48 protein-coding genes, 4 pseudogenes and 1 riboswitch (1 of these 53 running past the window's edge) are annotated in these 57671 nt (G+C 70.7%); of the genes and pseudogenes, 29 read left to right on the top strand and 23 right to left on the bottom strand.

Annotation, left to right across the window (positions count from 1 at the left end):
* The 3 genes from RB628_RS22860 to RB628_RS22850 all read right to left on the bottom strand — a co-directional run.
* Positions 1-571 carry the 5' portion of an enoyl-CoA hydratase/isomerase family protein gene (locus RB628_RS22860; RefSeq protein ID WP_318322375.1) on the bottom strand. The gene continues 251 nt to the left of window position 1, outside the view, so the window shows 571 of its 822 coding nt (coding positions 1-571); its start codon is at positions 569-571; the stop codon falls past the left edge of the window.
* A 136-nt stretch (positions 572-707) separates the two neighbouring features.
* Positions 708-929, bottom strand: a complete 222-nt coding sequence (locus RB628_RS22855; protein WP_006123601.1) for a helix-turn-helix domain-containing protein — start codon at positions 927-929, stop codon at positions 708-710.
* Positions 930-1281: 352 nt separating this feature from the next.
* Positions 1282-2880 (bottom strand): ABC-F family ATP-binding cassette domain-containing protein, encoded by a 1599-nt coding sequence (locus tag RB628_RS22850; protein ID WP_318322374.1) that lies wholly within the window; start codon positions 2878-2880, stop codon positions 1282-1284.
* Between the two features lie 278 nt (positions 2881-3158).
* On the opposite strand from RB628_RS22850, the gene RB628_RS22845 reads away from it, so the two are divergent.
* Positions 3159-3572 carry a VOC family protein gene (locus tag RB628_RS22845; RefSeq protein ID WP_318322373.1) on the top strand — a complete coding sequence of 138 codons (414 nt, stop codon included), beginning with the start codon at positions 3159-3161 and terminating at the stop codon, positions 3570-3572.
* Between the two features lie 26 nt (positions 3573-3598).
* On the opposite strand, the gene RB628_RS22840 is transcribed toward RB628_RS22845, so the two are convergent.
* The 3 genes from RB628_RS22840 to RB628_RS22830 form a co-directional block, all read right to left on the bottom strand.
* Entirely contained in the window at positions 3599-5011 is a 1413-nt protein-coding gene (locus RB628_RS22840) for a hypothetical protein (protein WP_318322372.1), read from the bottom strand.
* Positions 5012-5246: 235 nt separating this feature from the next.
* Entirely contained in the window at positions 5247-6374 is a 1128-nt protein-coding gene (locus tag RB628_RS22835; protein WP_318322371.1) for an alpha/beta hydrolase, read from the bottom strand.
* Between the two features lie 102 nt (positions 6375-6476).
* A complete protein-coding gene (locus RB628_RS22830; protein ID WP_318322370.1) occupies positions 6477-7199 on the bottom strand; it encodes a class II aldolase/adducin family protein in 723 nt (240 codons plus the stop codon).
* A gap of 201 nt (positions 7200-7400) precedes the next feature.
* On the opposite strand from RB628_RS22830, the gene RB628_RS22825 reads away from it, so the two are divergent.
* The 10 genes and pseudogenes from RB628_RS22825 (at position 7401) to cobI (ending at position 21309) form a co-directional block, all read left to right on the top strand.
* On the top strand, positions 7401-8174 hold the full coding sequence (locus RB628_RS22825; RefSeq protein ID WP_412180708.1) for a GH25 family lysozyme: 774 nt from the start codon (positions 7401-7403) through the stop codon (positions 8172-8174).
* A gap of 142 nt (positions 8175-8316) precedes the next feature.
* Positions 8317-9558: an inorganic phosphate transporter gene (locus tag RB628_RS22820; protein WP_318322369.1), complete on the top strand. Its 1242-nt coding sequence runs from the start codon at positions 8317-8319 to the stop codon at positions 9556-9558.
* Between the two features lie 44 nt (positions 9559-9602).
* Positions 9603-9824, top strand: a complete 222-nt coding sequence (locus tag RB628_RS22815; RefSeq protein WP_318322368.1) for a hypothetical protein — start codon at positions 9603-9605, stop codon at positions 9822-9824.
* Between the two features lie 143 nt (positions 9825-9967).
* Positions 9968-10110: riboswitch (cobalamin riboswitch) on the top strand.
* Between the two features lie 99 nt (positions 10111-10209).
* The gene (locus RB628_RS22810) at positions 10210-11178 is read left to right on the top strand and encodes a cobalamin biosynthesis protein (RefSeq protein ID WP_318322367.1); all 969 of its coding nucleotides are present in this window, start codon (positions 10210-10212) and stop codon (positions 11176-11178) included.
* Positions 11175-12722 carry a cobyric acid synthase gene (locus RB628_RS22805; RefSeq protein ID WP_318322366.1) on the top strand — a complete coding sequence of 516 codons (1548 nt, stop codon included), beginning with the start codon at positions 11175-11177 and terminating at the stop codon, positions 12720-12722. Before RB628_RS22810 ends, RB628_RS22805 begins: the two co-directional genes overlap by 4 nt.
* Positions 12719-16375 (top strand): cobaltochelatase subunit CobN, encoded by a 3657-nt coding sequence (gene cobN, locus RB628_RS22800; RefSeq protein ID WP_318322365.1) that lies wholly within the window; start codon positions 12719-12721, stop codon positions 16373-16375. The genes RB628_RS22805 and cobN overlap by 4 nt, the downstream gene beginning before the upstream one ends.
* Positions 16372-18390, top strand: a complete 2019-nt coding sequence (locus RB628_RS22795) for a putative cobaltochelatase (RefSeq protein WP_318322364.1) — start codon at positions 16372-16374, stop codon at positions 18388-18390. Before cobN ends, RB628_RS22795 begins: the two co-directional genes overlap by 4 nt.
* Positions 18390-18989, top strand: a complete 600-nt coding sequence (gene cobO, locus RB628_RS22790; protein WP_318322363.1) for a cob(I)yrinic acid a,c-diamide adenosyltransferase — start codon at positions 18390-18392, stop codon at positions 18987-18989. Before RB628_RS22795 ends, cobO begins: the two co-directional genes overlap by 1 nt.
* A pseudogene (locus RB628_RS22785) lies at positions 18989-20575 on the top strand (cobyrinate a,c-diamide synthase); the annotation flags it as partial. The gene cobO and the pseudogene RB628_RS22785, both read left to right, overlap by 1 nt.
* Complete coding sequence (gene cobI / locus RB628_RS22780) at positions 20560-21309, top strand: precorrin-2 C(20)-methyltransferase (protein WP_318322361.1); 750 nt, start codon at positions 20560-20562, stop codon at positions 21307-21309. The pseudogene RB628_RS22785 and the gene cobI, both read left to right, overlap by 16 nt.
* Before the next feature lie 29 nt (positions 21310-21338).
* Here cobI and RB628_RS22775 read toward each other — a convergent pair whose 3' ends face one another.
* The gene (locus tag RB628_RS22775; RefSeq protein ID WP_318322360.1) at positions 21339-22079 is read right to left on the bottom strand and encodes a ZIP family metal transporter; all 741 of its coding nucleotides are present in this window, start codon (positions 22077-22079) and stop codon (positions 21339-21341) included.
* A gap of 98 nt (positions 22080-22177) precedes the next feature.
* On the opposite strand from RB628_RS22775, the gene cobM reads away from it, so the two are divergent.
* From cobM to cobC, 5 genes are all read left to right on the top strand, one after another.
* Positions 22178-23017: a precorrin-4 C(11)-methyltransferase gene (cobM, locus tag RB628_RS22770; protein ID WP_318322359.1), complete on the top strand. Its 840-nt coding sequence runs from the start codon at positions 22178-22180 to the stop codon at positions 23015-23017.
* The gene (gene cbiE / locus RB628_RS22765; RefSeq protein WP_318322358.1) at positions 23014-24282 is read left to right on the top strand and encodes a precorrin-6y C5,15-methyltransferase (decarboxylating) subunit CbiE; all 1269 of its coding nucleotides are present in this window, start codon (positions 23014-23016) and stop codon (positions 24280-24282) included. The genes cobM and cbiE overlap by 4 nt, the downstream gene beginning before the upstream one ends.
* A 200-nt stretch (positions 24283-24482) precedes the next feature.
* Positions 24483-26204: a precorrin-3B C(17)-methyltransferase gene (gene cobJ, locus RB628_RS22760; RefSeq protein WP_318322357.1), complete on the top strand. Its 1722-nt coding sequence runs from the start codon at positions 24483-24485 to the stop codon at positions 26202-26204.
* A gap of 76 nt (positions 26205-26280) precedes the next feature.
* Positions 26281-27219, top strand: a complete 939-nt coding sequence (locus RB628_RS22755) for a sirohydrochlorin chelatase (RefSeq protein WP_318322356.1) — start codon at positions 26281-26283, stop codon at positions 27217-27219.
* Entirely contained in the window at positions 27209-28282 is a 1074-nt protein-coding gene (gene cobC, locus RB628_RS22750; protein WP_318322355.1) for an Rv2231c family pyridoxal phosphate-dependent protein CobC, read from the top strand. Before RB628_RS22755 ends, cobC begins: the two co-directional genes overlap by 11 nt.
* Here the strand turns inward: cobC and RB628_RS22745 are convergent.
* The 9 genes from RB628_RS22745 to RB628_RS22705 all read right to left on the bottom strand — a co-directional run bounded on the left by RB628_RS22745 (position 28230) and on the right by RB628_RS22705 (position 38995).
* Complete coding sequence (locus tag RB628_RS22745; protein WP_318322354.1) at positions 28230-30185, bottom strand: DUF2264 domain-containing protein; 1956 nt, start codon at positions 30183-30185, stop codon at positions 28230-28232. The genes cobC and RB628_RS22745 overlap by 53 nt on opposite strands.
* Before the next feature lie 275 nt (positions 30186-30460).
* On the bottom strand, positions 30461-31513 hold the full coding sequence (locus tag RB628_RS22740) for a LacI family DNA-binding transcriptional regulator (protein WP_318322378.1): 1053 nt from the start codon (positions 31511-31513) through the stop codon (positions 30461-30463).
* Between the two features lie 54 nt (positions 31514-31567).
* A complete protein-coding gene (locus RB628_RS22735; protein ID WP_318322353.1) occupies positions 31568-33220 on the bottom strand; it encodes an extracellular solute-binding protein in 1653 nt (550 codons plus the stop codon).
* A gap of 57 nt (positions 33221-33277) precedes the next feature.
* On the bottom strand, positions 33278-34165 hold the full coding sequence (locus tag RB628_RS22730) for a carbohydrate ABC transporter permease (RefSeq protein ID WP_318322352.1): 888 nt from the start codon (positions 34163-34165) through the stop codon (positions 33278-33280).
* On the bottom strand, positions 34162-35043 hold the full coding sequence (locus RB628_RS22725) for an ABC transporter permease (protein WP_318322351.1): 882 nt from the start codon (positions 35041-35043) through the stop codon (positions 34162-34164). The genes RB628_RS22730 and RB628_RS22725 overlap by 4 nt, the downstream gene beginning before the upstream one ends.
* 353 nt (positions 35044-35396) lie before the next feature.
* Complete coding sequence (locus RB628_RS22720; protein ID WP_318322350.1) at positions 35397-36488, bottom strand: amidohydrolase family protein; 1092 nt, start codon at positions 36486-36488, stop codon at positions 35397-35399.
* 10 nt (positions 36489-36498) lie between these two features.
* Positions 36499-37320 (bottom strand): amino acid ABC transporter ATP-binding protein, encoded by an 822-nt coding sequence (locus tag RB628_RS22715; RefSeq protein WP_318322349.1) that lies wholly within the window; start codon positions 37318-37320, stop codon positions 36499-36501.
* On the bottom strand, positions 37317-38153 hold the full coding sequence (locus RB628_RS22710) for an amino acid ABC transporter permease (protein WP_318322348.1): 837 nt from the start codon (positions 38151-38153) through the stop codon (positions 37317-37319). Before RB628_RS22710 ends, RB628_RS22715 begins: the two co-directional genes overlap by 4 nt.
* On the bottom strand, positions 38150-38995 hold the full coding sequence (locus tag RB628_RS22705; protein ID WP_318322347.1) for a transporter substrate-binding domain-containing protein: 846 nt from the start codon (positions 38993-38995) through the stop codon (positions 38150-38152). Before RB628_RS22705 ends, RB628_RS22710 begins: the two co-directional genes overlap by 4 nt.
* A gap of 201 nt (positions 38996-39196) precedes the next feature.
* Between RB628_RS22705 and RB628_RS22700 the strand changes: the two genes are divergently transcribed.
* The 5 genes from RB628_RS22700 (at position 39197) to thpD (ending at position 43781) form a co-directional block, all read left to right on the top strand.
* Positions 39197-40297 carry a pyridoxal-phosphate-dependent aminotransferase family protein gene (locus RB628_RS22700; RefSeq protein ID WP_318322346.1) on the top strand — a complete coding sequence of 367 codons (1101 nt, stop codon included), beginning with the start codon at positions 39197-39199 and terminating at the stop codon, positions 40295-40297.
* A gap of 261 nt (positions 40298-40558) precedes the next feature.
* Complete coding sequence (gene ectA / locus RB628_RS22695) at positions 40559-41119, top strand: diaminobutyrate acetyltransferase (protein WP_318322345.1); 561 nt, start codon at positions 40559-40561, stop codon at positions 41117-41119.
* 29 nt (positions 41120-41148) lie between these two features.
* On the top strand, positions 41149-42420 hold the full coding sequence (gene ectB / locus RB628_RS22690) for a diaminobutyrate--2-oxoglutarate transaminase (protein WP_318322344.1): 1272 nt from the start codon (positions 41149-41151) through the stop codon (positions 42418-42420).
* 36 nt (positions 42421-42456) lie between these two features.
* A complete protein-coding gene (locus tag RB628_RS22685; protein ID WP_318322377.1) occupies positions 42457-42879 on the top strand; it encodes an ectoine synthase in 423 nt (140 codons plus the stop codon).
* Between the two features lie 5 nt (positions 42880-42884).
* Positions 42885-43781, top strand: coding sequence for an ectoine hydroxylase (thpD, locus tag RB628_RS22680; RefSeq protein ID WP_318322343.1), 897 nt, complete (start codon positions 42885-42887; stop codon positions 43779-43781).
* 87 nt (positions 43782-43868) lie between these two features.
* Here the strand turns inward: thpD and RB628_RS22675 are convergent.
* A pseudogene (locus tag RB628_RS22675) lies at positions 43869-44147 on the bottom strand (hypothetical protein); the annotation flags it as partial.
* A gap of 34 nt (positions 44148-44181) precedes the next feature.
* On the opposite strand from RB628_RS22675, the gene RB628_RS42680 reads away from it, so the two are divergent.
* Positions 44182-44430, top strand: coding sequence for a hypothetical protein (locus tag RB628_RS42680; protein ID WP_412180707.1), 249 nt, complete (start codon positions 44182-44184; stop codon positions 44428-44430).
* Positions 44431-44514: 84 nt separating this feature from the next.
* Here the strand turns inward: RB628_RS42680 and RB628_RS22665 are convergent, their stop codons facing one another.
* The 4 genes from RB628_RS22665 to RB628_RS22650 all read right to left on the bottom strand — a co-directional run bounded on the left by RB628_RS22665 (position 44515) and on the right by RB628_RS22650 (position 48971).
* Positions 44515-45609 (bottom strand): aminotransferase class V-fold PLP-dependent enzyme, encoded by a 1095-nt coding sequence (locus tag RB628_RS22665; RefSeq protein ID WP_318322342.1) that lies wholly within the window; start codon positions 45607-45609, stop codon positions 44515-44517.
* 71 nt (positions 45610-45680) lie between these two features.
* On the bottom strand, positions 45681-46406 hold the full coding sequence (locus tag RB628_RS22660; RefSeq protein ID WP_318322341.1) for a DsbA family oxidoreductase: 726 nt from the start codon (positions 46404-46406) through the stop codon (positions 45681-45683).
* 291 nt (positions 46407-46697) lie between these two features.
* Complete coding sequence (locus RB628_RS22655; RefSeq protein ID WP_318322340.1) at positions 46698-47306, bottom strand: DUF1349 domain-containing protein; 609 nt, start codon at positions 47304-47306, stop codon at positions 46698-46700.
* 135 nt (positions 47307-47441) lie between these two features.
* Positions 47442-48971 carry an aldehyde dehydrogenase (NADP(+)) gene (locus RB628_RS22650; protein ID WP_318322339.1) on the bottom strand — a complete coding sequence of 510 codons (1530 nt, stop codon included), beginning with the start codon at positions 48969-48971 and terminating at the stop codon, positions 47442-47444.
* A gap of 177 nt (positions 48972-49148) precedes the next feature.
* On the opposite strand from RB628_RS22650, the gene RB628_RS22645 reads away from it, so the two are divergent.
* The 3 genes from RB628_RS22645 (at position 49149) to RB628_RS22635 (ending at position 52014) form a co-directional block, all read left to right on the top strand.
* On the top strand, positions 49149-49922 hold the full coding sequence (locus tag RB628_RS22645) for an IclR family transcriptional regulator (RefSeq protein ID WP_105975017.1): 774 nt from the start codon (positions 49149-49151) through the stop codon (positions 49920-49922).
* Positions 49923-49943: 21 nt separating this feature from the next.
* A complete protein-coding gene (locus RB628_RS22640; protein WP_318322376.1) occupies positions 49944-50417 on the top strand; it encodes a GNAT family N-acetyltransferase in 474 nt (157 codons plus the stop codon).
* A 142-nt stretch (positions 50418-50559) separates the two neighbouring features.
* Entirely contained in the window at positions 50560-52014 is a 1455-nt protein-coding gene (locus RB628_RS22635; protein ID WP_318322338.1) for a peptidoglycan D,D-transpeptidase FtsI family protein, read from the top strand.
* 83 nt (positions 52015-52097) lie between these two features.
* Here the strand turns inward: RB628_RS22635 and RB628_RS22630 are convergent, their stop codons facing one another.
* Positions 52098-53549 (bottom strand): NCS2 family permease, encoded by a 1452-nt coding sequence (locus tag RB628_RS22630; protein WP_318322337.1) that lies wholly within the window; start codon positions 53547-53549, stop codon positions 52098-52100.
* Between the two features lie 286 nt (positions 53550-53835).
* Between RB628_RS22630 and RB628_RS22625 the strand changes: the two genes are divergently transcribed.
* The 3 genes and pseudogenes from RB628_RS22625 to RB628_RS22615 all read left to right on the top strand — a co-directional run.
* The gene (locus RB628_RS22625; protein WP_318322336.1) at positions 53836-54402 is read left to right on the top strand and encodes a SigE family RNA polymerase sigma factor; all 567 of its coding nucleotides are present in this window, start codon (positions 53836-53838) and stop codon (positions 54400-54402) included.
* Complete coding sequence (locus RB628_RS22620; protein ID WP_318322335.1) at positions 54399-55262, top strand: hypothetical protein; 864 nt, start codon at positions 54399-54401, stop codon at positions 55260-55262. Before RB628_RS22625 ends, RB628_RS22620 begins: the two co-directional genes overlap by 4 nt.
* Before the next feature lie 92 nt (positions 55263-55354).
* Positions 55355-55663, top strand: a pseudogene (locus RB628_RS22615) (polysaccharide lyase family protein); the annotation flags it as partial.
* 71 nt (positions 55664-55734) lie between these two features.
* Here RB628_RS22615 and RB628_RS22610 read toward each other — a convergent pair.
* Positions 55735-56889: a right-handed parallel beta-helix repeat-containing protein gene (locus RB628_RS22610; RefSeq protein WP_318322334.1), complete on the bottom strand. Its 1155-nt coding sequence runs from the start codon at positions 56887-56889 to the stop codon at positions 55735-55737.
* A gap of 265 nt (positions 56890-57154) precedes the next feature.
* On the opposite strand from RB628_RS22610, the pseudogene RB628_RS22605 reads away from it, so the two are divergent.
* Positions 57155-57671 (top strand): annotated as a pseudogene (locus RB628_RS22605) (1,4-beta-xylanase); the annotation flags it as partial.

The following is a 57671-nucleotide window of genomic DNA, read 5'->3' as shown; positions in this document are numbered from 1 at the left end:
CGCAGATCTCCAGCGCGCGGGCGTAGCCGACCAGGCCGACGAGCGGATGGGTGCCCGTCAGGTCGGGGACGAGGCCCAGGCTGGTCTCGCGCATGGCGAACTGCACGTCGTCGGCGACGACGCGCAGGTCACAGGCGAGCGCGAGCTGGAAGCCCGCGCCGACGGCGTGTCCCTGGACGGCGGCGATGGACACCAGGTCAGTGCGCCGCCACCAGGTGAAGCCCTCCTGGTACCCGGCGATGGTTCCGTCCAGCGTGGCGTCGTCGCTGCGTGCGAGATCGATGAACGACGGCTCGCCGTCGAACCCCTCGGGCGTGAACGCCTGCCGGTCCAGTCCGGCCGAGAAGGACTTGCCCTCGGCACGCAGCACGACGACACGCACGGTGCCCGGCAGCAGCCGACCGGCCTCGGCCAGGGCCCGCCACAGAGCGGGGCTCTGCGCATTGCGCTTGGCCGGGTTGGCCAGCGTCACCGTGGCGACCGCGTCGTCGACGGTAAGCCGTACGCCGTCCTTGTCGAGTACGGAAAATTCGGGACCTCGGCCAACAACGTCCTGGTCGAACGAAGCCATGGGGCGCCTCCGATGGGTGCGGTCGGATCAGGTGCGTGTCCCCTGCGGGACACACCTAAGTGACTGCACAGTAACCACCCGGCCGGTCAGCCGACCGACCGGGTGGTCACCATCGAAGCCGACGAGTCGCCGGGGATCAGGCCGAAGCGGCCTTCTTGCCCCGTGTCGCCCCGCCCCGTCCACGGAGCGTGACGCCCGACTCGCTGAGCATCCGGTGTACGAAGCCATACGAGCGACCGGTTTCTTCGGCCAGCGCTCGAATGCTCGCACCGGAGTCGTACTTCTTCTTCAGGTCTGCCGCGAGCTTGTCGCGCGCGGCGCCGGTTACCCGGCTGCCCTTCTTCAGAGTCTCGGCCACCCGTGCCTCCTCGTGGGAAGTGCGCTCTGGTCCTCTCATGATCACCCCTCAGGCGCCTCATGGCCACCCATTCGGCAAGGTCCGTGAGACAAGGTTTTGACGACAGGAGTGCATCCCCACAAGCGGAATTTGTAATTCCGCACATGGTTGTCCGTACGGCCGAACGAGTTGATTCGCGAATTGCCTGGTCAGGAACGTGCGACGGCCGGGCCCTTGTCGAAGAACGGCCCGGCCGCGAAATCGATGTAGGACACACCTCGGTATGAGGAGATCTCACACAGATGATGGATCACGGATCGGCCGAATGATCCATAGGAAGTGGATCAGCGATTCGATCACGTGACCGTGACCGTCAGGCGAGGGCCACCAGGTCCGCGTAGTCGGCTCCCCAGAGGTCCTCCACGCCGTCCGGCAGCAGGATGATCCGCTCCGGCTGGAGCGCCTCGACGGCGCCCTCGTCGTGGGTGACGAGGACGACGGCGCCCTTGTACGTGCGCAGCGCGCCGAGGATCTCCTCGCGGCTGGCCGGGTCGAGGTTGTTCGTCGGCTCGTCGAGGAGGAGCACGTTCGCGGAGGAGACCACCAGGGTCGCGAGGGCGAGGCGGGTCTTCTCGCCGCCGGAGAGGACGCCGGCGGGCTTGTCGACGTCGTCGCCGGAGAACAGGAACGAGCCGAGCGTCTTGCGGACCTCGACCAGGTCCAGGTCGGGGTTGGCGGAGCGCATGTTCTCCAGGACCGAGCGCTCGGGGTCGAGGGTCTCGTGCTCCTGCGCGTAGTAGCCGAGCTTGAGTCCGTGGCCCTCGATGACCTCTCCGGTGTCGGGCTTCTCGGCGCCGCCGAGGAGGCGCAGGAGGGTCGTCTTGCCGGCGCCGTTGAGGCCGAGGATGACGACGCGGGAGCCCTTGTCGATGGCCAGGTCGACGTCGGTGAAGATCTCCAGGGAGCCGTACGACTTCGACAGGCCCTCCGCCATGAGCGGGGTCTTGCCGCAGGGCGCGGGATCGGGAAAGCGCAGCTTGGCGACCTTGTCGGAGACCCGTACCGCGTCGAGCCCGGCGAGCAGCCGGTCGGCGCGCTTGGCCATGTTCTGCGCGGCGACCGTCTTGGTGGCCTTGGCGCGCATCTTGTCGGCCTGCGCGTTCAGCGCGGCGGCCTTCTTCTCGGCGTTCTGGCGCTCGCGTTTACGGCGCTTCTCGTCGGCCTCGCGCTGCTGCTGGTAGAGCTTCCAGCCCATGTTGTAGACGTCGATCTGGGCCCGGTTGGCGTCCAGGTAGAACACCTTGTTGACGACCGTCTCGACCAGGTCGACGTCGTGGGAGATCACGATGAAGCCGCCGCGGTAGGTCTTCAGGTAGTCGCGCAGCCAGACGATCGAGTCCGCGTCGAGGTGGTTGGTCGGCTCGTCGAGCAACAGGGTGTCCGCGTCCGAGAACAGGATGCGGGCCAGTTCGATACGGCGCCGCTGACCGCCGGAGAGCGTGTGCAGGGGCTGGCCGAGCACCCGGTCGGGCAGGTTGAGCGCGGCGGCGATCGTCGCGGCCTCGGCCTCCGCGGAGTACCCGCCCTTGGTGAGGAACTCCGTCTCCTGGCGCTCGTACTGCCGCATGGCCTTCTCGCGTGTGGCGCCCGAGCCGTTGGCGATGCGCTGCTCGTTCTCACGCATCTTGCGGATCAGGGTGTCCAGGCCGCGCGCGGAGAGGATGCGGTCGCCGGCCATCATGTCCAGGTCGCCGGTGCGGGGGTCCTGGGGGAGGTAGCCGACCTCGCCGGAGCGGGCGACCTGGCCCGCGGCGGGGATGCCCTCACCCGCGAGGACCTTGGTGAGGGTCGTCTTGCCGGCGCCGTTGCGGCCGACCAGGCCGATGCGGTCGCCCTTGGTGATGCGGAAGGTGGCGGACTCGATGAGGACACGGGCGCCGGCGCGCAGCTCGATACCGGAGGCGGAGATCACGGACAGACTCCAGGGCGGGGTTGTTGGCGGGGTGGGCGGCTGAGGACGTTCCCGCCGTCTAATGCGCGAGGAGAATGGCCATGCGGCAAGTCTAACGGGGTCGTGCAAGCCACTTTTTCTGCGTCCAGGTGTTCGGAACGGGTCCTCCGTTCGGACCGGTCCTGCGACGCCGCAGCTCGGCGGGCGTTGTCAGTGGCCGGTGCAAGACTGGGCGCAGGCGATTTTTCGGGTTTCTGGTTTCTGGTTGTCCGGCAACGGGACTTGAGGGAGTGATGGGCATGGCAGGCACGAGCGGCGGGCGTCCCAGCGTCTACCCGACACTGGTGTACGCGGACGCGAAGGCGGCGATCAGGCAGCTCACGGAGGCGTTCGGCTTCACCGAGGCGTCGGTGTACGAGGGGGAGGACGGCTCGGTGCTGCACGCCGAGCTGGTGCAGGGCAACGGCGCGGTGATGCTCGGCTCGAAGGGAACCGGCGGCGTCTTCGACAAGGCGATGAAGGACGCGGGCACGTGCGGGGTGTACGTCGTCGTGGACGACGTCGACGCACACCACCAGCAGGCCCTGGAGCACGGCGCGGAGATCCTGATGCCCCCGACGGACCAGGACTACGGCTCGCGCGACTACATGGCGCGCGACATCGAGGGCAACGTCTGGAGCTTCGGCACGTACGCGCCTGAGATACAGGCCTGACCGTCTCCGTCCGCCCCGGACAGGCCCTAGTTTCCTCCGGTGTGCACCTGGAAGGCGGCCCGGCGTACGGCCTTGGCCAGGGCCGGATCGGGGTGGGCGGCGGCGAGGGCGACCAGGACCTGGACGGTGCGGGGGTGGCCGACCGCGCGCACCTCGTCGAGGAGCGCAGGGATGGTGGGCTGCACCGCGGACTCCAGGTGGCGTACGAGCAGCGGTGCCTCGCCGTGGTCGGCGACAGCCGCGGCGGTGTCCACCCACATCCAGGTGGCCTCCTCGCGGGTGAGCACCTCGTAGGCGTCCTCCGGGTCGATCCCGTCGTGCTCGGCCAGCCACAGCAGGGCGTACGGCCGCAGCGGGGTCTGCTCCGCCACGGCGCGCACGTCGGGCTCGGCGGGACCGCCGACCACTCGGAGCGCCTCGAAGGCCAGACCGCGCAGCAGGGCGTCCTCGCCACGGGCGGCGTCGAGGAGTTCGGCGACGGCACTGCCGACGGGCCGGGCGGCGAGCCAGGCACGGTACTCGGCCCGGGCCGCGTTGGGACGCAGCTGGGAGCAGCCGCGCAGCATGTCCTCGGCGTTCTGCTCGATGTTGCCGGCCGGGCTCTGCGCGGCGACGCAGATCTGCTCCAGCTTGACCCAGACCGCCCAGCTGCCGAGCGGGGTGAGCGTGGCATGGCCGTCGCCGTAGGTGAGGGCGCCGACGGAGGCCAGGGCGTGCAGGGCCCAGTCGAGGAGGGGGGCGAGCGGGGTGTCCGCGACGGGGGCCGTCTCCGGCTGCTGCGGCAGCGGCTCGGGCTGGGGACCGTACGGGATCTCGCAGCGCTCGGTGCGCAGTTCCGTGACCCGCTGTTCCAGGAGGTCCAGGAGCTGCTCCATGGGGACGGGTCCCGCGGAGAGCTGGAGGAAGGAGAGTACCTGGGGCATCGCGGAGACAACCTCGGCGACGGCGGCGGGTTCGTGGTCCGCGGCCTCCGGGTGGGCGATCGACCAAGCGTCGAAGAGGGCGACCCAGCCGCGCAGTACGGCGCTGTCGTCGCGGTTCCAGGCGCGCAGCCGCCAGCCGGGGCGTGCGATGTCGCCGTGCACCTCGACCAGGCCGGCGAGCCGGGCGGTGTCCCAGTCGTGTCGGACCTGATCCGGGGTCAGTCCCAGTTCGGAGGCTGCTCGTTCGGCGGTGGCGTCGGACAGGGTGCCCCTGCCGTCGGAGGCCCCGCCGTCACGGCCGGGGCGGAGTGCGGGGTCGGTCCAGCGGGCGACACGGGCCGCGCCGGCCAGACCGGAGCGGGCCATTCTGGCCAGTTCCGCCGGTGCCGGTGTGCCCTCGGGCGGACGGGGTGCGGGGCGGCGCGAGCGCCGCTGGTTCATTGCTCGTGGGGCGGCGGCCAGGGGTCGCTGGCGGACGAGTCGAAGCCTGGAGTCGCGCGGGATACGGGACGTCACGGGTGCAGTCTTCCGGTTGACGGTCCGAAAACCCAAACGGAATGCCACGGCGGGCCACGGGGCCGGCCGGTCGAGGGGGTTCGGGCGGGGGGCCAGGGGGGTGTTCAAGCCAGTGGTCCAGCCTTGAACGGAAGGGGGTTCACGGAAAGGCCGTCCGTGGGTGAGGTGCTGCGGACCAGGCGTTTCGCGGGCGGGTGGCCGGCGGGGCCGCCCACGGCCCGGGCAGCGGGGCCGCCTACATCAGCGGGGTCAGGAAGCGGCGCAGGGCTTCCTCGTACGTCGCCGGGTCCGCGTTCCACATCGCGCCGTGCGGGGCGTCCGGGACCTGGTGCAGGGTGATCAGGTCGGGGCGGCGGGCCGCGAGGCGGCGCGACGGCGTCCAGGGAGCGATCGTGTCGGCGGGGCCGTGGAAGATCAGGGCCGGAACGGTGAGCCGGGCGGGGTCGGCGGCCTCGTCGATGCGGTCGCCGTGCAGACCGGTACGGCCCTGGGCGGCGCGTACCGCCAGCGGCAGCAGCGCGCCCGGGGTGCGGCGGGCCGTGGCGAGGGCGCGCAGGGTGGTCTCCCAGCTGAGCACCGGCGAGTCCAGGACCAGCCCGGAGACACGGTCACGGAGCGCGGAGTGGGCGGCGGCCCGCAGGGCCATGGTGGCGCCGGTGGACCAGCCGTACAGGACGACGTGCTCGGCGCCGTGGCGCAGGGCGTACCGGATCGCCGCGTCGAGGTCGCGCCACTCGGTCTCGCCGAGGTGGCCCAGACCGTCCTGGGGCCGGGGCGCGCCGGGATCGCCCCGGTAGGCGAGGTCGAGGACCGGGAACAGCTGGCGGTACAGGAACGGCAGCACGTTCAGGGGGTGCTCACGGGTGGCGCCGAGGCCGTGCACGGTGATCACCCAGGTGCTGCGCGCGCCGGGCACGAACCACGCGGGCAGGGCGCCGAGTTCACCGGGGACCTCGATGTCGAGGTGGTCGAGTCCGAGGGCGGCGCCGGGGTCGCCGACGTACACGTTCGGGATGAGCCAGACCCTGTCCCGGGGTTCCAGGGTGCCGTGGGTGACCCGTTGAAGGCGGCGTACGACGGTGTCGGCGGAGTGGGCCGCGTGGTGCAGGACGGGACCGACGACCGCGTGGACCCTGTCGCCGGCGAGACCGTAGGTGCCGGGGCGCTGGGAGGCCAGGGCACGGGTGAGCGCGACCCGGCCGGCCGCGGTGGAGTGCACGGTGAGCCGGGGTTCGGTGGGCAGGGGCCTGCCGGGGGGCGCCTTGAGAGCGGCGTCGCTGGCATAGCGGCCGGCGGCCACACTGGCGGCACCGGCTGCCAGGGCTACGGTGACGGCCGCGGCCGTCGCGGTGACTGGGCGCACGGACCCAGTCTCGTTGCGGAGCGCTCCGGCGGCCAGCGGGAGGACGGAACGGGGGTGAGGTCCCTCCCCCGCGACCCCCACCCCCGCCCCCCACGACCCCCGCTACCCCCGTTGCCCGTACCCCTTGAGCCGCTCCGCCGCCTCTCGCACCTGGTCCTCCGACAGGAGCGTCGGGGACAGTCCGGGCAGGGAGGACGCCGTCAGCCAGACGCGGCACATCCACTCCAGCTGGGCGGTGCGGTCGTACGCCTGGTCGAGGGTGGCTCCGTGGGCGATCGTGCCGTGGTTCTGGAGGAGACAGGCGGCGCGGCCGGCCAGGGCCCCGAGCATGTTCTCGGCCAGCTCCTCCGTGCCGTAGGCCGCATACGGGGCGACTCGGACGGGACCGCCGAGGTCGCCCGCCATGTAGTGGATCAGCGGCAGCTCACGCAGCAGCGTCGAGACGGCCGTCGCGTGCACGGCATGGGTGTGGACGACGGCGCGGGCGTCGGTGGCGCGGTAGACGGCGAGATGCATGGGCAGTTCGCTCGTCGGGGTCAGGGTGCCGAGGATCTGGCGGCCGGTCAGGTCGACGCCCACGGTGTCGTCGGGGGTGAGCCGGTCGTACGGAACGCCGGTCGGGGTGACCAGGACGGTGTCCCCGACGCGCACGGAGACGTTGCCGGAGGTGCCGACCACAAGACCGTCCGCCACGGTGCGACGGGCCGTCGCGACGAGCCCGGCCCAGGCGAGTTCCGTCTCGCCGGGCGTGGCGCCCCCCTCCTCCGCGCCCGCCCCCTGCGCGCTGTCCCGCACGTCACGTCCGTCCCGTCGCCGCTCAGCCATGCCCCTGATCCTGTCAGGCGCGGTCCCTGGACGGCACCGGGCGAGGGCACTGCAGGCCGTAACCGTGGCGACCGTAAGGGCGCGTATGCGTGCGCATCGGCGTTTTCGCGCGCTTTGGCCGGGGAACGCCGAAGAACTGCCGGTCTTCCAGCAGCCTCCTGGAGATTTGTCACGCGCGCAGCCGTTCCGGGGGGGGGACACCTGGCCCGTGATCTCAAGCTGTTCCCACGCGTCCATCGCCAACCGTTCCGCCGCCGCTCCCGCGCCCTCGCGGCCACCGCGGCGGCGATCGCCATCGGCGGGACCGTCCTGACGGAGGTTCCGGTCTCGGCTGCGGGGAAGCCGAAGGGGCACGACGTCTCGTCGCACCAGAAGAACGTCGACTGGCAGTCCGCGAAGGCGAAGAGCGCCACCTTCGTGTACGTCAAGGCGACCGAGTCCCACACCTACCGCAGTCCGTACTTCAGCCGGCAGTACGCCGGTTCACGGGCCGCCGGCCTGATCCGCGGCGCCTGCCACTTCGCCCTGCCGGACAGGCCGTCAGGCATCACCCAGGCCCGGTACTTCGTACGCAACGGCGGGGCCTGGCGTGCGGAAGGCTGGACGCTGCCGCCCGCGCTCGACATCGAGTACAATCCGTACGGCAAGCAGAAGTGCCACGGCCTCGGCAAGGCGAGGATGGCCGGCTGGATCACGGCCTTCAGCGATGAGGTCAACCGGCTCACCGGCCGCCGTCCGGTGAGCTACACGACCGCCCACTGGTGGAACACCTGCACGAACAGCAGCAGCGCCTTCACCTCCAGGCACGCCCTGTGGCTGGCCCGCTACAACGCGGCAGACCCGGGGGCCCTGCCGTCCGGCGGACGGAAACTCTGGACCTTCTGGCAGTACGACAACAGCGGCTCGCTGCCGGGTGACCAGAATCTCTTCAACGGGACGTCGGCCCAACTCAAACGGTTCGCGCAGGGGGCCTGAGAAGGGGGCGTCGCCCGTCCGGCCCATCCGGAGGAGCGGCGCCCCATTTCAAGTCACCCACCATCCCCCATCAGTTCACCTTCCGTTCATCCAGGTTGCCTACGGTCCACCAGGCACTGACGTCCCGAAGAAATCTGGGTAAATGGAAAGCTTCTCGCTGATCCTCGCGATCGTGGTCGTCACCGCGCTTGCGTTCGATTTCACGAACGGTTTCCACGACACCGCCAACGCGATGGCCACCACCATCTCGACCGGTGCGCTCAAGCCCAAGGTCGCGGTGGCCATGTCGGCCGTCCTCAACCTCGTAGGCGCTTTCCTTTCCGTCGAGGTCGCCAACACGATCTCCAAGGGCCTCGTCGACGAGAGCGGTATCCGTCCCGAGGTGATCTTCGCCGCGCTGGTCGGCGCGATCCTCTGGAACCTGCTGACCTGGCTGGTCGGGCTCCCCTCCAGTTCCTCGCACGCCCTGATGGGCGGCCTGATCGGCGCGACCATCGCCTCGGCGGGCACGAACGCCGTCCACGGCGACGTGCTGGTGACGAAGGTGCTGATCCCGGCGATCGCCGCGCCGCTGGTGGCGGGCATCGCGGCCATGCTGGCAACCCGCCTGTCGTACACGCTCGGCGCCAAGCGGGCCGAGGGCAAGGCGGCGGAGAAGGGCTACCGGGCCGGCCAGATCGCCTCCGCGGGCCTGGTGTCGCTGGCCCACGGCACGAACGACGCTCAGAAGACGATGGGCATCATCACCCTCGCCCTGGTCGCCGGCGGCGCGGTCGCCCCCGACTCCGACCCCCCGGTGTGGGTCATCCTCTCCGCGGGTCTGGCCATCGCGCTCGGCACGTACCTGGGCGGCTGGCGCATCATCCGGACGATGGGCAAGGGCCTGACCGACCTCCAGCCCCAGCAGGGCTTCGCCGCCCAGACCAGCGCGGCGACCGTCATCCTGGCCTCCTCCCACCTCGGCTTCTCCCTCTCCACCACGCACTCGGTGTCAGGCTCGGTGATGGGCGCGGGCCTCGGCCGCAAGGGCGGCGTGGTCCGCTGGTCGACGGCGACACGGATGTTCGTGGCCTGGGGGCTGACGCTGCCGGCGGCGGCGCTGGTGGGTGCGATCGCGGAGTGGGTGACCGGGTTCGGGGACTGGGGCACGGCCCTGGTGGCCGTCTTCCTGGTCGCTTCGAGCGCGGCGATCTGGATCGTGTCGCGCCGCGAGGTGATCGACCACACGAACGTCAACGACATCGAGAACGCGGAGCCCGGCATCGTGACGGCGGCCATGGCCGCCGTGACCCCGCCTCCGGCCGGCACCGTGACCGAGGACCTGACGGCCACCATCCCGGCTCCGGCCGAGGTCGCTGCGAAGCCGTCGGCGACGGCCCTCTGAGTCCGAGTCCCGGTCCGCGCAAGAAGGAAGCAGAAGGAAGCAACATGAAGATCGACTGGGTAGCCCTCGGCTCCGTCTTCGGCGTCAGCCTCGTCATCACCGTGGCCATGGTGGGCGTGTTCACCCTGGGCATCGTCGGCCTCTCGCGCAGCGAGCGGGCGGTGGCGCAGGGGGAATCGGCGCCGCTGGCCGTCACGGGTGCGTACGCGTGCTTCGCGGCCTGCACGGCCGTGGTGGCGTACGGGATCTATCTGATCGTGGCCTGAGGGCCGGACTCTTCCCCGACGCCCGCTCCGACTGTGGCCGCCCTGTGGGTGGTTGTGGTCGGGGCGGGCGTTTGTTCGTCTCGATCCGGTCGCGGTGTGGGGCTCAGCACAGTCCTCCATTCCAGGTCAGCGGCAAGTTGACGGGTGTTCCGGGCCCGTGGTGGACTGCCGGAGCCATGTACGGCGGCAGCAGAGGAAGCCGGTGCGAATCCGGCGCGGTCCCGCCACTGTCACCGGGGTAGGTAACCCCGGGAGCCAGGAACTCTCACCGCCGGTCTCGTCGAACCAGGGCGCGGACACCCTGAGTGAGGACATATCGCCATGTTCGGCTGCCTTTTGAGGTACAGCACCAGGTCGCTGTCCGACCCCACGGCTCGCTGAGCCGATGCGGGCCGATCGCGTCTTCGCGTACGGCGCCACCGCCGGACTCCTCGGTGACCTGATCCTGGGCGACCCTCGCCGCGGGCATCCGGTCGCCGCGTTCGGGCGGGCCGCCGGCGCTGTCGAGCGGGTGCTGTGGCGGGACCACCGGGGGTGGGGTGCGCTGCACACCGCCGTGTGTGTGGGAGGCGTCGTCTCCCTTGCCTGGGCGGCGGGTTCCCTCGTACGTCCGTCCCGTACCGCTTCCGTCGCGCTCACCGCCGCCGCCACCTGGGCCGTCGTCGGCGGTACCTCCCTCGGCCGGGAGGCGCGGGTCGTCGGCCGGTCCCTCCAGGCCGGCGATGTGGAGGGGGCCCGGGAGCGGCTGCCCCATCTCTGCGGACGCGATCCGCAGGCACTCGACTCCGACGGGATCGCCCGGGCCGTCGTCGAGTCCGTCGCCGAGAACACCTCCGACGCCGTGGTGGGCGCGCTGGTCTGGGGCGCCCTGGGCGGGGTGCCCGGGCTGGTCGGGTTCCGGGCCGTCAACACCCTTGACGCCATGGTCGGGCACAGGTCCGCCCGGTACCGGCGGTACGGGTGGGCCTCCGCCCGGCTCGACGACCTCGCCGGGTGGCCGGGGGCGCGGCTGACCGCCGTACTCGCCGCCGTCGCAGGCGACGATCCGCGCGGGGCCGTCCGTGCCTGGCGGGCCGATGCCGGGCGCCATCCCAGTCCCAACGCCGGGCCCGTCGAGGCCTCGTTCGCAGGGGCGTTGGGGGTTCGGCTCGGCGGGACGCTGTCGTACGGAGGGCGGGTCGAGCATCGGCCCGTGCTCAACGGCGAGGACGGGCGGGCCGTCGGCGTCCACGACATCGAGCGGGCCGTGCGGCTGTCCCGGCGCGTCACCTGGCTGGCTCTCGGGGTCAGTGTCGCCGGGCGGCTGCTCGCGAACACGAACACGAAGAGGAACGCGAAGGGGCTTGCCTCATGAGTGGTGGGAGCCGCGGTGGTGGGCTGCTCGTCGCCGGGACCACCTCCGATGCCGGCAAGAGCGTCGTCACCGCCGGGATCTGCCGGTGGCTGGTGCGCCAGGGGGTCAAGGTCGCGCCGTTCAAGGCGCAGAACATGTCCCTCAACTCCTTCGTGACGCGGGAAGGTGCCGAGATCGGGCGGGCGCAGGCCATGCAGGCGCAGGCGTGCCGGATCGAGCCGACGGCGCTCATGAACCCCGTGCTCCTGAAGCCGGGGAGCGAGCAGAGCAGTCAGGTCGTGCTCATGGGGAAGCCCGTGGGCGAGCTGAGTGCGCGCGGCTATCACGGGGGGCGGCAGCAGCAACTTCTCGGGACCGTGCTGGAGTGCCTCGCCGAACTCCGGGGCACGTATGACGCGGTGATCTGTGAGGGGGCCGGTTCTCCCGCCGAGATCAATCTCCGGCGCACCGACATCGTCAACATGGGAATCGCGCGCAACGCCCGGTTCCCTGTGCTGGTCGTCGGGGACATCGACCGCGGCGGGGTCTTCGCCTCCTTCTTCGGGACGGTCGCCCTGCTGTCTCCCGAGGACCAGTCGCTCGTCGCCGGGTTCCTCGTCAACAAGTTCCGGGGGGACGTCACCCTGCTGGAACCCGGGCTCGACATGCTGCTCGGGCTCACCGGACGGCCGACGTACGGCGTGTTGCCGTTCCGGCACGGCCTCGGCATCGACGAGGAGGACGGGCTGCGGGTCTCCCTGCGGGGGACGGTCCGGGAGTCGAACGTCGCCCCGCCCGTCGGGGAGGACGTGCTGCGGGTCGCCGTCTGTGCGGTCCCGCTGATGTCCAACTTCACCGACGTCGACGCGCTCGCCGCCGAACCGGGCGTCGTGGTGCGGTTCGTGGACCGGCCGGAGGAACTGGCCGACGCCGATCTCGTCGTCATTCCGGGGACGCGGGGGACGGTGAGGGCGCTGGCCTGGCTGCGTGAGCGGGGGCTGGCGGACGCCATCACGCGCCGCGCCGCCGAGGGGCGGCCCGTGCTCGGCATCTGCGGTGGCTTCCAGGTTCTCGGCGAGCACATCGAGGACGACGTCGAGAGCCGGCAGGGCCATGTCGAAGGGCTCGGGGTCCTTCCCGTGCGGGTGCGGTTCGCCCGCGAGAAAACCCTCACCCGGCCCGTCGGCACCGCCCTCGGCGAACCGGTCGAGGGGTACGAGATTCATCACGGGGTCGCCGAGGTCGCAGGCGGGGACCGGTTCATCTCTGATGACAGTGGACACAGCCTGGACGGGTGCCGGGTCGGGAGCGTCTGGGGTACGCACTGGCACGGCTCGCTCGAATCCGACGGGTTCCGGCGGGCGTTCCTGCGCGAGGTGGCCGCCGCCGCGGGCCGCCGCTTCGTGCCGGCCGCCGACACCTCCTTCGCCGGGCTGCGCGAGGAACAGCTCGACCTGCTCGGCGATCTCGTCGAACAGCACGCGGACACGGACGCGCTCTGGCGGCTCATCGAGTCGGGCGCGCCGCAAGGACTGCCTTTCATTCCACCGGGAGCGCCCGCATGAGCACAGTGTTGTTGTTGTCGACCGCCGACACGGACCTGCTGGCGGCCCGGGCCGCTTCCGGTGCCTCGTACCGGATCGGGAATCCGACCCGGGTGGATGTCGCGGAGGAACTGCCCGCGCTCGTCGAGGGCGCCGACATCGCCGTCGTACGGCTGCTGGGCGGGAAGCGGGCCTGGGAGGACGGGCTCGCCTGTCTCAGGGCGTCCGGTGTGCCCACCGTGCTGCTCGGCGGAGAGGCCGTGCCCGACGCCGAGTTGATGGCCGAGTCGTCGGTGCCCGCCGGGGTGGTCGCGGAGGCGCTGCGCTATCTCGTCGAGGGCGGTCCCGCCAACCTCGTGGAGATGGCGCGGTTCCTTTCCGACACCGTGCTGCTGACCGGTGAGGGGTTCGTCGAGCCGCGGAAGATGCCCGAGTACGGGGTGCACGGCTCGTACGCGCGGGAGAACGGCCGTCCGACCATCGGGGTGCTCTTCTACCGGGCCCACGAGCTCAGCGGCAACACCGGGTTCGTCGACACGCTCTGCGACGCGATCGAGGCGCGGGGCGCCAACGCCCTTCCCGTGTACTGCGGTTCCCTGCGCGGGGCCGACGCGGGTCTGTACGAGCTGCTCGCCGGCGCCGATGCCCTGGTCGCCACCGTCCTCGCCGCGGGCGGTACGCACGCCTCGGAGGCCTCGGCCGGCGGTGACGAGGAGGCCTGGGACATCGGGGCACTCGCCGACCTCGACGTGCCTGTGCTGCAAGGGCTTTGCCTCACGTCGTCGAGGGCCACGTGGGACGGGTCCGACGCCGCCCTCTCCCCCATGGACGCGGCGATGCAGGTCGCGATCCCCGAGTTCGACGGCCGGCTGATCACCGTGCCGTTCTCCTTCAAGGAGGACGGCCCCGACGGCGTACCCGTGTACGTCGCCGACCCCGAACGGGCCGCCCGCGTCGCCGGAATCGCCGTACGGCACGCCCGGTTGAAGCACAAGCCGAACGCCGACAAGAAGCTCGCCCTCGTCTTCACCGCCTACCCGACGAAGCACTCTCGCGTCGGCAACGCGGTGGGACTGGACACGCCCGCGTCGGCGGTACGGGTGCTGGACGCGCTGCGCGCCGCCGGGTACTCCCTCACCGAATACCCCGACAACGGCGACGAGTTGATCCACCGGCTCATCGCGGCCGGCGGTCACGACGTGGAGTGGCTGACGGAGGACCAGCTGGCCGCAGCGCCTGCGCGCGTGCCGCTCGCCGACTACCAGGCGTGGTTCGGCAAGCTGGACAGCGGGTTGCGGGACGGGATGCTGGAGGCGTGGGGCGAGGCGCCCGGCTCCCTGTACGTCGACGGGGACGACATCGTCCTGGCCTCCCTCCAGTTCGGGAACGTCGTCGTGATGATCCAGCCGCCGCGCGGCTTCGGCGAGAACCCGATCGCGATCTACCACGACCCGGACATGCCGCCCTCCCACCACTACATGGCGGCCTACCGCTGGCTGGAGAACTCATTCGGTGCGGACGCGGTCGTCCACATGGGCAAGCACGGCACCATGGAATGGCTGCCCGGCAAGGGACTCGGTCTGAGCAGGGGGTGCGGGCCGGACGCGGTGCTCGGTGAACTGCCCCTCGTCTACCCCTTCATCGTCAACGACCCCGGCGAGGGCACCCAGGCCAAGCGGCGCGGACACGCCACGGTCGTCGACCACCTCGTACCGCCGATGGCGCGCGCGGACACCTACGGCGACCTGGCGAAGCTGGAGCAGCTCCTCGACGAGTACGCGCTCGTCTCCGACCTGGACCCGACGAAGGCGCCGGCGGTGCGCGCGCAGATCTGGACGCTGGTCAAGGCGGCCGAGCTGCATCACGACCTGCATGTGGACGACCAGCCGGACGACGACGCTTTCGACGAGTTCGTCATGCACATCGACGGCTATCTGTGCGAGATCAAGGACGTACAGATCCGGGACGGGCTGCACATCCTCGGCGGCGGTCCGGAGGCCGAGCCGCGCGTGAACCTCGTCCTGGCCGTGCTGCGCGCCTCGCAGGTGTGGGGCGGCACGGCGAACGCGCTGCCGGGTCTGCGGGCCTGCCTCGCCGAGCACTTCGGGCTGGTCGAGAAGGAGTTGCTGGCCGAGCCGGGGGCCCCGGTGAAACTGCCGGTCGAGCTGACGGATCTCGTCGAGGGGCCGGCGCGCTCGGCGGCCGACGCGGTCGATCTGCTGGAGCAGCTGTGCCGGCGGCTCGCGGAGGGCATGGAGGAGCGGGCGTGGGAGGCCACGACGGTTCCGGCACTCGTACGGGACGTGCTGGGCCTCGAACTTCCGGCCGCCGTCGCGGTGTTGGAGTTCGCCTGCCGTGAGGTGGTGCCCCGGCTGGCCCGTACGACGGACGAGATCGACCACATCCTCAAGGCACTTGACGGCGGCTACGTCCCGGCGGGCCCCTCGGGCTCACCCACGCGCGGACTCGTGAACGTCCTTCCGACCGGCCGCAACTTCTACTCCGTCGACCCCAAGGCCATTCCGTCCAGACTGAGTTGGGAGGTCGGGCAGGCGCTCGCCGACTCGCTCGTGCAGCGGTATCTGACCGACAACGGCGAGTACCCGACGTCCGTCGGCCTGACGGTCTGGGGTACGTCGGCCATGCGGACGCAGGGTGACGACATCGCCGAGATCCTGGCGCTGCTGGGGTGCCGTCCCGTGTGGGACGACGCGTCCAGGCGGGTGACCGGGTTCGAGGTGGTGCCGGTGGCGGAGCTGGGGCGGCCTCGTATCGACGTCACGGTCCGTATCTCCGGGTTCTTCCGGGACGCGTTCCCGCACGTGGTCGGGCTGATCGACGACGCGGTGCGGGCGGTCGCGGACCTGGACGAGCCGGCCGAGTCCAACTTCGTACGGGCCCACGTGGACGCCGATGCCGCGGAGCACGGGGACCGGCGGCGGGCTACGGCGCGGATCTTCGGGTCGAAGCCGGGGGCCTACGGGGCTGGGCTGCTGCCGTTGATCGATGCGCGGAACTGGAGGTCGGACGCCGATCTCGCCGAGGTGTACGCCGTCTGGGGTGGTTACGCGTATGGGCGGGGGCTTGATGGGCGGGCGGCACGGGGGGACATGGAGACGGCGTTCCGGCGGATCGCGGTGGCGGCGAAGAATGTCGATACGCGAGAGCACGACTTGGTCGACGCCGACGATTACTTCCAGTACCACGGCGGCATGGTCGCGATGGTGCGGCATCTGACGGGGGCGAGTCCGGAGGCGTACGTCGGGGACTCCGCCACTCCCGACCAGGTGAAGACCAGGACGCTGGGCGAGGAGACCCACCGGGTGTTCCGGGCGCGGGTGGTCAATCCACGCTGGATGGCGGCGATGCGGCGGCACGGGTACAAGGGCGCGTTCGAGATGGCCGCGACCGTGGACTACCTCTTCGGGTACGACGCCACGGCCGGGGTCGTGGACGACTGGATGTACGAGAAGCTCAGCGCCGAGTACGTCTTCGACGCGGAGAACCGGGACTTCATGAAGACGTCCAACCCGTGGGCGCTGCGCGGGATCACGGAACGGCTGCTGGAAGCCGCCGACCGTGGGTTGTGGGCCGAGCCGGACGCCGACACGATCGAGCGGCTGCGCGCGACCTACCTGGAGCTCGAAGGCGACCTGGAGGGCGACGACAAGTGAGTACCCCGTTTCCGTTCACGGCCGTCGTCGGACAGGACGACCTGCGGCTCGCGCTGCTGCTGAACGCGGTCAGCCCCGCTGTCGGCGGCGTGCTCGTCCGTGGCGAGAAGGGCACCGCCAAGTCCACTGCCGTGCGCGCCCTTTCGGTACTTCTGCCCTCGGTGGACGTCGTCGCCGGATGCCGGTTCTCGTGCGATCCCGGGGGGCCCGATCCGGCCTGTCCCGATGGGCCGCACGAGGCCGGGGCCTACGAGTCCCGGGCCGCCCGTATGGTCGAGCTGCCCGTCGGTGCCTCCGAGGACCGGCTCGTCGGTGCCCTCGACATCGAGCGGGCGCTCGCGGAGGGCGTGAAGGCTTTCGAGCCGGGCCTGTTGGCCGATGCGCATCGCGGGATTCTGTACGTCGACGAGGTCAATCTGCTTCACGACCATCTCGTCGACCTGCTGTTGGACGCCGCCGCCATGGGAGCGTCGTACGTCGAACGTGAAGGTGTCTCCGTACGGCATGCGGCGAAGTTCCTGCTCGTCGGGACCATGAACCCGGAGGAAGGGGAGTTGCGGCCGCAGTTGCTCGACCGGTTCGGGCTGACCGTCGAGGTCGCGGCCTCGCGGGAGCCCGATCAGCGGGTGGAGGTTGTGCGGCGACGGCTGGCCTACGACGACGATCCTGCCGGGTTCACCGCTCGGTGGGCCGACGAGGAGACCTCCGTGCGGGCACGAATCGTCGCCGCGCGGGAGTTGTTGTCGTCCGTGCGGCTGGGCGACGGGGCGTTGCGGCAGATCGCCGCCACCTGTGCCGCCTTCGAGGTCGACGGAATGCGCGCCGACATCGTGATGGCGCGGACGGCCGTCGCACTGGCCGCCTGGGCCGGGCGTACCGACGTACTCGCGGAGGATGTCCGGCAGGCCGCGTTGCTTGCCCTGCCCCATCGGCGGCGGCGAAATCCCTTTGACGCGCCCGGACTTGACGAGAACAAGCTCGACGAGACGTTGGAGGAGTTCGGGCAGGGAGCGGGTGAGGACGAGGATCCCGACCCTGATCCTGATCCTGGGCCGGACGGGCCCGGTGGCGGCGGTGGCCAGGCCCCGGAGTCCGACGGTCCGCAGGGGGACGACGACGCCGCGCAGCCCGAGGCCGGGGAAGACGGGGAACCGCAGCCCTCGGGGGCCGGGTCCGGGGAACAGCAGCCCGTGCGGGCCGGCGAGCCGTTTCGTACCAAGGCGCTGAGCGTTCCCGGTGTGGGTGAGGGCGCTGCCGGTCGGCGTTCACGGGCGCGTACCGAGCGTGGGCGGACGACAGGGTCCCGTCGGCCTCAAGGGGCGCTCACCAAGCTGCACTTGGCGGCCACCGTGCAGGCCGCCGCGCCGCACCAGCGGGCGCGGGGGCGGGCCGGGCGCGGGCTGGTCGTGCGGCGGGACGATCTGCGGCAGGCCACTCGCGAGGGGCGCGAGGGCAATCTGGTGCTGTTCGTCGTCGATGCTTCCGGGTCGATGGCGGCCCGGCAGCGGATGAGTGCCGTCAAGGGCGCGGTGCTGTCGCTGCTGCTCGATGCCTATCAGCGGCGGGACAAGGTGGGCCTCGTGACGTTCCGGGGGGCGAGCGCCGAGGTCGCGTTGCCGCCGACGTCCTCGGTCGACGCGGCTGCGGCCCGGCTGGAGTCGTTGCCCACCGGTGGGCGGACGCCGCTGGGTGCCGGGCTGCTCAGGGCGCATGACGTGCTGCGGGTCGAGCGGCTGCGGGATCCCGCGCGGCGGGCGCTTGTCGTGGTCGTGACGGACGGGCGGGCCACCGGGGGGCCCGAGCCGGTCGCGCTGGGGGCGCGGGCGGCTCGGCTGTTCGCGGCCGAGGGCGTTGCTTCGGTCGTCGTGGACTGCGAGTCGGGTTTTGTCCGGCTGGGGCTTGCCTCGCAGCTCGCCGCTGAGCTGGGGGGTACCGCTGTGACGCTGGATGAGCTGCGGGCCGATTCGATCGCCGGGCTGGTCAGGGACGTTCAGGGCAACAGGAGGGCCGCGTAATGCCTCAGGGACAGCCGAGTGTCGTGCCGGACGACGGTCTGACGACCAGACAACGGCGTAATCGGCCGCTTGTCGTCGTGCACACGGGAGTGGGGAAGGGCAAGTCCACCGCCGCTTTCGGGCTTGCGCTGCGCGCCTGGAATCAGGGGTGGCCCATCGGGGTGTTCCAGTTCGTCAAGTCGGCGAAGTGGAAGGTGGGGGAAGAGAACGCGCTTCGGGTGCTGGGGGCCAGCGGGGAGGGCGGGTCCGTCGACTGGCACAAGATGGGCGAGGGCTGGTCGTGGGTTCAGCGCGACGAGCAGCTCGACAACGAGGAGAAGGCGCGGGAGGGCTGGGAGCAGGTCAAGCGGGATCTCGCCGCCGAGACGTACAAGCTGTACGTGCTGGACGAGTTCGCCTATCCCATGCACTGGGGGTGGGTCGATGTCGACGAGGTGGTCTCGGTGCTGCGGGACCGGCCGGGGACCCAGCATGTGGTGATCACCGGGCGGAACGCCCCCGAGAAGCTGGTCGAGTTCGCGGATCTTGTGACGGACATGTCCAAGGTCAAGCATCCGATGGACACCGGCCAGAAGGGGCAGCGGGGGATCGAGTGGTGACATCTGTGCCCCGGCTGGTCATCGCCGCGCCCTCCTCGGGCAGCGGCAAGACCACCGTCGCCACGGGGTTGATGGCCGCGTTCGCCGCGCGGGGGCTTGCCGTGTCTCCGCACAAGGTCGGGCCGGACTACATCGACCCCGGGTATCACGCCCTCGCCACCGGGCGGGTCGGACGCAACCTCGACGCGTACATGTGCGGGCCCGAGTTGGTCGGGCCGCTGTTCGCGCACGGGGCGCGCGGGTGTGACATCGCCGTGGTCGAGGGCGTGATGGGGCTGTACGACGGGGCCGCGGGCGAGGGTGAGCTCGCGTCCACCGCCCAGGTGGCCAAGTTGCTGCGGGCGCCGGTGGTGCTGGTCGTGGACGCGTCTTCGCAGTCCCGGTCGGTGGCGGCTCTGGTGCACGGGTTCGTGTCGTGGGACCCGGAGGTGCGGGTCGGGGGCGTGATTCTCAACAAGGTCGCGTCGGATCGGCATGAGGAGATGCTGCGGGAGGCGCTGGAGTCGGTGGGGGTGCCTGTGGTGGGGGTGCTTCGGCGGGTTCCGCAGGTCGATGTGCCGTCCCGGCATCTGGGGTTGGTGCCGGTTGCCGAGCGGCGTGGGGAGGCGCCGGCGGCTGTCGCGGCCATGGCCGCGCAGGTTTCGGCAGGGTGTGATCTCGAGGCGCTGTGGGGGTTGGCCCGGGGGGCTGGGGCGTTGGCGTGTGTGGCATGGGATGCGGCTGAGGTGTTGGCTTCCTCGGCCCCGCCGCCCCTGCCCGTCCCGTCCTCGCCCCGGGGGCTCCGCCCCCAGGCCCCCGGTCACGCTGAGGGCGCTCGTCCTCAAACTCCCCCGGACGGGCTGGAAACGCCGGGCGGCGCCTCAGAAATGCTTGAGGAGAGGCGGGAGATGGCGAGCGGCCCCTCCGAAGTGCCCGGGGACAGGCTGGAGATGCCCGGGCACGCCTCAGAAATGCCCGGAGACGGGCTGGGTTGGAACGCCAGGACACCTGTGATCGCTCTCGCCGGCGGAGCCGCCTTCACCTTCTCCTATGCCGAGCATGCCGAGCTGTTGCGGGCCGCCGGTGCCGATGTCGTCGTGTTCGATCCACTTCGGGATGAACAACTGCCCGACGGGACGCGCGGGTTGGTGATCGGTGGCGGGTTTCCCGAGGTGTACGCCGCCGAGCTGTCAGCCAACGAACCGCTGCGCGAGTCCGTCGCGGCCCTCGTGGACAGTGGTGCGCCTGTTGCCTCCGAGTGCGCCGGATTGCTGTATCTGTGCCGGGAGTTGGACGGGCAACCCATGTGCGGGGTGCTCGATGCCACCGCCCGGATGACCGACCGGCTCACCCTCGGCTATCGGGACGCCGTGGCCCTGAGTGACAGTTCGCTCGCGGTGGCCGGTACCCGGATGCGCGGGCACGAGTTTCATCGGACCGTCGTCGAGCCCGGGGCGGGTACGGCTCCCGCCTGGGGTGTGCGGGGTGCGGAACGGCGGGTCGAGGGATTTGTACAGCGCGGTGTGCACGCGAGCTATCTGCACACGCACTGGGCGTCCGCGCCCGGTGCAGCCCGTCGGTTCGTGGAGAGGTGCCGGACGTCATGAGCAGCATCAGCAGGCTTGTCGGTGTGGGGGTCGGGCCCGGTGATCCCGAGCTCGTGACCGTCAAGGGCGTCAACGCGTTGCGTGCCGCCGATGTCGTCGTCGTACCCGTGATGGACACCCTTGAGCGGGGGCGCGCCGAGGCCACCGTGCTGCACTACGTGCCCGCGGAGAAGGTCGTCCGGGTCGTCTTCGCGCTCAACGAGCGGTCCGACCATGCTCGGCGTGAGGCTGCCTGGGATGCCGCCGGTGCGCGGGTCGCCGAGTTGCTCGGCGCGCATTCCGTCGTCGCCTTCGCGACCATCGGTGATCCCAACGTGTACTCGACGTTCACCTATCTCGCCCACACGATCGGGGAGCTCGTGCCCTCCACCGTCGTCGAGACCGTGCCCGGTATCACCGCCATGCAGGACCTGGCGGCGCGGTCGGGAGCCGTGCTCACCGAGGGGACCGAACCGCTCACGCTCGTGCCCGTGACCGCGGGGGCCGCTGTGCTCAAGGAGGCTCTCAGCGGGCCGGGCACGGTCGTGGCGTACAAGTTCGGGCGGCAGGCCCGGGAGGTCGCCGAGGCGTTGCGGGAGAGCGGGCGGATCGGCGATGCCGTGTGGGGGTCCGCTCTGGGGCTGGCGGACGAGTCCATCCGGCCCGCGGACGAGCTCGACGGCGAGTCCCTCCCCTATCTGTCCACTCTCATCGCGCCCGCCCCGCGCGACGGCGGCCGGGGCGGCAAGTTGTGAACCACCCCCCGAAGGGCACTCGTCCGGGCTCAGCCCGACACGCCCACCACCAGCCAGATGAACGCCACGCCCGCGACCGTGCACAGCACCGTCGTGTGGGTGGGGTGTTCGTGGTGGGCCTCGGGGAGGATCTCGGCGGCGGCGAGGTAGAGCAGTACGCCGCCGAAGAGGCCGAGATAACCGCCGAGCGCCCGTTCGGGGATCGTGAAGAAGAGGGTCGAGGCGGCGCCCGCCACCGGGGCCGCCGCGTCGGCGAACAGCATGGCCACCGCCTTGCGCCGGGCGTTTCCGTAGAGGCTCGTGATCGTGTACGTGTTGAAGCCGTCGGCGAAGTCGTGGGCGATCACGGCGAGTGCGACCGCGAGGCCCATGCCGCCGCCCACCTGGAACGCGGCGCCGATCGCGATGCCGTCCATCGCGCTGTGGCCGACCATGGCCGCGGCGGCGGTCAGGCCCACCTGGGGCGTCCGGCCGCCGTTCTCACCGGTCCCCTTGGCGGCGCCGTGCGCGGCCTGTCGTACGGCGAGCAGACGTTCCACCAGATGGGCCAGCAGGAAGCCGGTGACGAACAGGAGCAGCGCGGCCGGTACGCCGAACACCTCCTGCCCCGCCGCGTCCAGCGCCTCCGGCAGCAGATCGAGGCCGACCACGCCCAGCATCAGGCCGCCGGCCAGGCCCAGGACCAGATGACGGCGGTCGGTCACCCGCAGTGCCGTCCAGCCGCCGGCCAGCGTCATCAGGAACGCGCCGAGCGCGACGAGAACCGCCATGTGCCCTTGCTATCCGATCGACCCGCCTTCGCGCACCTCCACACCCGCCCGCACACTGACTGACCTTTTCTCCATTCCGTACGAGAGGATCTCGCCCCATGGCTCCCACGGCCGACGCTTCCACTGGCGCTCCCACCGGCAAGGTGACGTTCGTCGGTGCCGGTCCCGGCGCCGCCGATCTGCTGACGTTCCGCGCCGCCCGCGCCATCGCCGAGGCGGACATCGTGATCTGGGCGGCCAGCCTTGTACAGGAGGCGGTTCTCGAACATGCGCGCGAGGGGGCGGAGATCCTCGACTCGGCGACCATGTCGCTGGAGGACGTCGTCGCCGTGTACGAACGTGCCGTGCGCGAGGGCCTGCGCGTGGCCCGTATCCACTCCGGCGATCCCGCGCTCTGGGGCGGTACCCAGGAGCAGGTCGACCGGTGTGCCGGCCTGGGGATCGAGACCGAGATCGTCCCCGGTGTCTCCTCCTTCTCCGCGGTCGCCGCCCTCGCCCAGCGCGAGCTGACCATTCCCGAGGTCGCGCAGTCCGTGATCCTCACCCGGCTGGGCGGCGGCAAGACGCCGATGCCGCCGGGGGAAGAGGTGCGCGAGTTCGCCCGGCACGGGACCACCATGGCGATCTTCCTGTCCGCCGCCCGTAGCGGGCAGCTCGTACGGGAGCTGCTGGAGGGTGGTTATCCGACCGCGACTCCGGTCGTCATCGCCTATCAGGCGTCCTGGCCCGAGGAGCTGGTCGTGCGGTGCACGATCGAGACGCTGGAGGAGACGGTCAAGGAACACAAGCTGTGGAAGCACACCTTGTTCCTGGTCGGCCCGGCCCTCGACGCCAGCGGCACCCGCTCGCACCTCTACCACCCCGGCCACTTCCACGGCTTCCGCAAGGCCGACCCGGCGGCCCGCCGGGCGCTGCGCGAGCGAGGGGCGAGTACGTGATCACCGTCATCGGTACGGGGACCGGGGCGCCGCTTCCACCGGACGCCACGGCCGCCGTCGCCGGGGCCGCGCTGGTCGTGGGCGGCCGGCGGCATCTGGCTGCCGTGTCGGCGGCGATGCCGGAGGGCGCCGAGCAGGTGGTCCTCGGGGCGCCGGCTCCGGCGCTCGACACCATCGAGGACTACGTCGGGAAGGAGCGGCCCGTTGTCGTGCTCGCCTCCGGTGATCCCGGGTTCTTCGGGATCGTGCGGGCGCTGGCCGAGCGGTTCGGGGCCGGACGGCTCGATGTCCGGCCGGGGGTGTCGTCCGTCGCGGCGGCGTTCGCCCGGGCCGGGCTGACCTGGGACGACGCGGTGGTCGTCAGCGCGCACGGGCGTGCGCTGCGTACGGCGGTCAATGTTTGCCGGGCGCGGCCCAAGGTGGCGGTGCTGACCGGACCGGGCGCCGGGCCCGCCGAGCTGGGCTCGGCGTTGGCCGACGGTCCGGGGGCGCGTGTTCTGGTCGTCGCCTCGGCGTTGGGCGATCCGGTCCTCGAACGCGTGGAGCGGGTCACGCCGACCGAGGCGGCGGCGCGGGACTGGGGTGACGCGGTCAGCGTGGTCCTCTGTCTCGACGAGGCGCGGACCGTTGCGCCCGTCCCCGTCACCGTCGCCGGGGCGTTCGCCGGGCCCGCCCAATGGGCCCTGGAAGAGGGCGAGTTCATCCACCGCGACTCGATGATCACCAAGTTCGAGGTACGGGCCCTGGCGCTGGCCCGGCTCGGGCCGCGCCTCGGCGACCTGGTGTGGGACATCGGCGCGGGCTCCGGGTCCGTGGCCGTGGAGTGCGCGCGGCTCGGGGCCGCCGTCGTCGCCGTCGAGAAGACGGCGGACGGAGCGGAGCGGGTCCGGGCGAACGCCGCCGCGCACGGTGTCGACGTGCGGGTGGTGAAGGGGAGCGCACCTGGTGACCTGCCCGCGCGGTCCGAACTCGACGACCCCGACGCCGTGTTCATCGGTGGGGGCGGGCACGAGCTGCCCGCGATCGTCACCGCGTGTGCGGGGCGGGCCCGGCGGACGGTGGTGGTCGCGATGGCCGCCCTGGACCGGGTACCGGCCGTGCGTGTGGCGCTCATCGGCGCCGGATTCACCTGCGACGGAGTGGTGTTGCAGTCCTCGCGGTTGGCGCCGCTGCCGGGGGATGCTGTCCGGCTCGCGGCGACCAATCCGGTTTTCCTGGTGTGGGGTGTCAGAACCCCGCTGCATCGAGAAGGAGTCGCTCTTTGAATCCTCTCCCCTCACACATGGGGGGGGAGATTCCTGGCTCACACTGCTCGTCGGCTCAGCGAACCATCGAGTCTGACGCGCTCTGCACCAGCCGGGTTGCAATCAGCCCGGTTTATCAGGTTTATGGAGGTTACTGCTGTGCTGGCTTGGTTCTCGCTCAGCGATTCGCGACCCTACCAGCCATCGCGGGGAGGCAACCGGTGATCGGCCTGGTTTCCGCCACCTCGGCGGGCACGGCGGCGCGTGATCGGCTTGCCGCCGCCTGGCCCGACCGTACGCGTGTGTACGAGGGGCCGGTCGCCGACGCCGTCCGGCGCGCGTTCGGCGAGTGCGGGCAGCTCGTGTGTTTCCTGGCCACGGGGGCGGTCGTACGGCTGGTCGCGCCGCTGCTGTCCGACAAGGCGTCCGACCCCGGTGTGGTGTGCGTCGACGAGGGTGGGCGGTTCGCCGTGTCGCTGGTCGGCGGGCATGGCGGCGGCGCCAATGAACTCGCCCGTGCCGTCGGGCGGTTGCTGGGTGCGGAGCCGGTGGTGACCACCGCGACGGACGCCGTGGGGGTACCGGGACTCGACACGCTCGGGATGCCCGTGGAGGGGGATGTCGCGGGGGTCTCGCGGGCCCTGCTCGACGGTGCACCCGTCGCCCTGGAGCTGGAGTCGGTCTGGCCGCTGCCCGCGCTGCCTGCCAACGTCGGGAGCGCCGCACCGGGCGGCGGGCCGACGATCCGGGTGACCGACAGACTGGTCGACCGGGTGACAGGCGCCGCCGGTGCGGGCGAGGTCGTGTTGCGGCCGCCGACCCTCGTCGTCGGTGTGGGCGCCTCCAAGGGGGTCCCGGTCGACGAGGTGCTCGGGCTGGTCGAGGGGGCGCTGGCGGACGCGGGGCTCTCCGTGGCCTCCGTCGCCGCGCTGGCCACCGTCGACGTGAAGGCGGGCGAGCCCGGCATCGTCGGGGCCGCCGAGCGGCTCGGGGTGCCTGTCCTCACGTACTCCGCCGACGAGTTGGCCGGGGTCGACGTGCCGAATCCGTCCGACGCACCGCTGGTCGCCGTCGGTACGCCGTCCGTCGCGGAGGCTGCCGCGCTGGTCGGCGGGGGCGAACTCCTCGTGCCCAAAAGGAAGTCGGAGCGTACGGACGGGGCGCCGGCCATGGCGACCTGTGCGGTCGTACGGCGTCCGGGGCGCGGACGGCTCGCGGTCGTGGGGCTCGGGCCCGGGGCGCGGGATCTGCTGACGCCGCGTGCCGAGGCGGAGTTGCGGCGGGCGTCCGTGCTCGTGGGGCTCGACCAGTACGTCGACCAGATCCGTGATCTGCTGCGGCCCGGTACCCGGATCCTGGAGTCGGGGCTCGGCGCCGAGGAGGAGCGGGCGCGCACAGCGGTGGCCGAGGCCCGGAAGGGGAAGGCGGTCGCGCTGATCGGCAGCGGGGACGCGGGCGTGTACGCCATGGCGTCGCCCGCGCTCGCCGAGGCGTCCGACGACATCGACGTGACCGGGGTGCCGGGCGTCACGGCCGCTCTCGCGGCGGGGGCGATTCTCGGGGCTCCGCTGGGCCACGACCACGTGTCCATCAGCCTCTCCGACCTGCACACTCCCTGGGAGGTCATCGAGCGGCGGGTGCGGGCGGCGGCCGAGGCGGACATCGTCGTGACGTTCTACAACCCGCGCAGCCGGGGCCGTGACTGGCAGCTGCCCAAGGCGCTGGCCGTCCTCGGCGCGCACCGGGAGCCGACGACGCCCGTGGGTGTCGTACGGAACGCGTCGCGGCCCGACGAGTCCAGCCGTGTCACGACGCTGGCCGGCCTCGACCCGGCGACGGTCGACATGATGACGGTCGTGACCGTCGGCAACACCGCGACGCGGAACATCGCGGGCCGTATGGTCACGCCCCGCGGGTACCGCTGGCAGGAGGCGACACGATGACCCGTCGTCCGTCGATGCCCTGCTTCTTTCCCGACACCCTTCAGATCGCACCCACTTCACCGTCCGAGGAGACATCGTGACCACCCCGCCGCCCGCTCTGCTCATCGCCGGCCACGGCACCCGGGACGAGGCCGGGGCCGAGGCGTTCCGTGACTTCGTAAAGGAGTTGGGGCGCCGCAATCCCGAACTGCCCGTCGCGGGCGGCTTCATCGAGCTGTCTCCGCCGCCGCTGGGCGAGGCCGTGGCCGAGCTGGTGGAGCGGGGGGTACGGAGGTTCGCCGCCGTTCCGCTGATGCTGGTGTCCGCCGGGCACGCCAAGGGCGACATCCCGGCGGCGCTGTCCCGCGAGAAGGAGCGGCACCCCGGGATCTCCTACACGTACGGCCGCCCGCTGGGCCCGCACCCGGCGCTGCTCACCGTGCTGGAACGGCGGCTGGAGGAGGCGCTGGGCGGTGGGGCACGTACTCCCGCCGACCGGGCCGACGTGACCGTGCTGCTGGTCGGGCGCGGCTCCACCGACCCGGACGCCAACGCCGAGGTACTCAAGGCGGCGCGGCTGCTGTGGGAGGGGCGCGGGTACGCCGGTGTGGAGACGGCGTTCGTGTCGCTGGCGGCGCCGGACGTGCCGTCGGGTCTCGACCGGTGCGTGAAGCTGGGGGCGCGGCGGATCGTCGTCCTGCCCTACTTCCTGTTCACCGGGATTCTGCCGGACCGGGTGCGGCAGCAGACGGAGGGCTGGGCAGCAGCGCACCCCGAGATCGAGGTGCGGTCCGCCGAGGTCATCGGTCCGGAGCCGGAGTTGCTCGATCTGGTGATGGAGCGGTACCGGGAGGCCGTGCAGGGGGATCTGCGGATGAACTGCGACTCCTGCGTGTACCGGATCGCGCTGCCCGGCTTCGAGGACAGGGTCGGACTGCCTCAGCAGCCGCACTTCCATCCGGACGACGACGGCCACCACGATGGTCACCATCATGGACATCACTCCCACGGGCACTCGCACTCCCATGCACACTGAGAGAGACCCGGGCACGCACGATCTTCGGCACCACGGGGACGCCGAAGTACGTGACGACGGCGCCGAGTTGGTCGACCTCGCCGTGAACGTCCGGGCCGGCGCTCCCCCGGCCTGGCTGCGCGAGCACATCGCGGGGTCGCTCGGCGCTCTCGCCGCCTATCCCGACGGGCGGGCCGCGCGGGCGGCGGTGGCGGCTCGGCACGGGGTGCCGGTGGAGCGGGTGCTGCTCACCGCCGGGGCCGCGGAGGCCTTCGTGCTGCTGGCTCGTGCCCTGGAGGTGCGTCGGCCGGTGGTCGTGCATCCGCAGTTCACGGAGCCGGAAGCGGCACTGCGGGACGCCGGGCACAACGTGGGCCGGGTACTGCTGCGGGCGGAGGACGGGTTCCGGCTGGACGCGGGGCTCGTGCCCGAGGACGCCGACCTGGTGGTGATCGGCAACCCGACGAATCCGACGTCGATCCTGCATCCGGCGGGCGCCATATCCCAACTAGCCCGTCCCGGGCGGACCCTGGTGGTGGACGAGGCGTTCATGGACGCGGTGCCGGGTGAGCGGGAGGCGCTGGCGGGCCGCACGGACGTGGCCGGTCTGGTGGTCCTGCGCAGCCTGACCAAGACATGGGGGCTGGCCGGGCTGCGGATCGGCTACGTACTGGCGGCCCCGGAGACGATCGCGGACCTGGAGCGTGCCCAGCCCCTGTGGCCCGTCTCCACGCCCGCCCTCGCGGCGGCACAGGCGTGCGTCTCGCCGCGGGCCCTGGCGGAGGCGGCCCACGCGGCCCACCGCCTCGCCACGGACCGGTCCCATCTCGTCGCGGGACTGGAGGAGTTCGCCGCGGACGGGCTGCGGCTGGCCGGACCGGCCGAGGGCCCCTTCGTGCTCGTACGGCTCCCGCGGGCCGCCGCCGTCCGCCGTCACCTGCGTGACCTGGGCTTCGCGGTCCGGCGCGGGGACACGTTCCCCGGGCTCGGCGAGGAGTGGCTGCGGCTGGCGGTACGGGACCGGGTGACGGTCAACTCGTTCCTTCAGGCGCTGGACCGGGCGATGACGCTGGCGGATCGCTGATCCGGGGCACCACCCGCTCCCGGGTTCCGTCCGGGAAACGGATCTCCACGGTGCCGTCCTCGGCGACCGACGCGCCCGCTCCCGTGCGCAGCGCGTCCGGGTCGGCACTGAGCACCACGAGGGTGACCAACAGGCGGGCGCCAGCGCTCAGTTCGAGCACGGGCGTCGCCGAGTGGTGGCCCACGGCGTTGGTGCCGAGTCCGGTTGCGACCGTGCCCTCCGTGCCGTCCCAGCCGTACAGGCCGGTGATCGCGCTGGTCAGGCCGTTCGCGCGGCGGGCCGACGCCCGGCCCGGGCCGGTCCGGGCGACCGGCGGCGCGGTGTCGTCGGCGACGGCCCAGCCGCCTTCGCGTACCGGAGTCCCGGGCGGGACGTCGAGGTGGTGGACGCGCACCTCCCACGGGCCGTGGACCACGCTCACCGTCTCGATGCGGTGCCCCCGCGCCAGGTGCCAGGAGGCGGCACGGCCGCCCGAGGCGCCGAGGGGGTGGATGCGGCCGCGCGGGGACGGCGTGCCGTCGGGGGTGAGCAGAGCGATGTGGTTGTCCGGGGCGGTGGCCGGGGCTGTCGGCGTTTCGGGGGCCGTCGCGCTGGAGTACGCGAACCGGGCGTAGTGCGGGCTGTCCTCGGTGGTGGCCGGCGGTGGCGGGAGCCGGTCGCTACCGTGGTTGACGAGCCGTACGATCCCGTCGGCCGCGGTGGTGTGCAGGAGCCAGCCGGGGTCCGGGAGGGCGAGGCGGACGTCGGCCGTGTCCACGGGGGCGGGCGCCTCGGGTGCCGTCCACACCGGGTGGCTCTCGGGCAGCAGCAGGCCGAGGAAGGCTTTGCTCGCCCAGTAGGGGGAGGCGGGGCCGGAATAGCGCTGGGTGACGGGCAGGAAGGGCCGGTACCAGCCGAGGGTGAGCAGACCGCGCTCGTCCGGCGCGCCGCGTTCGGCGAAGTGCCGCAGCGCGCCCGAGGCGAGGCGGCGGGTGCGGCCGGGCGGCAGCGGGGTGACGTCGGCGAGGACGCCCGCCCACAGTGGGGCGACGGTCGCGAAGCGGTAGGTGAGGGAACGGCCCTGGTGCACCGGGGCGCCGTCGGAGCCGAAGAAGTGCTGGTGGACGGCGAGGAACTCGCGCAGGCGGGTGCGGTGCCGTGCCACCGTCCCCGGGTTCACGCGCGGGCCCGCGATACGCGCCCACAGCACCGGGTACAGGTGCAGCGCCCAGGCGTTGTAGTAGTCGAATTTGCGGCCGTCGCCGTCCGTGTACCAGCCGCCGCCCCGGTACCAGTCGTCGAGGCGGGCGAGGCCGGCGTCGATCTCGGCACGGCTGTGCGGGGCACCGACGGAGGCCAGGAACTCCTCCGTGATGACCTGGAACAGGCGCCAGTTGGAGTCGTTGACGTCAGCGCCGACGAAACCGCCGAGCCAGTGGACGATCTGTCCGCGTACCCCGTGGTCGAGGTGGTCCCAGAGCCAGCGACGGGACTCGTGCAGGGCGATCGCGATCGACGCGGCCTCGACCATGGGCTGGGACCGGTCGGTGACGGGCGGCCAGGCTTCGGTGCCGTGCGGGTCGGTGCCGGCGGCGAGTCCGGCCGCGTACCGCTCGACGAGGGTGGGAGCGACGCGGCCGTCCGAGCCCGCGATACGGAACGCGGCCAGCAGGAACGACCGCGCGAAGCCCTCCAGACCATCCGACCACGGGCCGGAGTGGCTGGGCGGCCCGGGCAGCCGGTACTGGGCGAAGCCCGGCGAGGCGTACGGCAACAGCCCCTCGAGAAGCCGGTCGGCGATCGCCTCCCAGTGGGCGCGGGTCCACCCGGTGACGGGCGAGAGCACCGGGTCGGCCGGGGGCAGTCCGGGAAGGTTCGGCAGATGCGTCGGATCGTCGGGGAGCGACACGTGCGGCGCGGTCATACGGGGGTGGGTCCTCCGTCAGTCGGTGGTGGCGGGGGCAGGGGCGGGAGCGTACGGCGACGTGGCTGCGGGTCCCCCGACGGTCGGTGACAGCCGGGAGCGGGCCATCACTTCGGCGTTCGACGATGTGGAGGCAGGTCCTGCACAGTCGGTGACAGCCGGGACGAAGCCACGCTGCGGCATCCAGCAATGTGGGTGCGGGTCCCCCGTCGGTCGGTGGTGGCCTGGGCCGGGGCGACGCTGCCGCGTTCGACGAACTGGACGCAGGTCCCTCCTCAGTCGGCGGGGGCCGGGGGTGGGCCCACGCTGCGGCGTACGACGATGTGGGTGCCGAGCAGGTGGTGGCTGCCGGCGGCGTGGTCGGGGTCGCGCAGGGCGATGCGGACGGCGGCGCGGCCGAGTTCCTCGGCGGGGGTGCGGACGGTGGTGAGCGGCGGGTTGAAGTCCTCGGCGAGGGGAATGTCGTTGTAGCCGACGACGGAGATGTCGTCGGGGACACTCAGGCCCGCGTCGGCGATGGCACGGAGAGCTCCGGCGGCGACCATGTCGTCCCCGGCGAAGACCGCCGTGAACTCCCGTGTCTCCTTGAGGAGTTCGGTCATGGCCTGCAGACCGGCCGCGCGGCCCAGGCCGCAGTCGACGACGTGCGCGGCGCTCGGCGGCATTCCGTGTTCGGCGAGCGCGGCCCGGTAGCCGGTGACACGGGCGTCGAGGGCGGTGTTGCCGGGCAGCCCGCCGAGGAAGACGATCCTGCGGTGACCGGCTGACAGCAGGTGCCCGGTGACGGCCCGCGCGCCCGCCTCGTTGTCGAACTCGACCACCAGGGCGGGGATGTCGGGATCCGGGGCGGGTCTGCCGCACAGCACGAGCCGGGCGCCGGTGGCGTCCAGGGCCTGGGCGTAGTGGGCGACCCGCTCGCGGTAGGCGTCGTCCTCGACGACCCCGCCGACCAGGATCACCAGCCTGGCCCCCTCCTCCCGCATGAGCTGCACGAACTCCATCTCGCGCTGCGGATCGCCGCCGGTCGCGCCGACCACGCACAGCCAGCCGCGGTCGGCGGCCTCCGCCTCGACGCCCTCGGCGACCTGGGCGTAGAACGGGCTGGTCACCTGGCGGACGACGACCGCAGCCATCTTGCGGCCACCGCCGACGAGGGCGCGGGCGTGCGCGTTGGCGACGTAGTCGAGGTCGCGGGCGGCGCGCAGGACGCGGGCCCGTGTCGTGGGGGGCACCGGGTGGTTGCCGCTGAGCGCGCGGGAGGCGGTGGCCATCGACACCCCCGCGCGCTCCGCGACCTCCCTGATCGTGACCCGCCGCTTGGACCCCATGTCGTTCCCCATCCCCCGCGTCTCCTCTTCCACCGGTCTTCCACCGGCAGCCGTTCACGTGTTGGCCGCGTAGTCCTTCGCGAACTCCTCGGCCATTCTGTCGCCACCCCGGGACCTCCACTTCTTCACCGCCCCGTCCCACTCCGACAGTGGGATGCGCCCGGCGACGATGCCGGTGACGGTGTCGTCGAGGAGCGCCTTGAGCGTGGTGCCCTGGGCGTTCTTCGTCCGGGACTGCAGGCCGTAGGAGGCGTTGCGGACGGCGTGCGGGACGACCTTGAGCTGCCAGGCGTGCAGGGCTCGTACGGCGTCGGGCATGCCCGGCACGAACAGCACCTGGGGGCCTTCGGCGAGGTACTTCAGCGGCAGGTTGGTGTTGTTCTCCACCTCGCCGAGCCTGGTGGGCTGTGGTGAGCCGTCCTTGCCGCGGGTGAAGTGGGTGCCCTCGACGCCGTAGTGGACGAGTTCCCACTCCTGGCTGCCGAAGGGCGCGGCGAGGTAGTCGAGGATGCGCAGCAGCAGCTCGACGCGTTCCTTCTTGGCCTTCTTGAGCACGGTGTAGCCGAAGGAGCGGCGGGCCGCGACGATGCCGCCCGGCTCGCCGCCGACGCTGTAGGGCAGCGCTGCGGCCGGGGTCAACTTGCCCTGCGATTCCCGGTACTTGGGCAGGTAGGCGCCGAATCCGTCCTGCATGGAGCCGACCGTGCCGTTGTAGTAGAGGGTGGTGAGGTCGATCTGGGAGATGGATGTGGCGTCCGGGTGGTAGGAGCCGTCCTCGCGGAGCCGGGACTGGAAGGCGATCGAGGCCTTGAAGCGTTCGTCGGCCCAGCCCGGTACGAAGGTGCCGTCCTTGGTGACGGCCCACTCCTGGGGTGCCTTGTGGGCGGCGCAGTGCACGGCGTTGCCGAACAGGGAACCGGAGGCGGCTCCGAGCGCGTACGTCCGTCCGCTCGTCGCGTTCCTGGCGGCGGCGGCGAAGTCGTCCGCACTCCAGCCCTCCGCCATGCCGGCGTCGGTGAACATGCCCTGGTTGACCCAGAGGGTGGAGCCTGGCAGCGGGCGTTCCAGCGGGATGCCGAAGACCCGGCCGCCGATGCGGCCCATGTCGCGCCAGGCGTGGGTGGGGATGTTCGCGAGGTTGGGGTAGTCGGTGATCGCCTCGCCGGACAGGTAGGGCGTGAGGTCCTCCGCCCGCCGCTGCACGAACTCGGCCTCGCGGGGCAGGACGAACCCGGAGAAGAGGTTGATGACGTCCGGGAGGGTGTCGGCGTCGCCGGCCATCACGGTGGCCATCTTCTTCTGGTAGTCGGCCTGGGAGACGATCGTGTACTCGATCTTCACGCCGAGGGCCTTCTCGACGGCGGCCCAGAACTGGTTCGCGGAGGCGGGCTTGGGCGGTGTGCCGAAGGACACTGACATGACCTTGATGGTGGAGCCGTCACCCGGGGTGCGGGAGACGGACCTCACCAGGTCGGAAGGGTAGGCGGTGTATCCGGCCTGGACTCCTGCGCCGGTGGGGGCGAGGTCCGGCTTGGGGCCGGTGGAGGTGGGTCGGTAGGCGGGCCAGGGGGCTAGTTTCTTGCCCGCGTTGGAGACGTCGCTGCCGCCCGAGCCGGTGGAACAGGCGGTCAGCAGGGTGGGGGCACAGACGGCGGCGCCGACCGCGCCGGCGGAACGCAACAGGGTGCGTCGGGAGATGCTGGGCATGATCAAGTGACCTTTCCGAACACGGCTCTTGATGGGATGTCAGCCCTTGATGGAACGTCAGCTCTTGATGGCGCCCGTGAGCACGCCCTTCGTGAAGTACTTCTGCAGGAACGGGTAGACCAGCAGGATCGGCACGGTGGCGATCACCAGCACCGCCATCTGCACGGTCTGCGGGGCGGTGATCGTGCCCTCGCCGGTCGTCGCGTCGGTGAGCCCGGAGCCGGCCACCACGTAGGTGCGCAACACCTGCTGGAGGGGCCAGTGGTCGCTCTCCAGGTAGAGGGAGGCGTAGAACCAGGAGTTCCAGTACGCCACCGCGTAGAACAGGCCGACCACGGCGAGCGCCGCCTTGGACAGGGGCAGGACAACCGAGAACAGCACCCGCCAGTCCCCCGCCCCGTCGAGCCGTGCGGCCTCGTACAGTTCCTCCGGGATGCCCTGGAAGAAGCCGCGCAAGACGACGAGATTGAAGACGTTGACCAGGACGGGCAGGACCAGTGAGGCGTAACTATCCAGCAGGCCCAGCTCCTTGACCAGCAGGAAGCTCGGGATCATGCCGGGTGGGAAGAGGAACGTGAACAGGATGAGGAGCAGCACCGGCCTGCCGCCGAAGACCCCGGGGCGGGACAGGGCGTAGGCGAGGGTCACCGTGCAGGCGAGGCTGAGCAGGGTGCCGATGATCGTGACGCCGGCGCTCACCCCGAGGGCGTGGGTGACGATGCCGCCGTCGAGGATGTCGCGGTAGGCGTCGAGCGACGGTTCGGTCGGCCACAGTACCCAGCCGCCGTTGTCGACGACCTCGTCGGTGGAGGCCAGCGAGGTCGACACGATGACGAGGAACGGCACGCAGACCAGGAGGACGACGGCGACGAGCGCGAGGGCCTTCGCGGCCTGGGTGAGCGGCTTCGGCTTCTCCAGCCAGCCGGGCCGGACGTCGGCAGTCACTTGTAGACCCCCTGTTCGCCGAGGCGGTGGGCGACCTTGTTGGCGGCATAGACGAGGAGGGCGCCGATGACGCCCTTGAACAGGCCCGCGGCGGCGGCGAATCCGTAGTCACCGCCGACGATGCCCTGGTAGTAGACGAAGGTGTCGATGATCTCGGCGGCCTCCGGGCCGACCGCGTCGCGCTGCAGCAGCATCTGCTCGAAGCCGACGGAGAGGATGTCGCCGAGCCGCATGATCAGCAGCAGCACGATCACCGGGCGGATGGCGGGCAGCGTGACGTGCCAGAAGCGCCGCCAGGGCCCGGCGCCGTCGATCGCGGCGGCCTCGTACTGCTGCTCGTCGACCTGGGCCAGTGCGGCGAGGAAGATGATCGTGCCCCAGCCGGCGTCCTTCCAGATGACCTGGGCGACGGTGAGCGGCTTGAAGGCGTCGGGGTTGCCGATGATGTCGACGGTGCTCAGTCCCATGCCGTCCAGCGAGGTGTTGAGCAGTCCGGTGTCGCCGAGCAGCTGCTGGAAGAGGGCGACGACGATCACCCACGAGATGAAGTGCGGCAGGTAGGCCACCGACTGCACGAACCGGCGCACCGTGCTCCAGGTGAGGCTGTGCAGGAGCAGGGCGAGGGCGAGCGGCACCGGGAAGTAGAAGCCCAGTTGGAGGACGGCGATCCAGACGGTGTTGAGCACCGCGTCCCAGAATGCGCCGTCCTCGAACATCCGCTGGAAGTTGCCGGGGCCGACCCAGGGACTGCCCCAGAGGCCGTCGAAGGGGATGTACTCCTTGAAGGCGATGACGTTGCCGGCCAGGGCGCCGTAGTGGAACAGCAGGAAGTAGGCGAGGCCGGGCAGCAGCAGCAGAGCGAGGCCGCGACTCTGCAAACGTTTTCGCCGCGGGCGCTCATCGCCGGTTCGACGGCGAGATGTGTCAACCTCCTCTGTACCTGCGCGTTCCCGTAGGACAGCGACCACGGGTCCCCCTCGGGTCTCGATGCTGGAGTGAGAGGAAGTTAAAACGTTTTCATTCGGCAGTCAACAGGCCTGACACCGAAGGGCTGTTGACTGTCGCTGCCGCCGGTCTGCGCCAACCCCGCTTCGGCGGGGGCGCCCTGCGTTTCCACGTCGGCGGCCGGCCCCGTACCGCCCGGCGCTACGGGGCCTTCGCCAGGGTCAGGGTGAACTCCACCCAGGGCTGTGCTTCCCGGTCGATCACGCGGCCGTTCTTCCAGCGAACCTCAGGCCGCCACCCGCCCGTTCAGCACCACCCGCAGCGGCGCCCCCAGCACCCGTACGTCCGCCCGCGGATCGCTCTCGTACACCACCAGGTCCGCCGCCGCCCCCTCATCGAGGCCGGGCCGCCCCAGCCACTCCCGCGCGCCCCACGTCGTCGCCGACAGCGCCTCCACCGCCGGGATGCCGGCCTTGGTCAGCTCGGCCACCTCCGCCGCGACCAGCCCGTGCGGCAACGTGCCCCCCGCGTCCGTGCCGACGTACACCGCGATCCCCGCGTCGTACGCGGAACGCACCGTGTCGTAGCGGCGTTCGTGCAGCCGTCGCATATGGGCCGACCAGGTCGGGAACTTGGCTTCACCGGATGCCGCCAGGTTCGGGAACGTCGAGATGTTCACCAGCGTCGGGACGATCGCCACGCCCCGCGCGGCGAACAGGGGAATCGTGTCCTCCGTCAGGCCCGTGGCGTGCTCGACGCAGTCGATGCCGGCCTCGACCAGGTCCCGCAGGGAGTCCTCCGCGAAGCAGTGGGCCGTGACCCGCGCGCCCAGGCGGTGGGCCTCCGTGATCGCCGCCTCCACCTTCTCGCGCGGCCAGCAGGCGGAGAGGTCGCCGGTGCCCCGGTCCAGCCAGTCCCCCACCAGCTTCACCCAGCCGTCGCCGCGCCGGGCCTCCTGGGCGACGTACGCGACCAGGTCGTCCGGCTCGATCTCGTGCGCGAAGCCACGGATGTAGCGGCGGGTGCGGGCGATGTGCCGGCCCGCTCTGATGATCTTCGGGAGATCCTCGCGGGAGTCGGTCCAGCGGGTGTCCGACGGTGAGCCCGCGTCACGGATGAGGAGGGTCCCGGCGTCCCGGTCGGTCAGTGCCTGTTTCTCCGCCGTGTCCTCGGGCACCGGGCCGTGCGGCCCCAGGCCCACGTGGCAGTGCGCGTCGACCAGGCCGGGCAGCGCCCAGCCCTCCACCGTGCGGATGTCACGGGCGCCGGGCGGGCGGTCGTACGTGATCCTGCCGCCGACCACCCACAGCTCGTCCCGGGTCTCCTCCGGGCCGACCAGGACCCGGCCCCTCACCTGCAGCACCGTCTGATCGCTCATGGACGGCACCCTAGTTCGGCCCCTTCGGCTTCTCCGCCTCCGGTGCCGATTCCTCCTCCACGTCCGCCATCGCGGGGTCCAGCAGGCGGGAGAGGAAGTGGCGGGTGCGTTCGTGGCTCGGGTTGCTGATGACCCGGTCCGGGGTGCCGTCCTCGACGATCACTCCGCCGTCCATGAAGACGACCCGGTCGGCGACCTCGCGGGCGAACGTCATCTCGTGCGTGACGACCATCATCGTCATGCCCTCGTTCGCCAGCCTGCGCATGACCGCCAGCACGTCCCCCACCAGCTCGGGGTCGAGTGCCGACGTCGGCTCGTCGAACAGCATGACCTCCGGGCCCATCGCCAACGCCCTCGCGATGGCGACCCGTTGCTGCTGGCCGCCGGAGAGGGACGCCGGGTAGGCGTTCGCCTTCTCCGAGAGGCCCACCCGCTCCAGATTCTCCGCGGCCACGCGCGCGGCCTGAGCCTTGTCCCGCTTCAGCACCCGGCGTTGCGGCAGCGTCAGGTTCTCCGTCACCGTCAGATGCGGGAAGAGGTTGAACTGCTGGAAGACCATGCCGATACGGCGGCGGACCTCGTCGATGTCGACGTCCGGGTGCGTGACCTCCGTACCGCCGACGAAGACCTGGCCCTTCGTCGGCTCCTCCAGCAGGTTCACACAGCGCAGAAGGGTCGACTTGCCGGAGCCGGACGGGCCGATCACACACACGACCTCGCCCTGCCCGATCTCCAGGTCGATGCCGCGCAGCACCTCGTTGTCGCCGAACGACTTGTACAGGTCCCGGACCTGGATCTCCGGAACGCCCGTGTCCTTGGTGTCGTCGCTCACTTCACCGCCTCCCCCGCCTTCGTCTCCAGCCGTCGTACGACGAGGCCCAGCGGCACCGTCACCAGCAGATAGCACAGGCCCGCCACCAGGATCGGTGTGGAGTTGGCGGTCTGGCTGGCCAGGTCGCGGCCGTACTTGGCCAGTTCACGTTCCTCCAGGGTGACGCCGAGGAACAGCACCAGTGAGGAGTCCTTGAAGAGGAGGACCAACTCGTTGGTGAGCGGCGGGATCACGACGCGGAACGCCTGCGGGATGATGATCGAGACCATCGCCCGGGCGTGCGAGAAGCCCAGCGAACGGGCCGCCTCCATCTGCCCCTTGGGGACCGCCTGGATGCCCGCGCGGATCGTCTCGGCCATGTACGCCGCCGACACCAGGCCGAGGGCCAGTGCCACCTTGCCGTACGTCCCGCCCGGGATCTCCGTGCCGGGGAAGGCGAGGGGTACCGCCACGCCGACGAAAATGAAGATCAGCAGGGCCGGCAGACCACGGAAGATCTCGATGTAGATGCCCGCGACCCAGCGGTAGGGGCCCACCGGTGACAGCCGCATCAGGGCGATCGCCATCCCCAGCACCAGGCCGAAGACGAAGCCCGACAGGGTGTAGAGGACGGTGTTCTTGAGCGCCAGCGTGATGATCTCCGGGAACATCTGCTCGGCCAGGTCCGCCTGCGCGAACTGGTTCTGCAGCCGGTCCCAGTCGGCCGACACCGCGAGGGCGACCACGGCGGCGACGAACAGCGCGTACTGGGCGCCCCGGGACAGCGCCCGCTTCTGACGACGGCTCAACCCCTGCTTACGGGGCTGTACTTGCTTGCCGGAGACCTCGGTCATGACGCGGACGGAGCGGCCGCGGACTCGTCGTACGGGCCGATCCACTGCTCGTACAGCTTCTTGTACGTGCCGTCGGCCTTCGCGTCGGCGATCGCCCTGTTGAGGGCGGCGAGCAGCTCGGTGTTGCCCTTCTTCACCGTGAAGCCGTACTGCTCACCGGTGTTGAGGTTGTCCACCACCTTGAAGGCGTCGGCGTTGGCAGGGGTCTTGAGCCAGCCCTGGACGACCGGGTAGTCGATGACGACGGCCTCGACCTGCTTGGTGCGCAGGCCGTTGAGGACGGCGTCGGAGGCCTCGAAGGAGACCGGGTCGAGGCCCTGTTTCTTGGCGTAGTCCTCACCGGTCGTCTGTGCCTGGGCGCCGACCTTCTTGCCCTGGAGGTCGGCGGCGGAGGCGATGCCGCTGCTCTTGTCGACGAGAACGGCCTGTGTGGCGTCGAAGTACGGGTCGGAGAAGTCGACGTTCTTCTCGCGCTCCTCCGTGATGGTCATGCCGGCGGCGCCGAGGTCGCACTGCCCCGCGTTGAGGAAGGCGCCCGTCTTGAAGTTCTCGAACGGCGTGTCGAGGATCTCCTGCTTCACACCGAGGTTCCTGGCCACGAGGTCGACGAGCGACACGTCGAAGCCCTGCACCCTGCCGTCGATCTCCGACTGGAAGGGCGGGTAGGGAAGGTGGGTGCAGACGGTGAGCTGCCCCGCCTTGGCGAGTTCCACCCCGCCGGCGGCGGTCTTCGCCGCGCTGCCGCCGTCGTCGTCCGAGGAGCAGCCGGCCACGAGCAGGAGCCCCACCGTCGCGGTGGTGGCGGCCAGGATGCGGGACCGTCGTCCGGGGACCGTGTGCACGGGAACCTCCTGTGGGGGGACTGTGACTTCTGATTATAAGGAGACGTTTGACCCTCTCAAACTATTCCCATGGTTACGATGCCACGCGACCTGCGGTTTCGAGGTCGCGCGGCCTCGGATCCCGTCGGCCCGAGGGTCAGGGGGATCTCCGGTTAGTCTCGACCCGGCTTACCTACCCCGCGATCCGAAGAGAGCACCTCCGTGACCACGCATCCCTTCCTGGACCTGGCGCCCCTGACCGCCACGCGCTTCGCCTCGATCGAGGACCGGGTGGCACGGCTGCTCGACACCGGGCAGGACGTCGTGATCATGCAGGGCGAGGCGCTGCTGCCCCTGGAGGGCGCCATCAGGGGGACCGCCGGACCGGGCACGACGGCCCTCAACGTCGTCACGGGCCCCTACGGGCAGACGTTCGGCGACTGGCTGCGGGACTGCGGCGCCACGGTCGTCGACCTCGCGGTGCCCTTCCACGCGGCGGCCACGGCCGCGCAGATCCGGGAGGCGTTCACGGAGCACCCGGAGATCGACTTCGTCTCGCTGGTGCACGCGGAGGCGGCGACCGGCAACACCAACCCGGTCGCGGAGATCGGCGAGGCGGTACGGGAACAGGGCGCCCTCTTCTATCTCGACGCCGTCGCGTCGGTCGGCGCCGAGCCGGTGCTGCCGGACGCGTGGGGTGTCGACCTGTGCGTGATCGGGGCACAGAAGGCGATGGGCGGGCCGGCCGGCGTGTCGGCGGTGTCGGTGAGCGAGCGGGCGTGGGCGCGGATGGCGGCGAACCCCGGGGCGCCGCGGCGGTCGTACCTCTCGCTGCTGGACTGGAAGGAGCGGTGGATCGACGGTGGCCGTCGCGCGCTCCCGCACGCTCCCGCCCAGCTGGAGATGCTCGCGCTGGAGGCGTGCGTCGAGCGGATCGAGGCGGCGGGCCTCGACACGGTGATCGCCCGGCACACCACCGCGGCGGCGGCCACCCGGGCCGGGGTGCTCGCGCTGGGCGGCGGCCTTGAGCCGTATGTGTACGAGGCCGAGGATGCCGCGCCGGTCGCCACGACCCTGCGGGCACCCTCCGGAATCGTCGCGTCGGAGCTGGTGGCGAGCGCTCTGGCCGCCGATCCGGCGCTGCCGCTGGCGGCGGGTGGGGGCGCGCTGGCCAAGGAGATGATCCGGGTCAACCACTACGGGGCCGCCGCGACGCGGGAGGCGGTGCTCGGGAGTCTGGTCGCGCTGGGTGCGGCTCTGGCAGACCGGGGGCTCGTGGTGGACACCGAGGGGGCCCGGGCGACGGTCGCGAATTTCTCGTGAATGCGCGATGAAATCAGGTAATTAAATTCAGGGTAGCCCCCCGTACGCTTCTGCCCGCATTTCATCGACCTAAACACAACAATTTCGCAGACAAATCAAGCGAATTACGCGAGTGTGACGCACGCAACAACGCGCCCGTTTTGTATGGGATTTACCCCGCAAACCGGGCGTTTCCATGTCCGCCGAATAACATATTCCGCGTCCACACGTAACCTCGACCGACGATGCGTTTTTGATTTCCTCTCGGTAAGTTCAATTTGCATGAATGCCGTACGGACAGACCTGCGAATCGACCGACCGATGGTGGCCGACGGGGCCGCCCTCTGGCGGATCGCCAGGGACTCGAAGGTTCTCGACCTCAACTCCTCGTACAGCTATCTGCTCTGGTGCCGGGACTTCGCCGCCACCTCGGCCGTCGCCCGGGACCCCGACGGGAGACCGGTCGGCTTCGTCACCGGGTACGTCCGGCCGGACCGGCCACGCACCCTGCTCGTCTGGCAGGTGGCCGTCGACGCCGGCCACCGGGGTCGCGGGCTCGCCGCCGCGCTGCTCGACGGGCTGACCCGGCGGGTTGTCGCCGAGCAGGGGCTCACCACCGTCGAGACCACCATCACGCCGGGCAACACCGCCTCGGAACGGCTGTTCACCTCGTTCGCACAGCGCCACGGCGCCACCGTCGAGCGGGAGGTGCTGTTCGACGCGGATCTCTTCCCGAGTGAGCCGAGCGAGCCGAACGCCCTGCACGAGCCCGAGGTCCTGTACCGCATAGGCCCCCTCTCCGAGCCTTCGGGGCTCTCCGGGTTCCCCGACTTCTCCGGCTGACTCGCCCGCACCTCAAGGAGTTCACCCCCGTGACCATGACCCAGCCCGACCTGAACGTCTTCGAGACCATCGAGTCGGAGGTGCGCAGCTACTGCCGCAGCTGGCCCGCGGTGTTCGACCGTGCGCAGGGCAGCCGTATGTACGACGAGGACGGCCGCGCCTACCTCGACTTCTTCGCCGGCGCCGGATCGCTCAACTACGGCCACAACAACCCGGTACTCAAACGGGCGTTGATCGACTATCTGGAGCGGGACGGCGTCACGCACGGGCTCGACATGTCGACCGGCGCCAAGCGCGCGTTCCTGGAGTCCTTCCAGAAACTGGTGCTGCGGCCCCGCGAACTGCCGTACAAGGTCATGTTCCCGGGCCCGACGGGCACCAACGCCGTCGAGGCGGCGCTGAAGCTGGCGCGGAAGGTGAAGGGGCGGGAGGCCATCGTCTCCTTCACCAACGCCTTCCACGGTATGTCCCTCGGGTCACTCGCCGTGACCGGCAACGCCTTCAAGCGAGCCGGTGCGGGCGTTCCGCTGGTGCACGGCACGCCGATGCCGTTCGACAACTACTTCGAGGGAACCGTCCCCGACTTCCTGTGGTTCGAGCGGCTGTTGGAGGACCAGGGCTCCGGTCTCAACAAGCCGGCCGCCGTGATCGTGGAGACCGTGCAGGGCGAGGGCGGCATCAACGTGGCGCGCCCGGAGTGGCTGCGGGCGCTGGCCGACCTGTGCGCACGTCAGGACATGCTGCTGATCGTCGACGACATCCAGATGGGCTGCGGGCGGACCGGTGCCTTCTTCTCCTTCGAGGAAGCGGGCGTCGTACCCGACATCGTCACCGTGTCGAAGTCCATCAGCGGGTACGGACTCCCCATGTCCCTCTGCCTGTTCAGGTCCGAGCTGGACATCTGGGAGCCGGGCGAGCACAACGGCACGTTCCGCGGCAACAACCCGGCGTTCGTGACGGCCACCGCCGCGCTGGAGACGTACTGGTCCGACGGTTCGGCCATGGAGAAGCAGACGCATTCCCGTGGTGAGCAGGTCGAGGAGGGGTTGATCTCGATCACCGAGGAGAACCTCGCCGACGTCAAGGAGTACCGGGGCCGGGGCCTGGTGTGGGGCCTGGAGTTCCACGAGAAGGCGCGTGCGGGGCGGGTCGCTCGGCGGGCCTTCGAACTCGGGCTGCTCATCGAGACGTCGGGCCCGGAGGGCGAGGTCGTGAAGCTGCTGCCCGCGCTCACCGTCACGCCCGAGGAACTGGACGAGGGCCTGCGCATCGTGGCCCGCGCCGTGCGCGAGACCGCATAGATCACCGATCACCCACGAAAGGGGTTGTTGAGCACCGTGATCGTCCGTTCGTTCAAGGACATCGAAGGCACCGACCGGCATGTGAAGGCGGCGTCCGGCACCTGGGAGAGCAAACGCATCGTCCTCGCCAAGGAGCGGGTCGGCTTCTCGCTTCACGAAACCGTCCTGTACGCGGGCACGGAGACGTCGATGTGGTACGCGAACCACGTCGAGGCCGTCGTGTGCGTCGAGGGCGAGGCCCTGCTGACCGACGACGAGACCGGCCGGACGTACACGATCACTCCCGGCACCATGTACCTCCTCGACGGGCACGAGCGGCACACCATGCGGATCAAGGAGGACTTCCGCTGTCTGTGCGTCTTCAACCCGCCCGTGACCGGCCGCGAGGACCACGACGAGAACGGCGTCTATCCCCTGCTGACGGAACCCGACTTCGCCCCCGACTCCGAGGAGGTCTGACACCCATGTCACCCACGTCAACCCCCACCGACCTGTACCCCACCCGTGGCGCCGCGGAGGTGACCGTCCCGCGTCAGGACCCGGTCCTCTGGGGTGCGCCGGACACGCGCGGACCGTTCACCGCGGCCGACCTCATGGCGTACGAGCGTGATGGCTTCCGGGCACTCGACCGGCTTCTGGAGGACGACGAGGTCGCGCTCTACCGGGCCGAGTTGGAGAGGCTGATCACCGATCCGGCCATCCGGGCCGACGAGCGGTCGATCATCGAGCCGAAGTCGAAGGAGATCCGGTCGGTCTTCGAGGTGCACCGGATCAGCGAGGTGTTCGCGCAGCTCGTGCGGGACGAGCGGGTCGTCGGGCGGGCCCGGCAGCTCCTCGGCTCCGACGTGTACGTCCACCAGTCGCGGATCAACGTCAAGCCGGGGTTCGGGGCGGGCGGCTTCTACTGGCACTCCGACTTCGAGACCTGGCACGCGGAGGACGGTCTGCCGAACATGCGGACGGTGTCCGTCTCGGTCGCGCTGACCGAGAACCTCGACACCAACGGCGGCCTCATGATCATGCCGGGGTCGCACCGCACGTTCCTCGGCTGTGCGGGGGCGACGCCCGAGGACAACTACAAGAAGTCGCTCCAGATGCAGGACGCGGGCACCCCGTCCGACGAGGCACTGACCTCGCTGGCCGACGAGCACGGCATCAAGTTGTTCACGGGCAGGGCGGGTTCGGCGACCTGGTTCGACTGCAACTGCATGCACGGGTCCGGGGACAACATCACGCCGTTTCCGCGCAGCAACGTCTTCATCGTGTTCAACAGCGTGGAGAACCAGGCGGTGGAACCGTTCGCGGCACCGGTGCGCAGGCCGGAGTTCATCGGGGCACGGGACTTCACTCCGGTGAGGTGACCGCTCCTCCGGTCGGCGGAACCGCGGTGGATGCAGCATCGGGGCACGGGACTTCACTCCGGTGAGGTGAACCGCCACCGGTGGCACTCAGAGCCACGCCACTGAGGCCGCGCGTTCCAGTTTCAGTACCTCACGTACGGCCGCCGTGTCTCCCGTCTCACCGCGCGGCACCTCGCCGGGTGCGTGGCGGCCGCCGACCAGCAAACAGAAGTCGACCGGATGCAGGGCGAGTTCGGCCCGTACGGGTTCGTCCTCCGAGCCCAGCACCCATTTCGCGCCGCCGGTGACGGCGAAGAGCACCGGCGGCGCGTCGGGTCCCACGGCCGTGCCGAGGATGCGGACGGCGAGGTGGACCAGTCGCCACAGGCATCGGGGATGGCGCGCAGCACGGAGCACGCGGGTGGGCGAGCATCGACAGCCAGATGCGCAGCGAGCCACGGCGCGCGCCGAAGGCGTACGGCCTGGTCCAGAGCTGGGCGAAGACCTCCTGTACCACGTCCTCGGTGGCGGCCGTACCGTGCGCGTGACGCGCGCGGCGGCTGCGCGCACCTGGCCGCCGTACGGCGTGTACGCCTCGGCCGGCGCGGACTCTCCCCGTACACCCGCCGCCGACGCGGTTCCGCGCCGGCGGGCGGTCTCACGGACCTGACGGTCCTGTCCGGCGTCGACTCCACCCGGCACCACCACCCCTTGGCGCCCTTCCTGGCGTCCCCGGGGATCTCGCGCCACCGGTTCAGCCGGACAGGACGTCCAGGAGGCGGTCGACGTCCGAAGTCGTGTTGTAGAGATGGAAGGCCGCGCGCAGATTTCCGGCCCGGTCGGAGACCTCGACCCCGGCCCGGCTCAACTCGGGCTGCCGGTGGCCGAGTTGTGGGACGGAAACGATGGCCGAGCCGGGCGCCGCCAATGGCTGCCGCCCCAGCCGGTCGAGGCCGGCGCGGAAACGGTCGGCGAGCGCGAGGTCGTGGGCGCGTACGGTGTCCACGCCCAACTCCTCGATCAGGGCGAGGGAGTGGCGGGCTCCGGCATAGGAGAACAGACTCGGGCTTTCGTCGAACCGCCGTGCGGAGTGGGCGAGTTCTTGCACCGGGCCGTAGCAGCTGGCCCAGGGCTCCTCCCCCGCGACCCAGCCCGCGAACACGGGTGTCAGTCCGCCCAGATCCTCGGGTACGACGAGGAAGGCCACGCCACGTGGGCAGACGAGCCACTTGAAGGCGACGGAGGAGACGTAGTCGTAGGCATCCGCGTCGATGGGCAGCCAGCCGGTGGCCTGGGAGGCGTCCACGTACGTACGGGCGCCGTGCTCGCGGGCGGCCTCGCGGAGGGCGCCCAGGTCGACGATGCGTCCGTCGGCGGACTGTGCGGCGCTGACGGCGACGAGGGCGGTGCCCGGCCGGACGGACTCGGGAATCCGCTCCAGCGGCACGGTCCGCACCTTCAGGTCCCCGCGCACGTGGAACGGGTTGAGGACGGAGGTGAAGTCGTCCTCGGCGGTGAGGACTTCGGCGCCGGCGGGCAGCGACGCGGCGATCAGTCCGCTGTAGACGGCGACCGAGGCCCCGGCGGCGACCCTGCGCTCGGACACCCCGACGAGCCGCGCGAAGGCGGCGCGCGAGGCCTCCACGTCGGCGAACATGTCCTGCGACTGGCCGTCGGCCACGGACTGCACGGCGTCGCGCATGGCGGCCACCGCGCGGGCGGGGAGGAGGCCGGTGCTCGCGGTGTTCAGATAGGTGTTCTTCGGAGCGAACTCGGCACGGACGAGGTTACGGAGGTTCTCGAAGGTCTCCATGGCACTACTGTGCGGCCCGGAGATCTCCCCGTCCATTGCCGAATTCTGCACGGCACCGCGAAGAACTGCTTATACATCAGCCCTGACCTGTGGTTTTCCAGCCGGCACTACTTCTGGGACACGGCACACCCGTCGGGCCCGCAGACCTCGGCGCTCTCGCTTCCCTCCGCCTGGACGACCTTGAGGGGAGCGGGCCGTTCACCCCATGCCTGGGTGAGCGCCTGGGCGAAGACCTCGGCGGGCTGGGCGCCGGAGACGCCGTACTTCCGGTCGAGGACGAAGAACGGCACCCCGCCCGCGCCCAGTTCGGCGGCCTCGCGCTCGTCCGCGCGTACGGCGTCGGCGTACGCGTCCGGGTCGGCGAGTACTCCCCGGGCGTCGTCGGCGTCGAGGCCGGCGGCGACGGCCAGCTCCACGAGCCGCTCCTCGTCGCCGAAGACGGACCGCTCCTCGGCGAAGTTCGCCCGGTAGAAGAGCTGGATCAGCTCGTCCTGGCGCCCCTTGTCCTTCGCGAGGTGGAGCAGGCGGTGCATGTCGAAGGTGTTGCCGTGGTCACGGTCCCGGGTCCGGTACGCGAGCCCCTCGGCGGCGGCCTGCGCCCCCAGGTTCTCCTCACCGGCCTGCGCCTGCGCCTCGCTCATGCCGTACTTCTTGGTGAGCATCGTGAGCACGGGCTGGATGTCACCCTTGGCCCGCCCCGGGTCCAGCTCGAAGGACCGGTGCACCACCTCGACGCCGTCGCGGTACGGGAAGGCGTCGAGCGCCTTCTCGAAGCGGGCCTTGCCCACGTAGCACCAGGGGCAGGCGATGTCGCTCCAGATCTCGACGCGCATGTCTTCGGCTCTCCAGGTCTGACGGGTACGGAGACGCTCCCCGCTGGGTGGATGAACGTTCAAGCAGCGCGGATCATTCCCGGGTTCCCTGCGACGTATGCGCGGCCCCCGGCGGGGGCCGCGCAGCGCTTACGGGTGGTGGGTGAGTCGGTGCTGGGGCGGGGGATCCTTTTTCGGACCGGCGGTTCGACCCAGGGGCGCGGGGAACTGCGACCAGCCCCCGCAGACCCTCACCGCCCGACACCTGACCTGGCACATCCGACGGCGCCCGGCTCAGGCCCAGCGCAGCGCTCAGCTGCCGTCCCGCAGATCCTTCGGCCACTCCGGGCGGAACTCGATGTGGTCGTACGTCACCACGCACCCCTCCCCCATCGGCGACTGGGTCATGAAGCCGACCAGGGCCGCGTCCGCCTCCTTCTCGTCGCCCAGGGTGAACAGGCGGACGAAGGTCCACCTCTCGCCGTCGCGCGAGGCGTGGAAGGCGAAGGCCCGGCCGGTGCGGCTGATCCGGAGCCAGACCGAACTGCCGCCCACAGTGAAGGAGTTGGCGTCGTCGGAGTGTCCCCGGGTGACCACCGTGCAGACGGTGGGCACATCCGGGGAGTACTCCAGACAGAGCTTGGCCCAGGCCCGTTCGCCGACATGGACGTACAGCACCCCGGCGTCGAAGGCCGCCCCGAACCCGACGGTGACCCGGGCGATCAGCTGGAACTCCCCCTCCGGGGCGCCCAGCAGCCGCGGCGCGTCGGCGGCGGGATCCAGCGCCTCCCCGGTGGGCGGCACGAACCGGTCCTGCCGGGGCCCGGCCCACCCGGTGAGCACCCCGTCCTCGAAGGACCAGTGCCCGTCGGGTCCATACGTACGGAGGGGAAAGGGCAGTGGGGAAAGCTCCAAGTCCATTGCCTGATTATCGCAGCGGAAGACAGGCGGACTTAAGGGGTGCGGGGCTGTGCCGATATGCGGCTCCGCCGCGCGGGCGCGACAGGCCACAACGGGCCCGCAGCCGCGAATCCCGCACCCCACCAGCGATCAGCGCTACCGCTCCAGCTGACCGTTGAACCGACGCGGCAGCCCCAACTCGTTCTCGTCCCGCAGCTCGACCGGCAGCAGCGCGGCAGGCGCGTTCTGATAAGCCACCGGCCGCAGCCACCGCTCAACAGCCGTGCCGCCGACGGAAGTCGACGTGGACGTCGTGGCGGGGTACGGCCCCCCGTGATGCTGGGCCGCGGCCACAGCGACCCCGGTCGGCCACGCGTTCACCAGTACACGCCCGGCCAGCGGCGTCAGCTCGGCGAGGATCTCCGCCCCACGCCCCTCCCCCGCGGCTTCCTCGGCCGACAGGTGGACCGTCGCCGTCAGGTTCCCCGGCAGTCGCGAGAGAACGGCGTTCGCCTCGGCGTCGTCCGCGTAGCGTGCCACCACGGTGACCGGCCCGAAGCACTCCTCCAGGAGCAGGTCGTACGCCCCCTCGGCCGCCAGCTTGTCCGCCGCCACCGTGAGGAACCCCGCGCTGACCGTGTGCTCGCCGCCCGCGCCCGGCGTCACCGGGGACTCGACCTCGGGCAGTTCGGCGCGCTCGGCGACACCGGCGACGAAGTTGTCTCGCATCCGGTGGTCGAGGAGAACGCCGGACGCGGTGTCGCTCACCGCGTCCGTCAGGGACTTCAGCAGACGGTCGCCCGCCGCGCCGGCCGGGGCCAGCACCAGGCCGGGCTTCACGCAGAACTGGCCGACGCCCAGCGTCATGGAGCCCGCGAGGCCCGTTCCGATCGCCTCGGCACGCTCGTTGGCGGCCGCCTCCGTGATCACCACCGGGTTCAGTGAGCCCAGCTCTCCGTGGAACGGGATCGGGACCGGACGGGCCGCCGCCGCGTCGAAGAGAGCACGGCCGCCTCGTACGGAACCGGTGAAGCCGGCCGCCGCGACCAGCGGGTGCTTGACCAGCTCGACGCCCGCCTCGAAGCCGTGGACCAGACCGACGACACCGTCGGGGATGTCGTGCTGGGCCGCGGCCCGGCGCAGGACCGCCGCGACCAGCTCGGAGAGGCCCGGGTGGTCCGGGTGCGCCTTGACGACCACCGGGCAGCCGGCCGCGAGCGCGCTCGCGGTGTCACCGCCGGGCACGGAGAAGGCGAAGGGGAAGTTGGAGGCCGAGTAGACGGCGACGACGCCCAGCGGGACCTTGTAGCGGCGCAGGTCCGGGATCGGCGGCGTCGCGGTGTCGTCGGGGTGGTTGATGACGACGTCGAGGAAGGCGCCCTCGTCGACGATGTCCGCGAAGGCCCGCAGCTGGTAGCAGGTGCGGGCGAGTTCGCCGGTCAGCCGGACCGGGCCGAGCGCGGTCTCCGCGTCGGCGGCCTCGACGAGCTGGTCCTTGGCCGCTTCGAGCTGCTCGGCGGCGCTGCGCAGGAAGGCCGCGCGAACCGTGCGGTCCACGAGGGCCGGGCGGGCGGCGTGGGCCGCGCGGACGGCGGCGTCCACCTCCTGGGCTGTGGCCTCGACCGCAACCTGCTCCCGCTGCTTCCCGGTACGGGGGTCGACACTCCAGACTGGTGCTGCTGCCACCGGGGGTCCCTCCATTTTTGTTGCCACGTGTGTTGCCGGTTCTTCGGCAGCGTGCTGCCGCTTGTGATGCGTATTTCCTGTGTCATCCACCAGGTGCGTTCGATATGCTGAACGCCGTCTCTGATGATGAATATGCTGTTGGAGACTATTTCCCGTCGAACGAAGGGGTCAAGGGCGATGTCGGCAGCCGAGACAGGCGGCGGGGCGCAGGTCAAGTCCGCGGTACGGACCGTTGAACTGCTGGAATACTTCGCCGGGCGTCCCGGCATGCACTCCCTGGCGGCGGTCCAGGAGGCCGTGGGTTACCCCAAGTCCAGTCTCTACATGCTTTTGCGTACGCTCGTCGACCTCGGCTGGGTCGAGACCGATGCTACGGGCACGCGGTACGGCATCGGCGTACGGGCGCTGCTGGTCGGCACCTCCTACATCGACGGCGACGAAGTGGTCGCGGTGGCCCGCCCGACCCTCGACCGGCTCTCCGACGACACCACGGAGACCATCCACCTGGCCCGGCTCGACGGCACGAACGTCGTCTACCTCGCCACCCGCCAGTCGCAGCACTACCTGCGCCCCTTCACCCGGGTCGGCCGCCGGCTGCCCGCCCACTCGACCTCCCTCGGCAAGGCGCTGCTGGCCACCCACACCGACGAGCAGGTCCGCAAGCTGCTCCCGGAGACGCTGCCCGCGCTGACCGAGCACACGATCACCGACCGGGAGAAGCTCATCGAGGAGCTGCGCCTGGTGCGCGAGCAGGGCTTCGCGGTGGACCGCGAGGAGAACACGCTGGGGCTGCGCTGCTTCGGCGTGGCCGTCCCCTACCGCACGCCCGCGCGGGACGCGATCAGCTGCTCTGTGCCGGTCGCCCGGCTCACCCCGGCCCACGAACAGATGGTCAAGGACGCCCTCTTCGACGCCCGGGACCGGCTGACGCTGGCCACACGGAGGCTCTGAGTGATGCGGTACACGGATTCCATGGACATCGTCCTGCGCGAGGTCCACGACAGTGACCTGCCGGTCTTCTTCCGGCAGACGAACGACCCGGAGTCGCTGTGGATGGCGGCGTTCACGGCGAAGGACCCGACCGACCGAGGCGCCTTCGACGCCCACTGGGAACGGATCCGCGCCGCACCGGACGTGCTGCAGCGCACGGTCCTCGTCGACGGTGACGTGGTGGGCAGCGCGGCAGTGTACGGCGAGCCGGGCTCCCGCGAGGTGACGTACTGGATCGACCGCGCCTACTGGGGACGCGGTATCGCGACCGCCGCCCTGCGCGCACTCGTCGCCGCCGTCCCCGAGCGCCCGCTGCACGCGCGTGCAGCCGCCGACAACGCGGGCTCGCTGCGGGTCCTGGAGAAGTGCGGTTTCCGCGTGTCCGGGCACGACCGGGGGTACGCGCAGGCGCGCGGCGCGGAGATCGACGAGGTCGTGCTGACGCTGGAGGCATGACCGTCGCAGGACGGCACAGGACGGCACAGGACGGCACAGGACGGCACAGGTGTCCCTTACACCCTCCCGCGTTTCCTGAATGTGCCATGAGAAATCAGGCGAAGGGGAACGTTCCGATCCGCGCCGGTCGTCTTCGGAGGGGATGAACAAGACGATCAGGCGCGCCTCCGTCTTCTCGCTGCTGCTCGTGCTCTCGCTGCTGGTCAGGGCGACATGGGTGCAGTTCTACGACGGTCAGGCGCTCGCGGACGACAGCAAGAACCGGCGGAACGCGATCGCGTTGTACGCGAACCCGCTCGGGAACATCATCGTGGCCGGCGAGTCGGTCACGGGCTCGAAGGAGACGGGCAGCGGAGATCTCAAGTACCAGCGGACGTACACGGACGGCGAGCTCTACGCCGCCGTGACCGGATACAGCACGCCGCTGTTCGCGCCGACGCAGCTTGAGGGCATCTACAAGGACGTGCTCGACGGCTCGGACAGCAGACTCACCACCGTCATGGACACGGTCACCAACGAGCACGCCGCCCCGGGGAACGTGATCACGACGATCGACCCGGACGTACAGAAGGCGGCGTACGCGGCGCTCGGTGACAAGAAGGGCGCGGCCGTCGCCATCGACCCGAAGACCGGCAGGATCCTCGCCATGGTCTCCACGCCGTCGTACGACCCGTCGACGATCACCGGGGCGAGCGACGGCGACATTTGGACCAAGCTCAACAAGGACCCCGACAAACCGCTGGTCAACCGGGCGATACGGCAGCCGCTGCCGCCGGGTTCGACGTTCAAGCTGGTGGTCGCGGCGGCGGCCCTGGAGGACGGGCTGTACGGGTCGGTGGACGACCGTACGGACAGCCCCGACCCGTACACGCTGCCGGGTACGATCCGCGAGCTGACGAACGAGAATCCGAACGCGCCCTGCGAGAACGCCACGATCCGGGTCGCCCTCCAGTACTCCTGCAACAACGTGTTCGGGAAGATGGCCGTCGACCTCGGGCAGGACAAGGTCAGGGCGATGGCGGAGAAGTTCGGCTTCAACGACGACGAGCAGGACGTACCGGTACGGGCGTACACGAGCGTGTACCCCTCGGACATGGAGGAGTCGGAGACCGCGCTGACGGGCATCGGACAGTTCGATGTCACGGCGACGCCGCTCCAGATGGCCATGGTGTCCGCCGCGATAGCCAACGGCGGCAAGCTGGTCTCGCCGCACATGGTGTCCCAGGTCACGAACTCCGACGGGGACGCCCTGGAGGACTACGACAGCGAGGCGTCGACCAAGGAGATCGTCAGCTCGGAGACGGCCGAGCAGTTGCAGTCGGCGATGCAGACGGTTGTCTCCGACGGTACCGGGACGAACGCGCAGATCGCCGGGGCGACGGTGGGAGGCAAGACGGGTACGGCTCAGCATGGGGAGAACAACAGCCAGACGCCCTATGCCTGGTTCACGTCCTATGCGAGGTCCGACTCCAGCGGGAAGGAAGTCGCGGTGACTGTTCTGGTTGAGCAGTCGGGGGCGGCCCGGTCCGAGGTGAGTGGGAACGGGCTGGCCGCGCCTGTCGCCAGGGCGATGATGAGCGCCGCGCTGGCCGGGTGAGCTGTTCGGCTGTGGTGCCGTCGTGGGATTTCGCGCAGTTCCCCGCGCCCCCGTCAAGGGCGCGGGGTTGCCTGCGCCGGCGACTACTTCGTGCCGAAGAGCTGCTGGAGGGGGTCGATCGCGAAGTAGATCAGGAACAACGCGCTCGTGCCCCACAGGAGCCAGTGGACCTCCTTCGCCTTGCCGAGGACCGTCTTGATGAGGACGTAGGCCAGGAAGCCCGCGCCGATGCCGTTGGTGATGGAGTACGTGAACGGCATCACGGCGATCGTCAGGAACGCGGGGATGGCGATCTCGTACTTGTCCCAGTCGATCTGCTTGACCTGGGTCATCATCAGGAAGCCGACCGCGACCAGGGCGGGGGCGGCGGCCTGCATCGGGACGATCGTCAGGACCGGCGTCAGGAAGAGCGCGCAGGCGAACAGGCCGCCTGTGATCAGGTTGGCGAAACCGGTGCGCGCGCCCTCGCCGACGCCCGCCGCCGACTCGATGTACGAGGTCGCCGAGGACGACGAGCTCGCGCCGCCCGCCACCGCCGCCGCGCCGTCGATGAGCAGCACGCGGCCCAGGTTGGGGACCTTGCCCTCCTTGTCGAGGAGGCCCGCCTCGGCGGTGATGCCGACGACCGTGCCCATGGTGTCGAAGAAGTCCGACAGGATGAGGGTGAAGATCAGCAGGACGACGGTGATCACCGTGGTCTCGCCGAACGCGCCGAACAGGCTGAAGTCGCCGATCAGCCCGAAGTCGGGGGTGTCCGCGATCTTGTCGGGCCAGGCCGGCGTGGTCAGGCCCCAGCTCTTGATGTCGGCGACCGAGTTGATGACGAGCGCGACGAGCGTCATCGTGACGATGCTGATCAGGATCGCGCCCTTCACCTTGCGCGCGAACAGGCCGATGGTCAGCAGAACGCCGAGACAGAAGACGAGGATCGGCCAGCCGCTGAGCGTGCCCGCGCCGCCGAGCTGTACCGGGACCGTGGTGTTGGCGGCGTCCGGAATGCGGGTGACGAAGCCGGCGTCGACGAAGCCGATGAAGGCGATGAACAGGCCGATGCCCACGCCGATCGCCGCCTTCAGCGGCCCCGGTATCGCGTGCATGATCGCCTCGCGGAGGCCGGTCACCACGAGGACGCAGATCAGCAGGCCCTCCAGGACGACCAGGCCCATCGCGTCGTCCCAGCTCATCAGCGGGGCGATCTGGAAGGCGACCACCGCGTTGAGGCCGAGGCCCGCGGCGAGCGCGAGCGGAAGGTTGCCGCCCACGCCCATGATGATCGTCATCACCGCGGCCACCAGGGCGGTGGCGGTGACGAGCTGGACGCTGTCCAGCTGGTGCCCGAACTTGTCCTTGGCGCTGCCCAGGATGATGGGATTCAGGACAAGGATGTAGGCCATCGTGAAGAACGTGGCGAAGCCGCCGCGTACTTCACGGGCGAAGGTGGACCCCCGCTCGGAGATCTTGAAGAAGCCGTCGACGCTGTTCGCCGCGGGGGGCGCGGCGCCCGGCCGGTCAGCCACCTTCTGTGGTTCGGACATGGCGGATACTCCTCGTTGCCTGAATGATCTGTGTGCGGATGCTGGCTGGATTGTTCCTGTGTTGAACCGTTCTCAGGTTTTCTCCGTGTTACGGAATCAGGATCGACCTGTCGTACGACACTCGAAGAGCCGTACGCACGCCTGATACTCTCTCGGCTCTCGCGCCAAACGATCACCACCTCTTCACCGGCGCACCACAGCGGCCGTATACGCAGACGCCCGGCTTCGGCCGGCAGCCGCCGCCGGCCTGGGAAAACTCAGCGAATCTAAGGGGGAGAGGTCGCCCGTGGGCACTGTCGTCGACGACGCAGCCTCCGTGGAGTTCCATGCCTTCTTCGAGCGGCACTACGCAGAGCTCGCACGCCTGGCCCACCTGCTGACGGGCGAGGCGGACGCCGCCGACGACCTGGCGGCGGACGCGCTGCTCGCGCTGTGGCACCGCTGGGACCGGGTGCGGGCCGCCGATCACCCGGTGGCGTACGCGCGTGGCGTGGTCGCCAATCTGGCCAAAACCCGTATCCGCAGCGCGGTCCGGGAGCGCCGGCGGATCACACTGTTCTGGTCGCAGCGGGAAGAGAAGACGGAGAATCCCGACATACCGGGCGCCATAGACGTCCAGGAAGCCCTGCGCAGGCTGCCGTTCCGCAAGCGGGCGTGTGTGGTGCTCCGGCACGCCTTCGACCTCTCGGAGAAGGACACGGCGCTCGCCCTGGGCGTTACTGTCGGTACGGTTAAGAGCCAGACGTCCAAGGGAATGGCCGAACTGCAGCGGCTCCTTGGCAGCGACGAGGCCCCGCTTCGAGTGCGTACCCCTGTGCGCACCACCGGCGGAGCGGGAGGAACGAACCGATGAGGACGCCGCACGACGAGCTGCGCGCCGGGCTGCGCGAGGCGGCCGAGGCGTACGAGCCCGACCGCGCGCGCATCCTCGCGCGGGTCGAGCGCGGTATGGCCGCCGGTCCCGAGGAGAAGCGCCCACGGCGCCGGGCGACCCGTCCGCCGCTGCTGGGCTGGGCGCGGGTCGCCGGCGCGACCGCGGCGGTCTCCGGGATCCTCGCGATGGGCGGATACGCGCTGGCCTCGGCGGTGAAGAGCGACGAGACCCCGGCCGACCCGACCGTCTCGGTGTCACCGCTGCCGACCCCGTCACCGGACGCGACCAGCCGGGCACCGGTCCAGCCGGCCCCTGAACCGTCGGGCGGCAACACTCAGGACGACAAGCCGAGTTCGACGCCCACTCCGACGCCGGAGGCGTCGAACACGGCGGCTGCGCCAGCCGCGAAGGGCACCGAGGACGGGCCGCTGTGGTCGGACGGTTCGGTCGATCCGCACAGCAACGACTTCTGGGCACAGAGCAACGTCACCATCAAGACGTCCGAGCAACTCACCACGCTCACAGTCGAGCTGAAGGTCGCCGAGACCGACGGGGTCACCTCCGCGGGTGCCTGGCGGTCGGCTCCGGAGGACGACTTCGAGCTGACGGTCGCCGAGCGCGACGGCTTCCTGGTCTACACCTGGGTGCTCAAGGAGGGCCGCACGGTCTGGCCGGGCGAGTACGTCTTCGCCGGCCAGTACGACCACACACGCGGCGGCCGGGACGCCAAGGACGACACATACGCGGTGACGGCGACGGCTGCGGGTGAACAGCGGGCGGTGAAGGGCGACTTCGCAGGACAGGACAGCAACGACGAGTCGGACGAGGGCGATTCGTGACGGCGTAGGCCCGACTCGTGAAGAAATTCGGCAGACTCGGCAACCCTTTCCGCGCGGGTGGCGACCACGAGACGCACCGCTGACCGCCGCCCCAGGCCCGCGCCGCGCACACCCTGCGCATCGGCGTGACGGACGCCTTCGCGGGCGGGCGCCCGCGCGTCACGGTCAACGACTGGGTGCCGACGATCCCCTCGGCACCCTCGCAGCCCGCGACGCGATCTCTCACCACGGGTTCGTACCGGGGGAACAACCGTACGTTCACGTACAGCGTCCCTGGTAGTGCGTGGATGACGGACGCGGGGCAGTACAACGTACTGAAGATCAACATCGTCAGTGGTTCGAGCGGCACGGCGTTCCTCAGCCCGGGCACCTCGTTCGACTGCCTGGATCTGCTGGCCTGAGCCCCCCTCGGCCAGTCAGAGAGCCCTCGCCGGTGACGACCGGCGGGGGCTCAACTCTCTTTTGCCGTATGTCAGTTCATGGTCGAACCAATGACCGTCGAGGCAACCGTCAGGAACGTGGTGACCGGCAGCGAGCCGTTCACCTGCCGGGCACCGTACGCCGTTGTCGCGTCCTTCGACTTCAGCGCCGGTGTCGGGACACCGCTGTCCCAGTTGTTGGCGGCCGAGACGGTGGACGAGCCCAGCTTGGACAGGGCGCCCTTGTTGCCCACCGCGAGGTTCCTCGCCAGCCGCGCCTTGCCGGTGGCGAAGTAGAAGCCGGACTGGGCGTTGGCGTAGGCCGTGTTGCGGTTGAGAAGGATCGCGCCCGTGTTGGAGTTCTCCGTGAACCCGTGCAGGGTGTTGTCCCAGGCCGCGTTGTTGTTGACGACATGCGCGACCGAGGCCCCTCCGCCACCCAGTTTGAAGCCGTTGCCGTTGCCCTCGAAAGCGGAGTCGGACCAGCGGTTCCTGCCGTTGCCGAAGGCCCAGGTGTGCTCGACGGTGACGGGGGTGGAGAACTGCCAGAGGTCGAGCCCGTCGTCCGCGTTGTTGTAGAGGCGCGCTCCGGTGATCCTGTTGCCGGTCCCGGAGCCGAACTTGATGGCGAGGCCGTCGGCGTTCTGGCCGTGGCCGGCGGGGTCGTAGTTGAGGTAACTGTCCAGGTTCTGGACCAGGTTGCCGCTGGTGCCGTCACCGCGCAGGGTGAAGCCGGAGTCGCCGTTGCGCGCGGTGACCAGGTTCCTGAAGATCCCGCCGGTGGACGAGGTGACGACGAAGCCCTGGGCCGGGGAGTTCTGGAAGGTCAGGTTCTGGACGGTCCAGTAGTCGCCGTATATCCCGGCCAGCCAGGAACCGGCGGGCAGCTTGGACCCGTCGATTCTCACCTTCTCGCCGCCGTACGCCCGGAGTGTGATCCGCGCCGAACTGGTGCCGTTCGCCGTAGACTTGAGGGTGGCCGTCGGGTAGTACGTGCCGGCGCGCACCTGGATGACGCTGCCGGCCGCCGCGTTCCTCACCGCGGACTCCAGCTCGGCGGTGCTGGACACGGTGACCGTGCCGGTGGCAGCGCTCGCTCCGTCGGGCGAGAGGCCCAGGTGGACGCCGCCCGCACCGGAGGCGAGGGCCACCGCGGCGGCGACGGAGAGGGTGCGGGTTCTGCGGTGACGACCGGTGCCGATGCGCACGGGACGTTCCTTTCCTCGGGGCCGGGTCCGTGTTTGTCCTTTCAGGACGTGAACCGGGCTGCGGCCTCGATGAGGTGGGGTCGCAGCCCGGCTCTGCTGTCCTGTTGCCGCCCGGCTGAAAAGGGTTGCCGTGGTCCGTACGAAAGGAAGCGAAACTTTCGGTCCCAGCGGCCTCGTCCGCACCGATTGACGCGCTGTCCCCCGCTGGTGAGACTCCGAGGACGATCACCTCAACAGAAACCATCAGACTCCCACAGGATGTGTCATGCGCCCCCACCTCGCCCGCACCTTCCTGCTCCCCCTCATCCCCCTGGCGGCCCTGCTCCTCGCCCTCCTCGCCGCCCCGCCCAGCCCCGCCGCCTCAGGAGCACCACCCGTGACGCAGCAGAAGCACGTACAGAAGCCTGAGCCGAAATCGGCGCAGAAGTACGCCGGTTACCTCTTCGCCTACTTCACCGGTGAGGGCACGGCCGACGGCGAGCAGATCCGGTACGCCCTCAGCCGTGGCAACGACCCGCTGCACTGGCGGGAGTTGAACGCGGGCAAGCCGGTCCTCACCTCCACCATCGGCGAGAAGGGGCTGCGCGACCCGTTCGTGATCCGCTCTCCCGAGGGCGACAGGTTCTACATGAACGCGACCGATCTGCGCATGTACCGGAACAGCAGCGGCAGTTGGGATCACGTCCAGCGGCACGGCAGCAAGTCGATCATGGTGTGGGAGTCCACGGACCTGGTCCACTGGACCGACCAGCGCCTGGTGAAGGTCTCCCCCGACTCGGCCG

The sequence above is a fragment of the Streptomyces sp. ADMS genome (genome assembly GCF_033441795.1).
Lineage (GTDB): Bacteria > Actinomycetota > Actinomycetes > Streptomycetales > Streptomycetaceae > Streptomyces.
This window is presented reverse-complemented; position numbering and strand designations above follow the sequence as displayed.

Coding starts and splice junctions, on each gene's coding strand:
- RB628_RS22845 (WP_318322373.1), top strand. CDS start 3,159: ATGGCAGGCACGAGCGGCGGGCGTCCCAGCGTCTACCCGACACTGGTG.
- RB628_RS22830 (WP_318322370.1), bottom strand. CDS start 7,199: ATGGCTGAGCGGCGACGGGACGGACGTGACGTGCGGGACAGCGCGCAG.
- RB628_RS22820 (WP_318322369.1), top strand. CDS start 8,317: ATGGAAAGCTTCTCGCTGATCCTCGCGATCGTGGTCGTCACCGCGCTT.
- RB628_RS22815 (WP_318322368.1), top strand. CDS start 9,603: ATGAAGATCGACTGGGTAGCCCTCGGCTCCGTCTTCGGCGTCAGCCTC.
- RB628_RS22810 (WP_318322367.1), top strand. CDS start 10,210: ATGCGGGCCGATCGCGTCTTCGCGTACGGCGCCACCGCCGGACTCCTC.
- RB628_RS22805 (WP_318322366.1), top strand. CDS start 11,175: ATGAGTGGTGGGAGCCGCGGTGGTGGGCTGCTCGTCGCCGGGACCACC.
- cobN (WP_318322365.1), top strand. CDS start 12,719: ATGAGCACAGTGTTGTTGTTGTCGACCGCCGACACGGACCTGCTGGCG.
- cobO (WP_318322363.1), top strand. CDS start 18,390: ATGCCTCAGGGACAGCCGAGTGTCGTGCCGGACGACGGTCTGACGACC.
- RB628_RS22775 (WP_318322360.1), bottom strand. CDS start 22,079: ATGGCGGTTCTCGTCGCGCTCGGCGCGTTCCTGATGACGCTGGCCGGC.
- cobM (WP_318322359.1), top strand. CDS start 22,178: ATGGCTCCCACGGCCGACGCTTCCACTGGCGCTCCCACCGGCAAGGTG.
- cobC (WP_318322355.1), top strand. CDS start 27,209: ATGCACACTGAGAGAGACCCGGGCACGCACGATCTTCGGCACCACGGG.
- RB628_RS22745 (WP_318322354.1), bottom strand. CDS start 30,185: ATGACCGCGCCGCACGTGTCGCTCCCCGACGATCCGACGCATCTGCCG.
- RB628_RS22740 (WP_318322378.1), bottom strand. CDS start 31,513: ATGGGGTCCAAGCGGCGGGTCACGATCAGGGAGGTCGCGGAGCGCGCG.
- RB628_RS22735 (WP_318322353.1), bottom strand. CDS start 33,220: ATGCCCAGCATCTCCCGACGCACCCTGTTGCGTTCCGCCGGCGCGGTC.
- RB628_RS22720 (WP_318322350.1), bottom strand. CDS start 36,488: ATGAGCGATCAGACGGTGCTGCAGGTGAGGGGCCGGGTCCTGGTCGGC.
- RB628_RS22710 (WP_318322348.1), bottom strand. CDS start 38,153: ATGACCGAGGTCTCCGGCAAGCAAGTACAGCCCCGTAAGCAGGGGTTG.
- ectA (WP_318322345.1), top strand. CDS start 40,559: ATGAATGCCGTACGGACAGACCTGCGAATCGACCGACCGATGGTGGCC.
- thpD (WP_318322343.1), top strand. CDS start 42,885: ATGTCACCCACGTCAACCCCCACCGACCTGTACCCCACCCGTGGCGCC.
- RB628_RS22665 (WP_318322342.1), bottom strand. CDS start 45,609: ATGGACGGGGAGATCTCCGGGCCGCACAGTAGTGCCATGGAGACCTTC.
- RB628_RS22660 (WP_318322341.1), bottom strand. CDS start 46,406: ATGCGCGTCGAGATCTGGAGCGACATCGCCTGCCCCTGGTGCTACGTG.
- RB628_RS22655 (WP_318322340.1), bottom strand. CDS start 47,306: ATGGACTTGGAGCTTTCCCCACTGCCCTTTCCCCTCCGTACGTATGGA.
- RB628_RS22645 (WP_105975017.1), top strand. CDS start 49,149: ATGTCGGCAGCCGAGACAGGCGGCGGGGCGCAGGTCAAGTCCGCGGTA.
- RB628_RS22640 (WP_318322376.1), top strand. CDS start 49,944: ATGGACATCGTCCTGCGCGAGGTCCACGACAGTGACCTGCCGGTCTTC.
- RB628_RS22635 (WP_318322338.1), top strand. CDS start 50,560: ATGAACAAGACGATCAGGCGCGCCTCCGTCTTCTCGCTGCTGCTCGTG.
- RB628_RS22630 (WP_318322337.1), bottom strand. CDS start 53,549: ATGTCCGAACCACAGAAGGTGGCTGACCGGCCGGGCGCCGCGCCCCCC.
- RB628_RS22620 (WP_318322335.1), top strand. CDS start 54,399: ATGAGGACGCCGCACGACGAGCTGCGCGCCGGGCTGCGCGAGGCGGCC.